The organism is Hymenobacter roseosalivarius DSM 11622, from assembly GCF_900176135.1.
GTDB classification, from domain to species: Bacteria; Bacteroidota; Bacteroidia; order Cytophagales; family Hymenobacteraceae; genus Hymenobacter; species Hymenobacter roseosalivarius.
Genome location: NZ_FWWW01000098.1, coordinates 1 through 56733, shown reverse-complemented (window position 1 = coordinate 56733; position 56733 = coordinate 1). Strand labels below are relative to the sequence as shown.

The 56733-nt window shown below is 57.0% G+C and carries 55 protein-coding genes (1 of these 55 only partly in view); 20 read left to right on the top strand and 35 right to left on the bottom strand.

Annotation, left to right across the window (positions count from 1 at the left end):
* The 5 genes from B9A24_RS18850 to B9A24_RS18835 all read left to right on the top strand — a co-directional run.
* Positions 1–899: the 3' portion of a DUF1028 domain-containing protein gene (locus tag B9A24_RS18850; RefSeq protein ID WP_084447570.1), read on the top strand. It extends 97 nt beyond the left edge of the window; only the last 899 of its 996 coding nucleotides appear in the window; the start codon falls outside the window, past its left edge; the stop codon is at positions 897–899.
* Positions 900–951: 52 nt separating this feature from the next.
* Entirely contained in the window at positions 952–1509 is a 558-nt protein-coding gene (locus B9A24_RS18845) for a histidine phosphatase family protein (protein ID WP_084447569.1), read from the top strand.
* Between the two features lie 196 nt (positions 1510–1705).
* Positions 1706–2572, top strand: coding sequence for a zinc-binding metallopeptidase family protein (locus tag B9A24_RS23125; RefSeq protein WP_317044264.1), 867 nt, complete (start codon positions 1706–1708; stop codon positions 2570–2572).
* On the top strand, positions 2469–3104 hold the full coding sequence (locus tag B9A24_RS23120; protein WP_317044263.1) for a M20/M25/M40 family metallo-hydrolase: 636 nt from the start codon (positions 2469–2471) through the stop codon (positions 3102–3104). The genes B9A24_RS23125 and B9A24_RS23120 overlap by 104 nt, the downstream gene beginning before the upstream one ends.
* Before the next feature lie 234 nt (positions 3105–3338).
* Positions 3339–3884 carry a 2'-5' RNA ligase family protein gene (locus B9A24_RS18835; RefSeq protein WP_084447568.1) on the top strand — a complete coding sequence of 182 codons (546 nt, stop codon included), beginning with the start codon at positions 3339–3341 and terminating at the stop codon, positions 3882–3884.
* A gap of 203 nt (positions 3885–4087) precedes the next feature.
* Here B9A24_RS18835 and B9A24_RS18830 read toward each other — a convergent pair whose 3' ends face one another.
* On the bottom strand, positions 4088–4894 hold the full coding sequence (locus tag B9A24_RS18830) for an OmpA family protein (protein WP_084447567.1): 807 nt from the start codon (positions 4892–4894) through the stop codon (positions 4088–4090).
* A 306-nt stretch (positions 4895–5200) separates the two neighbouring features.
* On the opposite strand from B9A24_RS18830, the gene B9A24_RS18825 reads away from it, so the two are divergent.
* The 3 genes from B9A24_RS18825 (at position 5201) to B9A24_RS18815 (ending at position 8398) form a co-directional block, all read left to right on the top strand.
* A complete protein-coding gene (locus B9A24_RS18825) occupies positions 5201–6919 on the top strand; it encodes a S8 family serine peptidase (protein ID WP_159452107.1) in 1719 nt (572 codons plus the stop codon).
* Complete coding sequence (locus B9A24_RS18820; RefSeq protein WP_084447565.1) at positions 6916–7647, top strand: hypothetical protein; 732 nt, start codon at positions 6916–6918, stop codon at positions 7645–7647. The genes B9A24_RS18825 and B9A24_RS18820 overlap by 4 nt, the downstream gene beginning before the upstream one ends.
* A gap of 151 nt (positions 7648–7798) precedes the next feature.
* On the top strand, positions 7799–8398 hold the full coding sequence (locus B9A24_RS18815; protein WP_084447564.1) for a hypothetical protein: 600 nt from the start codon (positions 7799–7801) through the stop codon (positions 8396–8398).
* Positions 8399–8604: 206 nt separating this feature from the next.
* Here the strand turns inward: B9A24_RS18815 and B9A24_RS18810 are convergent, their stop codons facing one another.
* A complete protein-coding gene (locus B9A24_RS18810; RefSeq protein WP_084447563.1) occupies positions 8605–9954 on the bottom strand; it encodes a M23 family metallopeptidase in 1350 nt (449 codons plus the stop codon).
* A gap of 255 nt (positions 9955–10209) precedes the next feature.
* Between B9A24_RS18810 and B9A24_RS18805 the strand changes: the two genes are divergently transcribed.
* Both B9A24_RS18805 and B9A24_RS18800 read left to right on the top strand, forming a co-directional pair.
* On the top strand, positions 10210–11067 hold the full coding sequence (locus B9A24_RS18805) for a hydroxymethylglutaryl-CoA lyase (protein WP_084447562.1): 858 nt from the start codon (positions 10210–10212) through the stop codon (positions 11065–11067).
* Positions 11068–11204: 137 nt separating this feature from the next.
* Positions 11205–11939 (top strand): (Fe-S)-binding protein, encoded by a 735-nt coding sequence (locus B9A24_RS18800; protein ID WP_084447561.1) that lies wholly within the window; start codon positions 11205–11207, stop codon positions 11937–11939.
* Between the two features lie 79 nt (positions 11940–12018).
* Here B9A24_RS18800 and dapA read toward each other — a convergent pair whose 3' ends face one another.
* The gene (gene dapA, locus B9A24_RS18795) at positions 12019–12909 is read right to left on the bottom strand and encodes a 4-hydroxy-tetrahydrodipicolinate synthase (RefSeq protein ID WP_084447560.1); all 891 of its coding nucleotides are present in this window, start codon (positions 12907–12909) and stop codon (positions 12019–12021) included.
* 125 nt (positions 12910–13034) lie between these two features.
* On the opposite strand from dapA, the gene B9A24_RS18790 reads away from it, so the two are divergent.
* Positions 13035–13943 carry a polysaccharide deacetylase family protein gene (locus B9A24_RS18790; protein WP_084447559.1) on the top strand — a complete coding sequence of 303 codons (909 nt, stop codon included), beginning with the start codon at positions 13035–13037 and terminating at the stop codon, positions 13941–13943.
* 118 nt (positions 13944–14061) lie between these two features.
* On the opposite strand, the gene B9A24_RS18785 is transcribed toward B9A24_RS18790, so the two are convergent.
* Positions 14062–16518, bottom strand: coding sequence for a glycosyltransferase (locus B9A24_RS18785; RefSeq protein WP_084447558.1), 2457 nt, complete (start codon positions 16516–16518; stop codon positions 14062–14064).
* 515 nt (positions 16519–17033) lie between these two features.
* On the opposite strand from B9A24_RS18785, the gene B9A24_RS18775 reads away from it, so the two are divergent.
* On the top strand, positions 17034–18146 hold the full coding sequence (locus B9A24_RS18775; protein ID WP_084447556.1) for a glycoside hydrolase family 2 TIM barrel-domain containing protein: 1113 nt from the start codon (positions 17034–17036) through the stop codon (positions 18144–18146).
* An 85-nt stretch (positions 18147–18231) separates the two neighbouring features.
* On the opposite strand, the gene B9A24_RS18770 is transcribed toward B9A24_RS18775, so the two are convergent.
* The 4 genes from B9A24_RS18770 to B9A24_RS18755 all read right to left on the bottom strand — a co-directional run bounded on the left by B9A24_RS18770 (position 18232) and on the right by B9A24_RS18755 (position 22506).
* A complete protein-coding gene (locus B9A24_RS18770) occupies positions 18232–18642 on the bottom strand; it encodes a rhodanese-like domain-containing protein (protein WP_084447555.1) in 411 nt (136 codons plus the stop codon).
* A gap of 174 nt (positions 18643–18816) precedes the next feature.
* Entirely contained in the window at positions 18817–20982 is a 2166-nt protein-coding gene (gene ligA / locus B9A24_RS18765) for an NAD-dependent DNA ligase LigA (protein WP_084447554.1), read from the bottom strand.
* Positions 20983–21141: 159 nt separating this feature from the next.
* Positions 21142–21675 (bottom strand): DUF4920 domain-containing protein, encoded by a 534-nt coding sequence (locus B9A24_RS18760; protein WP_084447553.1) that lies wholly within the window; start codon positions 21673–21675, stop codon positions 21142–21144.
* Positions 21676–21720: 45 nt separating this feature from the next.
* Positions 21721–22506: a TapB family protein gene (locus tag B9A24_RS18755; protein ID WP_084447552.1), complete on the bottom strand. Its 786-nt coding sequence runs from the start codon at positions 22504–22506 to the stop codon at positions 21721–21723.
* A 209-nt stretch (positions 22507–22715) separates the two neighbouring features.
* On the opposite strand from B9A24_RS18755, the gene B9A24_RS18750 reads away from it, so the two are divergent.
* The 4 genes from B9A24_RS18750 to B9A24_RS18740 all read left to right on the top strand — a co-directional run bounded on the left by B9A24_RS18750 (position 22716) and on the right by B9A24_RS18740 (position 24757).
* Positions 22716–22967, top strand: coding sequence for a hypothetical protein (locus B9A24_RS18750; protein ID WP_084447551.1), 252 nt, complete (start codon positions 22716–22718; stop codon positions 22965–22967).
* Positions 22960–23292, top strand: a complete 333-nt coding sequence (locus B9A24_RS21840) for a hypothetical protein (RefSeq protein WP_143435058.1) — start codon at positions 22960–22962, stop codon at positions 23290–23292. The genes B9A24_RS18750 and B9A24_RS21840 overlap by 8 nt, the downstream gene beginning before the upstream one ends.
* 64 nt (positions 23293–23356) lie before the next feature.
* Entirely contained in the window at positions 23357–23881 is a 525-nt protein-coding gene (locus tag B9A24_RS21835) for a GNAT family N-acetyltransferase (RefSeq protein ID WP_143435057.1), read from the top strand.
* A gap of 231 nt (positions 23882–24112) precedes the next feature.
* Entirely contained in the window at positions 24113–24757 is a 645-nt protein-coding gene (locus B9A24_RS18740) for a cytochrome c oxidase subunit 3 (protein ID WP_084447549.1), read from the top strand.
* Between the two features lie 135 nt (positions 24758–24892).
* On the opposite strand, the gene B9A24_RS18735 is transcribed toward B9A24_RS18740, so the two are convergent.
* Together B9A24_RS18735 and B9A24_RS18730 are read right to left on the bottom strand one after the other, a co-directional pair.
* Complete coding sequence (locus tag B9A24_RS18735; protein ID WP_143435056.1) at positions 24893–25339, bottom strand: TonB family protein; 447 nt, start codon at positions 25337–25339, stop codon at positions 24893–24895.
* A 51-nt stretch (positions 25340–25390) separates the two neighbouring features.
* Positions 25391–27634 (bottom strand): T9SS type B sorting domain-containing protein, encoded by a 2244-nt coding sequence (locus tag B9A24_RS18730; protein WP_084447547.1) that lies wholly within the window; start codon positions 27632–27634, stop codon positions 25391–25393.
* A 161-nt stretch (positions 27635–27795) separates the two neighbouring features.
* Between B9A24_RS18730 and B9A24_RS18725 the strand changes: the two genes are divergently transcribed.
* Positions 27796–29835: a M1 family metallopeptidase gene (locus tag B9A24_RS18725; protein WP_084447546.1), complete on the top strand. Its 2040-nt coding sequence runs from the start codon at positions 27796–27798 to the stop codon at positions 29833–29835.
* Positions 29836–29920: 85 nt separating this feature from the next.
* Here B9A24_RS18725 and B9A24_RS18720 read toward each other — a convergent pair whose 3' ends face one another.
* Complete coding sequence (locus B9A24_RS18720; protein ID WP_084447545.1) at positions 29921–30556, bottom strand: hypothetical protein; 636 nt, start codon at positions 30554–30556, stop codon at positions 29921–29923.
* 123 nt (positions 30557–30679) lie between these two features.
* Here B9A24_RS18720 and B9A24_RS18715 point away from each other — a divergent pair, with 123 nt between their 5' ends.
* Positions 30680–31147 carry a hypothetical protein gene (locus B9A24_RS18715; RefSeq protein ID WP_143435055.1) on the top strand — a complete coding sequence of 156 codons (468 nt, stop codon included), beginning with the start codon at positions 30680–30682 and terminating at the stop codon, positions 31145–31147.
* 112 nt (positions 31148–31259) lie between these two features.
* On the opposite strand, the gene B9A24_RS18710 is transcribed toward B9A24_RS18715, so the two are convergent.
* The 3 genes from B9A24_RS18710 to B9A24_RS18700 form a co-directional block, all read right to left on the bottom strand.
* Positions 31260–31706, bottom strand: a complete 447-nt coding sequence (locus B9A24_RS18710) for a DUF2147 domain-containing protein (protein ID WP_084447543.1) — start codon at positions 31704–31706, stop codon at positions 31260–31262.
* A gap of 127 nt (positions 31707–31833) precedes the next feature.
* The gene (locus B9A24_RS18705) at positions 31834–32277 is read right to left on the bottom strand and encodes a DUF2147 domain-containing protein (protein ID WP_084447542.1); all 444 of its coding nucleotides are present in this window, start codon (positions 32275–32277) and stop codon (positions 31834–31836) included.
* A 715-nt stretch (positions 32278–32992) separates the two neighbouring features.
* Positions 32993–33574, bottom strand: a complete 582-nt coding sequence (locus B9A24_RS18700) for a C40 family peptidase (protein WP_084447541.1) — start codon at positions 33572–33574, stop codon at positions 32993–32995.
* 203 nt (positions 33575–33777) lie between these two features.
* On the opposite strand from B9A24_RS18700, the gene B9A24_RS18695 reads away from it, so the two are divergent.
* Entirely contained in the window at positions 33778–35586 is a 1809-nt protein-coding gene (locus tag B9A24_RS18695; protein ID WP_234997523.1) for a M61 family metallopeptidase, read from the top strand.
* Between the two features lie 82 nt (positions 35587–35668).
* On the opposite strand, the gene B9A24_RS18690 is transcribed toward B9A24_RS18695, so the two are convergent.
* The 12 genes from B9A24_RS18690 to B9A24_RS18640 all read right to left on the bottom strand — a co-directional run bounded on the left by B9A24_RS18690 (position 35669) and on the right by B9A24_RS18640 (position 48792).
* Positions 35669–37609, bottom strand: a complete 1941-nt coding sequence (locus B9A24_RS18690; protein WP_084447540.1) for a KUP/HAK/KT family potassium transporter — start codon at positions 37607–37609, stop codon at positions 35669–35671.
* A 60-nt stretch (positions 37610–37669) separates the two neighbouring features.
* Complete coding sequence (locus B9A24_RS18685) at positions 37670–38182, bottom strand: hypothetical protein (RefSeq protein ID WP_084447539.1); 513 nt, start codon at positions 38180–38182, stop codon at positions 37670–37672.
* A gap of 240 nt (positions 38183–38422) precedes the next feature.
* The gene (locus B9A24_RS18680) at positions 38423–39076 is read right to left on the bottom strand and encodes a BamJ family beta-barrel-assembly machinery protein (protein WP_084447538.1); all 654 of its coding nucleotides are present in this window, start codon (positions 39074–39076) and stop codon (positions 38423–38425) included.
* 280 nt (positions 39077–39356) lie between these two features.
* Positions 39357–39494 (bottom strand): hypothetical protein, encoded by a 138-nt coding sequence (locus B9A24_RS22145; protein WP_159452106.1) that lies wholly within the window; start codon positions 39492–39494, stop codon positions 39357–39359.
* 142 nt (positions 39495–39636) lie between these two features.
* On the bottom strand, positions 39637–40419 hold the full coding sequence (locus tag B9A24_RS18675; protein ID WP_084447537.1) for a polysaccharide deacetylase family protein: 783 nt from the start codon (positions 40417–40419) through the stop codon (positions 39637–39639).
* Positions 40420–40572: 153 nt separating this feature from the next.
* Positions 40573–41610: an OmpA family protein gene (locus B9A24_RS18670; RefSeq protein WP_159452105.1), complete on the bottom strand. Its 1038-nt coding sequence runs from the start codon at positions 41608–41610 to the stop codon at positions 40573–40575.
* Positions 41611–41974: 364 nt separating this feature from the next.
* Entirely contained in the window at positions 41975–43012 is a 1038-nt protein-coding gene (locus B9A24_RS18665) for a methyltransferase domain-containing protein (protein ID WP_084447535.1), read from the bottom strand.
* 112 nt (positions 43013–43124) lie between these two features.
* Positions 43125–44408 (bottom strand): M20/M25/M40 family metallo-hydrolase, encoded by a 1284-nt coding sequence (locus B9A24_RS18660; RefSeq protein WP_084447534.1) that lies wholly within the window; start codon positions 44406–44408, stop codon positions 43125–43127.
* 74 nt (positions 44409–44482) lie between these two features.
* A complete protein-coding gene (locus B9A24_RS18655) occupies positions 44483–44887 on the bottom strand; it encodes a hypothetical protein (RefSeq protein WP_084447533.1) in 405 nt (134 codons plus the stop codon).
* Positions 44888–45038: 151 nt separating this feature from the next.
* On the bottom strand, positions 45039–46865 hold the full coding sequence (locus tag B9A24_RS18650) for a peptidoglycan D,D-transpeptidase FtsI family protein (protein WP_084447532.1): 1827 nt from the start codon (positions 46863–46865) through the stop codon (positions 45039–45041).
* 169 nt (positions 46866–47034) lie between these two features.
* Positions 47035–48213, bottom strand: coding sequence for an MFS transporter (locus B9A24_RS18645; RefSeq protein WP_084447531.1), 1179 nt, complete (start codon positions 48211–48213; stop codon positions 47035–47037).
* A 30-nt stretch (positions 48214–48243) separates the two neighbouring features.
* Complete coding sequence (locus tag B9A24_RS18640; protein WP_084447530.1) at positions 48244–48792, bottom strand: REP-associated tyrosine transposase; 549 nt, start codon at positions 48790–48792, stop codon at positions 48244–48246.
* Positions 48793–49165: 373 nt separating this feature from the next.
* On the opposite strand from B9A24_RS18640, the gene B9A24_RS18635 reads away from it, so the two are divergent.
* The gene (locus tag B9A24_RS18635) at positions 49166–49468 is read left to right on the top strand and encodes a nucleotidyltransferase family protein (protein ID WP_084447529.1); all 303 of its coding nucleotides are present in this window, start codon (positions 49166–49168) and stop codon (positions 49466–49468) included.
* Positions 49469–49539: 71 nt separating this feature from the next.
* Here the strand turns inward: B9A24_RS18635 and B9A24_RS22845 are convergent, their stop codons facing one another.
* From B9A24_RS22845 to B9A24_RS18595, 9 genes are all read right to left on the bottom strand, one after another.
* On the bottom strand, positions 49540–49707 hold the full coding sequence (locus B9A24_RS22845) for a hypothetical protein (protein ID WP_234997521.1): 168 nt from the start codon (positions 49705–49707) through the stop codon (positions 49540–49542).
* Between the two features lie 15 nt (positions 49708–49722).
* The gene (locus tag B9A24_RS18630) at positions 49723–50025 is read right to left on the bottom strand and encodes a helix-turn-helix domain-containing protein (RefSeq protein WP_084447528.1); all 303 of its coding nucleotides are present in this window, start codon (positions 50023–50025) and stop codon (positions 49723–49725) included.
* Positions 49994–50350 (bottom strand): type II toxin-antitoxin system RelE/ParE family toxin, encoded by a 357-nt coding sequence (locus B9A24_RS18625; RefSeq protein ID WP_084447527.1) that lies wholly within the window; start codon positions 50348–50350, stop codon positions 49994–49996. Before B9A24_RS18625 ends, B9A24_RS18630 begins: the two co-directional genes overlap by 32 nt.
* A 188-nt stretch (positions 50351–50538) precedes the next feature.
* Positions 50539–50907 carry a hypothetical protein gene (locus tag B9A24_RS18620; RefSeq protein WP_084447526.1) on the bottom strand — a complete coding sequence of 123 codons (369 nt, stop codon included), beginning with the start codon at positions 50905–50907 and terminating at the stop codon, positions 50539–50541.
* Positions 50908–50969: 62 nt separating this feature from the next.
* Complete coding sequence (locus B9A24_RS18615; protein ID WP_143435053.1) at positions 50970–51431, bottom strand: hypothetical protein; 462 nt, start codon at positions 51429–51431, stop codon at positions 50970–50972.
* 208 nt (positions 51432–51639) lie between these two features.
* Positions 51640–55137, bottom strand: coding sequence for a methylmalonyl-CoA mutase family protein (locus B9A24_RS18610; RefSeq protein ID WP_084447524.1), 3498 nt, complete (start codon positions 55135–55137; stop codon positions 51640–51642).
* A 99-nt stretch (positions 55138–55236) separates the two neighbouring features.
* Entirely contained in the window at positions 55237–55500 is a 264-nt protein-coding gene (locus tag B9A24_RS18605; protein ID WP_084447523.1) for a hypothetical protein, read from the bottom strand.
* Between the two features lie 18 nt (positions 55501–55518).
* Positions 55519–56121, bottom strand: coding sequence for a Uma2 family endonuclease (locus B9A24_RS18600; RefSeq protein WP_200813972.1), 603 nt, complete (start codon positions 56119–56121; stop codon positions 55519–55521).
* A gap of 42 nt (positions 56122–56163) precedes the next feature.
* Complete coding sequence (locus B9A24_RS18595) at positions 56164–56517, bottom strand: hypothetical protein (RefSeq protein ID WP_084447522.1); 354 nt, start codon at positions 56515–56517, stop codon at positions 56164–56166.
* Positions 56518–56733: the final 216 nt, after the last annotated feature.

Below are 56733 nucleotides of genomic sequence, written 5' to 3'. Positions count from 1 at the left end.
CATTTTCCATCGTGGCCCGCGACCCCAAAACGGGCGAGATGGCCGTGGCCGTGCAAAGCCATTGGTTTTCGGTAGGCACGTCGGTGAGCTGGGGCGAGGCCGGCGTGGGCGTGGTCGCTACCCAGTCATTTACCAACAAGTCCTTCGGAATGCGGGGTCTGGCTTTGCTGAAAAGCGGCAAAACTGCCCAGCAAGCTCTCGACGAGCTGCTCAGCACGGATGAAGGCAAAGCGGTGCGCCAGGTGGCTATTCTGGACGCCAAAGGCAACGTAGCCGCCCACACCGGCCAGAAATGCGTGGACTACGCGGGCCACATCACCGGCAAGGAGTTTTCGGTGCAGGCCAACATGATGCTCAGCGAAAAAGTGTGGCCCGCCATGGCCAAGGCCTTTGAGCAAAGTGCGAGTCTGCCCCTGGCCGAGCGGGTGATGGCGGCGCTGAATGCCGCCCAAGCCGTGGGCGGCGACATCCGCGGCAAGCAGTCGGCAGCCCTATTGGTGGTGCGTGGCCAGGCCACGAATGCTCCCTGGGAAGACCGGCTGATTGATTTGCGAGTCGATGACAACCCGGCCCCGCTGAAAGAGTTGGACCGCCTGCTCCGCCTGCACCGCGCCTACAAGCACATGAACGCCGGCGACTTAGCCGTGGAGAAAAACGATATGCCCGGCGCCATGCGCGAGTACCAGACGGCTGAGCAGATGTTTCCGGAAAATCTGGAGATGCGCTACTGGCACGCCATTACGCTGGCTAATAACAAGCAAGTGCCCGCCGCGCTGAAGCTGCTCCAGCCCATTTTTAAGCAGGAGCCCGACTGGCGCACGCTCACCGCCCGCCTGCCCAAAGTAGGTCTGCTCACGGTGACAGAGGCCGAGCTAAAGCAGATTATGGCGCTCAAATAGTGCAACCCGCCGCTCCTCCCGGCGTACTTGCCTCACACTTTTCTCCTTCTCTATGCGCTTTCTACCCCTGATTCCCTCCCTGGGTTTGCTTTTGAGTGCGGTCGTTGGTTGCTCCTCGGAGCGCCCGGCGGCGTCTGGCTCTACGGCTGAAAAGCTCCCCGGCGCGGCCGTGACCACAATTTATGTGGTGCGCCACGCCGAAAAAGAAACCAGTCCGGCCCTCACCGACCCGCCCCTGACGCCGGCCGGTGAGCAGCGGGCACTTACGCTGCGCGACACCCTGGGCAGCCGCAATATCGAAGCGCTGTACGTGACGAATACCGTGCGTAGCCGCGCTACCGCTGCCCCTTTAGCTACGGCTCTGCAACGCACCCCACAGGTCTACGATAAGCCCGCCGACCTGGCCGCCCGCATCCTGCGGGAGCAGAAGGGCAAAACAGTGCTGGTCGTGGGCCACTCCAATACGCTGCTGCCCTTGGTTTCGGCGTTGGGGGCTACATCGGAGATTACCACGGTTGAGGATGGCGAGTATGATTATTTATTCGAGGTGAAAGTGCCCCCCTCGGGTGCCGCCACGGTGGTAACCCATCGGTTTGGGGCAGAGCAGTAAGTATATCTCACGGCTTTCTTGTGAAAAGAATTTCTACAAGCAACAGCTTCAGGCTTTTTAGAAGTTGACCCCAACAACGCCCAGACCGATGGCTAGGCGTTGTTGGGGTCAGACTAGATTTGTTGTTGCAACCTGTTTAGGCTTTCCTAGTACTTTAGCTTCTCAGACTGCTTTTGCCTCCTCATTTTTGCTTTTTATGTCTTCTTTCCTTTCTCGCTACCCGCTGCTGGCGGGCGTTGCTTCTCTATTGCTAACCACGCCCACGCTGGCCCAAAATGCCCCCCAGACCGATTCGCTGAACATTCGCCGCATCTATGATGAAGCCCTGCTGCGCGGGCAGAGCTACGAAAACCTGCGCCACCTCACCGGCCAGATTGGCGGGCGCTTGGCCGGCTCGCCCCAGGCCCAGCAGGCCGTAGACTGGACTAAAGTGACGATGGAAAAGCTGGGCCTCGACCGCGTGTATTTGCAGGAAGTGATGGTGCCGCACTGGGTGCGCGGGGCCCAGGAGAAAGGCCAGATCCGGGCCGCCAAGGGCAAAGGCGTAGACGTGCCGGTGTGCGCGCTGGGTGGTTCGGTGGGCACGGGCGGCAAGCTGCGCGCCCAGGTAGTAGAGGTGCAGAGTCTGGCGGAGCTGGCGGCCCTGCCGGAGGAGAAAGTAAAGGGCAAATTCGTGTTCTTCAATCGCCCCATGAACCCCACCTACATCGAAACCGGCCAGGCCTACGGGGAAGCCGGCGACCAGCGCCGGGCCGGGGCCTCGGCCGCCGCCAGGCGCGGGGCCGTGGGCGCCTTGGTACGTTCACTCAGCCTCGCCCACGACGACTTCCCGCACACGGGCACCATGCGCTACGAGGACAATGTGGCCCAAGTACCCGCCGCTGCCCTTAGCACCAACGGCGCCGACCGTCTTAGCCAGCTGCTGAAAGCCGACAAAAAACCTGACCTTCGAGCTGGAAATGGCTTGTCAGACTCTGCCCGACGTAAAATCGTACAACGTAATCGGCGAAATAAAGGGCTCCAAATATCCCGACGAGATTATCACCGTCGGCGGCCACCTTGATTCCTGGGACCTGGGCCAGGGCGCCCACGATGATGGCACGGGCTGCGTGCAGAGCATGGAAGTCCTGCGCCTGCTCAAGGCTACTGGTCTGAAGTCCGAGCGCACCGTGCGCGCCGTCATGTTTATGAATGAAGAAAACGGCAACCGGGGCGGGTTGAAGTACGCGGAACTAGCTAAGGCCGCCAATGAGAAGCACTTAGCCGCTATGGAATCGGACGGTGGTGGCTTCACGCCTCGCGGCTTTGCCCTCGAAACGACTAACCCGGCCACCGTGGCCCGTATGCAGCAGTGGCGCTCATTATTTGCCCCCTACGGCAGCGGCGACTTCGTGGCCGGCCACGGCGGCACCGATATCGGCCCCCTGAAAGACCAGGCGAAAGTGCTCATCGGCTACGACTGCGACTCCCAGCGCTACTTCGATATTCACCACACCGCCGCCGATACCTTCGACAAAGTAAACCGCCGCGAGCTGGAGCTGGGCGGGGCCAGCATGGCCGCGCTGGTGTATCTGCTAAGCAAATACGGCTTGTAGAGACGCGTATTCGCGTCTCAATCGTCGCAGTCATTGTGTATCCTATTATCCACCCATCTGTCATCCTGAGGTACGAAGGACCTTCTATCAGAAGAACGACTTGTTCCATTGGCAGAAGGTCCTTCGTACCTCAGGATGACAGATGAGCGGTAGCAGACAACTATCATTCTCCGATTAGAAGCGAATCAGCGTCTCTACCTCGATCGGTAGTATGGCCACATACGTAGGGTAAATATGGACCCACTTTACCTTGTTGCCATTTTGCCTCCCGAGCCGATTTCATCGGAGGTCTGGGCGATGAAGCAGGAGGTGCACACGCTCACGGGCAGCCGCAATGCGGTGCGTTTGCCGGCGCACATTACGCTCATTCCGCCGTGGCGGCAATCGCCTGAATCGGAGGCGGTATTGCGCGCGGAGCTCCGGGATTTTGCTGCCCTTGAGGAGGGGTTTGGCGTAGGCTTAAAGGACTTCGATTGGTTTGGTAATCGCACCTTATTTGTGCGCGTGACGGAGGCTGCGGCCCTGCAGGCCTTCCACGCAGATCTAATTGGATGGTGTGCGTCGCGTCTGACCGATATGCCCTTAGAAAGGCGGCCTTTTACCCCGCACATGACCCTGGCCACCCGCGATTTGCCCCCCAGCCAGGTACCGGCGTTGCGCCAGCTTTTTCAGGATCGTTTCTACACTGCTTCCTTCCTCGCCACTAGCCTGCAACTCTTTCGCCACGATGGTCAGCACTGGCTGCCAGTGGAGGATTTTCCCTTGAAACTACAGATTTAAATGATGCATCAAAATCATTTCATAGTGAATGTTTTATAGCAAGTTGTAAAGTGTAAATAATTCACTTTTGTGCTGTGCTCACTTGTCTAGATGAAACCACAACTAGCCTGAAAAGAAACGGCCGCCCCAAATGAGGCGGTCGTTTCTTTTCAGGCTAGTTGTGGTAATATTTAACCGTGATAAGCTCGATTAAATCAGCTGATTTAGTTGGCTTCCAGAATCTGGAAAAGCTCGTCGAGCTTGGGCGTCAGGATGATCTCGGTGCGACGGTTTTGGGCCTTCTCGGCGGGGGTGGCATTGGCTGTGATGGGGAGATATTGGGCCCGGCCCGAGGGCGTGACCTGGGCCGGAGTGAGGCCGGTTGTGGTCAGGATGCGAGTTATTTCGGTAGCACGCAGCACGCTCAAATCCCAGTTGTCTTTCATGCCAGCCGTGCCACGGCTGATGGGCACATTGTCGGTGTGGCCTTCCACCAGCACATTCACATCCTGGTTGCCTTTGAGGGCCGCGGCAAGCTTTTTCAGTGCCTCCTGGCCCTTCGGATCAACGACCGTGGAGCCGGACTTGAACAGGAGCTGCTCGGAGAGCGATACGTACACTTTGCCGTTCTTCACGTTCACCGTCAGATCGTTGGCATTGAAGCCCAGTAGGGCGTCGCCCACTTTTTGGCGCAGAGCCTTTACGGCGGCTTCCTTCTGATCGAGCACGCGCTGCAACTCAGCGATGCGCTGCTCACGGTCCTGCAGCTGCTCTTTGGTGGTGCCCAGGTTTTCGTTCAACTGGTTAACTTCCTGGTTTTTGCTCAACAGGTTGGAGCGCAGAGATTCCTCCGTTTGGGCTTTCTCCTGCTCCAAAGCCGATTTTTGGGCTTGCAGCTGGTCGCGGGAGCTGAGCAGCTCTGAGTTTTGCTGCTGTAAGGCGGCTATTTCTTTGGCATTGCAGCCACCAAGCAGCACGCTGCCCGTGCTCCATAAGGCCACCAGCGCGGTTCGAGAAAAAGTAGAGTTCATAAAAAAGGGATTAAGGAGAGAACTAAGACCAGCATAAGCTCCGACGGGCCACAGCAACCCTTGAGCTTGTGGGGTTGAAGGTAGTGGGAAATCCTTTTCGCGCTACCTTCAACACATAGCGTTGTATCGGTTTCGTTTGGAGAAGTAAAAATGCCCCCCAGACAGCACGCACCTTGCGCTACTATCGTATCTTCGTGGTTGCTTCAGCTTACTATATTACTGCCGCATCACTTGCGTATTCATTGTTTATTCGTGCGGGCTTTTTTTCTGCTTCTTGGTCTGGGGCTGAGTGGGATAACCCATACTGTGCACGCCGCCACACCGTCTACGGCCCGCTATTGGGTGGTGCTGCGCGATAAAGCTGGCGTCCGCTTTAACCCGGCTACCTATTTTGCCCCCCAGGCCCTGGCCCGCCGCCAGCGCCAGCAGCTGCCCCTCACCGACAGCACCGATTTCCCGGTACGCCCCGACTACCTGCGTCAGGTGCGGGCGGTGGTCGATTCGGTCACGTTTGTAAGTCGCTGGTTTAATGCGGTTTCCTGCCGCGCAACACCGGCGCAGGCTGCCGCGTTATGTCGCTTGCCGGGAGTGCGCAGCGTAGAGAGCCGGCCCGATGGACTACCGATGCTGCCCGCCACCCAGCCCGGCGCGCCGGAGCGCGGTACGCCGGAAGTATCCGCCGCTGATCATCAGCTGGCGTTTAGCCAAACTGCCAGCCTCGGAGCGGCCGACTTCCGCCGGGCCAAGCTCGACGGCCGGGGCCTGCGCATCGCTATCTTCGATGTGGGCTTTTCCGGGGCCGATCAGCACGCGGCGTTTCAGCATTTACGGGCGGGCAAGCGCATTCTGGCGACCTACGATTTTCTTAAAAAGAAGCCTTATGTGTACGCTGGCGGCAGCCACGGCACGGAGGTACTCTCGTGTATAGCAGGCCTGTTGCCCGACGGCACGGCGCTAGGGCTAGCCCCCGAAGCCGAATTCCTGCTGGCCCGCACCGAGCAGATGCACCGCGAGCGGTTTGCTGAGGAAGAGGCCTGGCTGGCTGCCGCCGAGTGGGCCGACCAGCAGGGCGTGGATATTATCAACTCCTCGTTGGGCTACACCAGCCGCCGCTATTTTCCCGAGCAGATGAATGGCCGCAATAGCCTCGTAGCCCGCGCGGCGGCAATGGCTGTGCGCAAAGGCATTCTGGTAGTAAATGCGGCCGGCAACGACGGCCTCGACCCGGAGTGGCGCACCATTGGCACCCCCGCCGATGGCGACTCCGTGCTGGCCGTGGGTGGCATTGACCCTGATAACTTCCTGCATATTGGCTTCAGCAGCTACGGCCCGACGGCTGATCGGCGCCTGAAGCCCAATGTAACCGCCTACGGAACGGTGCTGGCGGCCGCGCCGGGCGGCTATGTGCGCACCCAGGGAACGTCGTTTGCTAGTCCGCTGCTGGCGGGCTTCGCGGCCTGCGCCTGGCAGCAAAACCGCAACCTGACGGCCATGCAGCTCTTTGCGCAACTCCAGGCGGCGGCCAGCTTGTATCCCTACTACGACTACGCCCACGGGTACGGAGTACCCCGCGCTTCCTGGTTTACGGGTAGCGCCCAAAAAAAGCCCGCCGCCGCTACATTCGATTTTGTAGCCCAGTCTGATAGTATGCTGGCCATTATTATCCGGCCGGGTATCGGGCAGGTGGCCGCGCGGCCGTTGCCGCTGTACTCTGATTCGGTGGCTGTAATGCCCCCGAGCAAGGAAAAACTGGCCGCCGTGCCGGCCGTGGGCCGCGAAGAGTTGGCCCCACCCGTATCCGACAGTGCCGAAAAACGCCCGCCGGCCGGTGCCACACCTACCTTGCCTGACCCTCCCAGCTACCTCTACTGGCACGTATCCGACCGGCGCGGGGTGTTGCGTACTTATGAGGTATTGGAAGTGAAACAGCGGGCCGTGTTGCAAATACCCCTGCGCAGCCTGCAAGCCGGCGACACGGTGCAGGTGCATTATCGGGGGTTCACTTCTACTTATTCAGCCCAATGAAGCTTTTGCGCTTGCTAACGGTCGGGGCCTGTGCGGCCCTGTGGCTCCTTGGGGTGCCTGCGGCTCAAGCCCAGGGGGTGCTGCTCCGTGCCAACGTGGCCGCCGATACGCTACGCCCGGCCACGGGCCCGAACCGGGCTTTCTTTAGCCATTTCTATCTGGGCTACGCGGCCGTGGCAGGCAAGTTTGACGGGCCGGGCGCTACGTTGCGCTATGGTCGGTCGGGGGAGGTGTTTGCGGGAATGCGGCAGAAATATCGTCTGTCGCAGACCGCTGCCATAGGCCTCGATCTGCGCTATGCGCGTTTGGTGTATCATCTGGTTCAGAATGACCAGAAAATCCTGCCGACCCCTGATCAGCACCAAAGCGAGTCTTTCGCGCTGCCTCAGGCTCAGGCCGAAGTGTATGGGCGCCTGAACCTAGGGCGGCGCGGCAATGTGGTGGGCCGCTACCTCGACCTGACCGGCTGGGGTGGCTGGATTATCAGCTCGGCGCATCACTACGTCGACAAACCTGGCCCCAACGGCGCTGGGCGGGTAGAAGTAACGGAGCGTAAGCTGAATTATATAAACCGTTGGTCGTACGGAGTAGGGGCGCGGCTGGGCTCGGGGCGCTACGCGCTGGTGGCCCGCTACCGGCTCACTGATAGCTTCAAAGATTTGGGTGATGCGCCCCGCTACCCCGAGTTTCCGCGTCTGGTAATAGGAGGAGAGCTAGGGTTGTTCTAATAGAATATTCTAAGATAAACCCAGCTTTTTTTATGTTTTAAATATCCTGAAATGCTTGCTTTGGTACAAATTTAGCTATGAAAGCTGGTCACTATATGATTCAATTTATAGTGTCGTCGAATTAACTTTGGATGCTTGTTTAGCCTATATAATGAAAAAACTTCTTCTCTCTGCCGCTGTGGCCACCTTGTTGTTTCAAGTGTCGTGTATCACGACTGAACGCGAAACAGCTACTGCTAAAAACGACGGAAAGGTCTTTATGCCGATGCCTCCCAATCAGCGTGCCCGCCTCACCGAGCGGAGCATTCTGAATACGGTGCGGTCCAGCCATAATTTTACCAGCAATAAGCAGAAGGACAATTTTGTGCTCTTGTTGCAGGGGCCTAAGATCCTGAACGCGCAGGCTCGCTTTATCATCATCGACGCTACCGGCGACACCATCCGAAACGAGGTAATGCCCGCCACGGCCCTGCTCAGCGACCGGGATCTGGAAAACCCCAGCGCGGCCACCGTACGTGATAAGGAGATAGCTATTCTGAAGGCTATGAATGCCTTTTTTAGCAGCGACCGGTTCACGCAGCCCGCCATTTCGCGCACCGCTGACCAGCCCGAAGATGTAGAGCCGCAAGTCTGGGCTGCCATCCAGGGCGACAGCAAAGCCGTGGGCTTCGACTACATTGGTACAGGCGGTCGGGAGCGGCGTATCGCGTATGCCAAGGAATTGCAGCGAGCAGTAGTAATAGCCCAGTAGGCTTTCAAATAGAATATAAACATCAAAAAAGCCCCCCAGATATTTTCTGGGGGGCTTTTTGATGTTTTGATGAGTGGGTTATGCTAAGTGTTACTTAGGGTGTGTGGACAGTCAACCCCGTGAGGCGGTCATGCTTTTATCTGTTCACACACTCTGGAATGGGTTCTGCTTTTTTCGAGCATTTCCATCAGAAGCTGCTCAAATGTTTAACCCGCCTTTGCTGCCCAGCCTACTACGCCCGCTGCGCTGCTTATAAGCTGAAAACCAGCTACTTCGCCTAAGATGACAACATTAGTGCGGGCCGGCAGGGTATCGAAGGGGGGGATGCCGGCTTGGGGCAGTTTTATCAGATTGGTGGCGGCGGCTAGCAGCTCCCGGCGCAGAGGCTCGGCCGCGGCCGATACCACCGACCGGGCGGCGATGTAGCCAATTTGCCCCCCAGGATGCTCCACGCGGTAATAATCGGTCTGGCTGCCTACTACCAGCAGCGGAGTGTTACGCACCAGGCTCGCGAGGGTAGCAGTGCCCTTCGCGGCCGGACTTAAACGCAGGTCGGCGCGCTTCTCCCGCACGCGTACCCATTGGCCGAGGCGCTCGGCGCTAGTACGAGGGGCTGCGGGCATCTCATCGGCACGGCGCACGAAGGGAAAAGGATCAACGGCTCCGCGGCCGCCCCGGTAAATGCCGAAATGCAGATGCGGTGGGGTCGTGCGGGCGTTGCCGGTATTGCCCACCAGCCCCAGCGTATCACCGATCTGCACCGTCTGACCGGCCTGCACGAGCTGCTGGTCGAGGTGGGCGTAGTAGAGGTGCTGGCCGTGTTCGGTATCGGCCAGCCAGACCACTTTGCCCCCTCTGGGCGTGTCGTTTACCCGCGTAATGAGGCCCGGTGCAACGGCGACCACGGGCGTGCCGCGCTTGGCAAAAATATCGATGCCCTCGTGGCGACGGGTACCCGCGTCGCGGTCTACGCCCCAGAAGCTACCCACGGCCACGTCGTTTTTGCCCTGCACCGGGAAAGCCAGCGACGGCTCGCGCTGAATGCTCAGCGTATAGCGACCCGTGCGCAACAGCTCGGGCTGCACGCGCAACAAATGCTGGCGGTCGTCTTCAGCCACGTAGCTAAAAGTGGCTGCGGCTGTATCGGCAGAAGAGATGAAGCGGGGAGGGGCGTTATCGGGGCTGAGCTCGAAGGCATCGAGAAAAACCCGCACATCAGCACCGGCATCCAGCGTCAGGCTGATGCGGACAGTCTCGCCCTCGCGCACGGCGTAGCGGTACGCGGCCGCCCGGGCCTGATCGGCGCGAAAAAAGCCGGTTTCCTGAAAGGGCAGCGTCACGACCAGCGAGTCGCGCAGGGCACGGTCGGCGGCGGCGAGCCAGTCCCGACCCAGCGCCGTTTGATCGAGGCCACTCTGGCGCAGGCGGCGAGCGTAAGTCTCGTGAGGAGTAGTTTTCTGAAAGATGGCCTGAAGCGTCTGTTGCTTGCCGCAGGCAGAAAGCAACAGTAAAAAGCATAAGCAATAAAGCGGTGTGCGCACGGAGCGTAAAGGCATCAGATTGGGTTAGGTTCGCAAGTTGTATACATAACCCCGGCGTCAGCCGAGAGGTTCGGCAGGACTGAATTGGGCTACGGCTTAGCGAGCAGCTTGGCGCGGCGGCGTTTTGCGTTCAGGTTGGCAACTAATTCGCTTTGGCTCGTCTTATCAGCTAAAGCATAAGACTGGATTTTTCGCGCCAATCCCACCGATTTCCTCCTACTTTTGTTTCCCCCCCCCGCAGGTCACCCACCCACTTCTGTGTTTTTCTTTATGAAGCTTATTGAATGCCCGCGTGATGCTATGCAGGGCTTGCCAGAGTTTATTTCTACCTCCGCCAAAATCGCTTATCTCAATACCCTGCTCCGCGTCGGTTTCGATACCCTTGATTTTGGAAGTTTTGTGTCGGCGAAAGCCATTCCCCAGCTCCGGGATACGGAAGCAGTGCTGGCCGGTCTCGATGTGAGCAACACCCGCACCAAGCTCCTGGCCATTGTAGCCAACCTGCGGGGCTCCGAAACGGCGGCCGCGCATCCTCAGATTCACTACATCGGCTTCCCCTTATCGGTATCCGAAACCTTTCAGCGGCGTAATACCAACAAAACCATCGCGGAGGCCCTGGCTGAGCTAGCCGAGATGCAGAACGTGTGCGAAAAGGCTAGTAAAACGCTGGTGACTTACCTCTCGATGGGCTTTGGCAATCCGTATGGCGACCCCTGGAGCCCGGAAGTAGTGGCCGAATTCACCCAAAAGCTGGCCGATATGGGCGTGCGAATCGTGGCCCTTTCCGATACCATCGGCGCCTCCACGCCCGCTACCATTACGCCCCTATTTAGTGAGCTGATTCCGGCCTTCCCCCAAATAGAGTTTGGCGCGCACCTGCACACGGCCCCGGTGTATTGGCGCGAGAAAGTAGACGCTGCCTACCAAGCTGGCTGCCGCCGCTTCGATGGGGCCATTGGCGGCGTGGGTGGCTGCCCGATGGCTACCGACAAGCTCACCGGCAACATGCCCACCGAAAAGCTGGTGGCCTACTTTGACGAGACTGGCGTAGATTTGGGCCTTAACCGGGACGCCTTCCGGATTGCTCAGACAGCCGCCGGGGAAGTCTTTGGTTTTGGTAAAAAGTAACTCTAACGGAGGGTTTGGCGGTCAAAGCCTGCTTCATCTGGCGGTTGGGCTTTGTAAAAAGTCCCCCAGCGCCCTGTCAGCTCACTGAGCGAAGCGCCCGTTTGGCTTTCCCTTCGATCTGCGCTTCATCCTTCGCTATGCCCATCGTCGATTTATTTATTCCCTGCTTCGTAGACCAGCTTTTCCCCCAGACCGCCATGAATATGGTGAAGGTGCTGGAGGCCGTAGGCTGCGAGGTGCATTACAATACCAATCAAACCTGCTGCGGACAACCCGCTTATAACGCTGGTTACAAAGCCGAAAGCTGCGAGGTGGCCACCAAGTTTCTGGACGATTTTCCGGCTGGGGGGCAAAATCGGTATATCGTGAGTCCGTCGGCGTCGTGCGTGGGTATGGTGCGCAACGCGTATGCGGAGCTGTTTGAAGGCTCCGCCGACCAGGCCCGCTACCAGGGAGTGCAGCGGCGCATTTTTGAAATGACGGAGTTTTTGGTGGATGTGCTGGGCATCACCGCCATTCCGGGCGCCAGGCTAGCCGGCCAATATACCTACCACGATTCCTGCTCTGCCTTGCGAGAATGCGGCATCAAAGCCGCGCCACGCTTACTGCTCGATGCCGTGCAGGGCCTGGAGCGCCTGGAAATGGACGAAAGCGAAACCTGCTGCGGCTTCGGCGGCACGTTTGCCGTGAAGTTTGAAGCCATTTCGGTGGCTATGGCCGAGCAAAAGGTTGAAAACGCCCTAGCTACCGGTGCCCGCTACATCGTCAGCACCGACACGAGCTGCCTCATGCACCTGGATGCCTACATTCGGCGGGAGAAAAAGCCCATCAAAACGCTGCATGTAGCCGATGTGCTGGCAAGCGGCTGGTAGATCCTCCTGCACTTGATTTTAAGAAAAAAGCCCCCCAGAGATTATCCGGGGGCTTTTTATTTACTATAGTGGTTGTTCATCAAACCAATTGCCGCACCCGTTCCGTCAGGCTCTCCGAAGCAGCGACGAGCGGCAGCCGCACTGCATCGGAGCAAATGCCTAGCGCCGCCAGGGCGGCTTTCACGCCTACCGGGTTACTTTCCTCATACATCAATGGGTTCAGGCCCAAAAACCCAAACAACAACTCACTGGCTTCGGCAAAATTGCCCCCCAGCGCGGCGCGCGTCATGCGGCTCATGCGGTTGGGAAAAGCATTGCCCAGTACGCTGATTACGCCCTCCGCGCCGAAGGAAATCATAGGCACGGTCAGCATATCGTCGCCACTGATGAGCAGGAAGCCGGCGGGCCGACCGGCCGCGATGGCCATGCACTGCTCCAAGTTGCCGCTGGCTTCTTTGATGCCAATGATATTGCGGTGCTGAGCCAGGGTCAGGGTCGTGGCGGCCGTCATGTTTGAGCTGGTCCGGCCGGGCACGTTGTAGAGGATAATGGGCAGGGGAGAAGCATCGGCCAGGCGCTCATAATGGGCAACGATGCCGGCCTGGGAAGGCTTATTATAAGCGGGGCTGGCCGAGAGAATGGCCATAACGCCGGTCAGGTCGATGGTGCGCAGCAGGTTTTCAACACCCGCTGTATCGTTGCCGCCAATGCCATACACGAGGGGCACCCGACCAGTTGCCTGCTCGCGCACAACGCGCAGAATCTCAGCGCGCTCAGCGGCCGTTACGGTCGGCGACTCGGCTGTTGTGCCGTTGATAACCAGGTATTCAACGCCGCCATCTACCATAAAATCGACCAAGCGACGCAGGGCCTCAACATCCACGGCATGGTCGGGAGCGGAGGTAAAAGGAGTAATTAAAGCAACCCCGGTGCCACGCAAGGCAGAAAGGTGAGAATCTTGTTGGTCCATGCGGGAATTAGCCGTTGTTTTGTAAAGGGAATGGTTGTGTGAAGGTAAGCGACTACCGCCAAAAGCTTTATTCTGGCCTTTCCTTTCGTTTAAAATATCGACTCTTTTTCCTGCTTTCTCCCCGCATGAAGCTTACCCGTACCCCACTTTTTGTTGCCAGCATTTTAGCTACCACGCTTGTTCTGTCTGGCTGCGAAACCAAATCGGCTGCCGCTTCGGAGTCGAAAGAACTAGCTACTGTCGAGAGTATTACGACTGCACCAGCGGCCACTGTACCAGCCAATCCAAACGCGCCGGCACCCGATCCAGCGACCATTCCGGCGGCTAAAATAGCCACCGCCGCCGAGATTCTCGCTCGTCCCCAGGTGCCTATTCTCTGCTATCACCAGGTGCGTGACTGGAAGCCGAAAGACTCCAAGGGGGCGAAGGATTATATAGTGCCAGTGGCTCAGTTTCGCGACCAGATCAAGATGCTGGCCGATAGCGGCTACCATACCATCCTGCCCGATCAGCTGTACGCTTATCTGGCTACGGGTGCCCCACTGCCTTCCAAGCCCGTCATGCTCACCTTTGACGATACTGACCTGGACCAATTTACGGTGGCTAAGCCGGAGCTGGACAAGTACGGCTTCAAGGGCGTTTTCTTTATCATGACCGTGTCATTGGGCCGGCCCCGCTACATGAGCAAGGCGCAGGTAAAGGAGCTGTCTGACCAAGGCCACGTAATCGGCTCGCACACCTGGGACCACCACAACGTGAAGAAGTATCAAGGTGAGGATTGGGTAACGCAGATTGAAAAACCCACCAAGACCCTGGAAGAAATCACGGGCAAGAAGATTAATTACTTCGCTTACCCCTTTGGCCTGTGGAACCCTGAGGCTATTCCGGAGTTGAAGAAAAGGGGCTTTGTTGGCGCCTTCGTGCTGGCCGAAAAGCGCGACCAGCAGGATCCGTTGTTTACCATTCGCCGCATTATTGCCAGCGGCTACTGGTCGCCCCGTACGCTGAATAACAGCATGAAGAACAGCTTCTAGAAGCTGGAAGCCTATAAAAAAAGTCCCCCGGATACTTTCCGGGGGGCTTTTTATGTGGTCTAACACGAAGCTTTGTTGTCTTCAAATCAGCCTCTCATAAGGAGGCAAAGATTATCGCTTATTCCTTATCCGGAGGAACGGAGGCGCTAAGGTTCAAGGCCGTTGACTTGTCGTTGGAAGGCAACGAACCGAAAAGGAGCCCTTTGATTTCCGGGTACATACTGGTTAAGCGCCGAGACTGCGCCTGCACGGTCTGACCCGGCTTCAAGGGCGTCAGCAGCAGGACAGGCATGCTGTTTAATTCGGCCCGTTGAGCAAGCTGTAAGCGCAGGGAGCGGTACTTCCGCAAAGATTTGGTTGCTGCATCCGGCCCCGAGGTCATACAGTCAGCGGCAACCCAGTCGAGGTAAGTGGCACCGGGAAAATACGCGGCAACGGAGTCGGGCGCAGGAGGCGTCCAGACCCAGACGGCACTGGTGTCGCCGGAGGCTCTAAAGCGGGTTACCAGGCGTTGCCAGGTACGACGGTACGCCGCCGGGTTACGGGCTTTGATGAGGGGCCGAAGCATCACGGGCTGATTATGGTCCCGAATAACGGCAACTGATTGCTTCCAGGCAGCGTCATTGAAAGAGCCATTTTTTACCTCCCAACTCAGTAGCGGAATACTACCCTGCGCATCCGCTTTCTTAAGGGCCTCTGCTGATATCTGCGGACCTAGTGCCGGGGTCAGGCGTATTTCCTTAATTGGTGAAGCTACATCGGCTCCGGTACGGGAGGGCAAGGAGGTGGAAGCTAGCCACATGGTTGCTGAGGAAGTAGCGGCATAACCCATCCGTACTTTGCCCACACCCGTACGCGTCCAGATAAGGTCGGGGGAAGGAGCAGTACGATCCAGCCAAAAGTTTACTCCCAGGCTGATGAAGGTGTGGGCCGTAAACAGGAAGAAGGCAAAGTAGACGGCGGCTGTTCGTAAGCGGGGAAAAAGCTCATTATTCTGCCCAGTAAGTAGCTGTTCGCTTTTAGTCACCAGCCAACGAACGGGACTAAATGTGTTCGCAAAGCGCATCATACCCTTCAGGAGATTATGCTGCGCCATGAGCACCGAAACTCCCAGAATGGCGGCGTTACTCATGGCCAACGCCATCATTAGCAAGGCATAAGGCGTTTGCATAAGGTAATGCCCATAGCGGGCAGCCGCTACGCATACAACTGCCATCAGCAGGTTGGGAAGGCTCAGCAGCCACTCATTACCGGCGTGGCCATCTTTGGGGGTAGGGATGTATGGTACGCGTATCCGGAGTAGCGTATAAATCAGGCCCAGGCAATAAATCCACCAGGTGCCTATGCGCAAAAAGCCCCCCGTCAGATGTAGTCCGGCCTCATGAGGTTCCCGAAGCCACCGTTGCGCATTGTAGCGGATCAGCATGGAAATGGCTACGATGGGCGTCATGTGCAGCACAAACTGCGGGAGCGACAAATGCCAGGGAAACTCGGCAAGTGACAGAGCCAGAATAGGAACCAGCAGATCAATAAGGGCCACAACGCCAGAGAAGAAATACAGGGGCAGGGTGAGGTAGTGCAGGCGCTGCCGCCAGGTAAAGCGGGAGAAGAGCGTCGGATAAACCCGGAAAAGCAGCTCAAAGCTGCCTCGGGCCCACTTCAGCTGCTGGGCGTAGTAGGCAGCCAGGGAGGCCGGCACCAACCCGCGGCTCACAATCACGGGCGCGTATACCGACTTCCAGCCCTGCGCGTGCAGGCGCATGGCCGTATGCATATCCTCCGTCAGGCCGGCCGCGTGGCCGCCGATGCTGTCCAGGGCCGCCCGCCGAAACGTGCAGTTGGCCCCAATGGCCTGGGCCGTGTTGTAGGCGTTCATGCCCATCATCAGCGGGCCATAAAAGTGATAAGTCTGCTCGGCCGCGCCGCGGGCAATCAGGCTTTCCTGCTGGTTGCCATAGGCCTGCACTACCTGCACATAGCCCACCGTGGGGTCGGCAAAGTAGGCCACCACTTTATCCAGAAAGTCAGGCGTGGGCTCGTGGTCGGGGTCGAGCACGACGCACAGCTCCCCCTTGGCCTGGCGGAGCGCGTTATTGATATTGCCGGCTTTGGCGTTGATTTTTTTCGTTCGGGTAACGTGCACAATGCCCAAGTCCTGGCAGAGGTCGCGCAAATAGGGGTCGTTGCCCTCATCGCAGAGGTAGCTGGTGTGGGGGTAGCGGATAGCTCGCATGGCCCGCAGCGTACGCTCAATCATATCCAGCGGCTCGCCGGGACACGCCGTAGTGAGAACATCAACGGTGTACTGGCGACTCATGCCAGCTGGCAGAACCGGCTTGCTTACCTGCACGTAGTGGTACCACTCGTGCAGCATGCGCAGCAGCTTGAAGCCTAAGGAAACGGTTAGCAGCCAGAACAGCAGTGGGTAGCCAATATGATCGGAGTCAGCGAACCACCACAGGAAATGACCTGTCAGGATCACGCCCACCAAAACTAAAAGGCGCATTTGCCGCACCCCTTCCTCAAAGCCGTAGTTAACTTTGTGTTCAACTGGAGCAGGCCTAGGCTTTGGCATAGTCGCCTTGGCAGGTTTAGGATCCGAACGGGCAGTATCTAGGCTCATTGAAAATTAACTCTTTGGTAAAGGTATTCTTACGAGCGCATGCATTATTTAAGCTCAACCTTAATAGTATAAACCTAAGCGTATCGTACTATTGTGAAGTAATACAAATTGAATTATTACTCGCCAATTTTTTACTTTTATTTATTCAATGCTCTCCGGCGTGCCCTTACGATAGTTTTCTGCCCTATGTTATTTACCTCCCGTTTTTACTCTATCTTTTGGCTAAGCAGCCTGTGTATTGTACTTTTTAATTGTCAGTCGAACGCAAAAAAAAGCGATGCTTTAGCCAATGCACCAAAAGGTGTAATACCTGTCCAAATAAAAAAACGGAAACGGGTTATCAACTTCTGCGGGGCGGCAAACCCTACTTTATCAAAGGAGTAGCCGGACTGCAACAATTGGACCGGGTAAAGGAACTGGGGGGCAATTCTCTTCGCCTCTACACGACTAATTATGCGGATGCTATTATGGATAAGGCTCATGAACAGAGCCTGACGGTAATGCTGGGGTTGTGGATGAAGCCTGAGTATGAGGACTTTGACTATTATGACCGCAAAGCAGTAGCGTTGCAGAACGAAGAGATTCGCCGACAAGTTCTCCGGTTTCGCAACCACCCGGCGCTACTCATGTGGAATGTGGGTAATGAGCTGGATAACCATACCAATAACCCGCGAGCATTTCAGATTCTGAACGATGTAGTAAAGATGATCCATGAACTGGATCCTTATCATCCCGTCACGACTACGATGACCAGTAGTCTGCATATGGTATCGGCGGTGGAGCGGTTCTGCCCCGATCTGGATGTGCTGACGGTTAACGTGTTTAGCCAGCTGGGGCGCATCCGAGCCCACCTGGTCGGGAGCGGCTGGTCAGGGCCTTACATCGTGGGGGAGTATGGTGCGCGGGGCTGGTGGGTAGGTGAAGCACCTAAAACCAAATGGCGAGCGCCGCTGGACCAAAGCAGCGATACCAAGGCAGAGTACATCCGAACCCGATACGAAAAGACGATGATAGGCGACAAGGACTACTGTCTGGGCGGTTACGTCTTGTACTGGGGGCAGCGGTTTGAGCAGACATCCATGTGGTTTAGCTTATTCACGCCGAGCGGCGAAAAAACCGCTGTAGTGGACATGATTCACTATTTGTGGACGGGCAAATCGATGCCGAACAAGGCCCCGCGCCTGAGATCATTGCGGCTGGCGGGCAAGACGCCCCTAAGAAGTACTTTCCTACGGCCGGGCGGCACATATGAGGCGACCGTGGTGGCCTCCGACCCCGAAGGCGACTCGCTGGCTATACAGTGGGAAGTTGTGCCCGACGTCAACGAAAATTTTATCCTCCCCCAGCATCGTACGGCGCGCGAAGCTTTGCCAGCTGCTATTATACAGGCCCAGGGTTCGCGAGCCCTAGTAAAAGCGCCTGTCAAAAAAGGCGCTTATCGATTGCTGGTGACTGCCAATGATGGCCAGGGCAGCGTGGCTACGCACAGTTATCCTTTTTATGTAGGTGTGCTTACAGCGGCCGATCTGGAAAATATTACGCAGGGTAATTTCAAGAAAAAAGCCCCTGGAGTGCACTAGGAGTTTTTTAAGAAATTAAGCGCTGGAGGTTTCGCGGTTGTCTGACAGTCATCCCTGAAATTTTTGTTACTACCTCAAAGCAAGGTTATTCGATTTTCAAGCCCCCTGCCTGCAAGGTCTTAAACGCGCCTGCATCCACCACTTTAGGAAAACCTTCTGTCTGCATTAGCTTGGTGGCCTGACCGCTCCGGTTGCCCGAGGCGCAGTACAGCAGATACGTCTTGATGGGGTCAAGATGGGCTATTTGCTGAGCAAAATTAGGGGCCCGAAAATCAAGGTTTTTAGCGCCCCGTACATGGCCAGTAGCGTACTCAGCGGGGGTGCGAACATCCAAAATCACAACATTGGGCTGCTTGATAAGCTTGGCTGCGGTAGCCGCATCCACTGCTCCTGATACTGGTTTAGAAACCTGCTGGGGGGCTTTTTGGGCCGAAGCACATGGGACTAGGATGACAATAGCGTAAAGTAGGCCAAAGACCCGGGAAAGAATTTTCATAATAAGAAGTCAAAAAGGAAAGAGAAAGTGGCCAGTGGCTCACTCCAGCTCGACCGGGCCGCCTTGTACTACTGTGGCTCAGGGTGGGAAGGTCCCGGCCCCGGGTGGAAGGCCGATGCGACCCACAGTAGTACAAGGCGGCCCGGGAGCCGGCTGGGTAGGTCAGCGCAAGCGCTAAAACAACAAACCCTGTTGACCTGCTCCGCCGCCCGTCGCCGGTGAAGGCGCAGCAGGGGCGGGATTAGTCGGCGGCTCCACCGGCTCGTTGGCCAGCGGGGTTACGGGCAAAGATACAAAAATGTCTGGCTCCGCAATCGTTTCAGGAGTTGACAATATTGCTGTTAAATCGTTTTCGCTGATGATAGGTACCTTCAACTCCAGGGCCTTTTCCCGCTTGGCAGGGCCCATTTTGTCGCCGGCAACCAGATAGCTAAGCTTTTTGCTGATCGAGCCCGTCACTTTGCCGCCATGCTGTTCAATCAGCTGCTGCAACTCATCCCGGCTATGGTCTTCAAAAACCCCCGATAGCACGAAGGTCAGGCCCACCAGCCGGTCACTAACGGCCTTTGGCGCTTCACCTGTCAGCGCCATCTGGACGCCGGCGGCTTGCAGCCGGGTCATGATTTGACGATTGAAATCATCCTGAAACCAAGCTGCCGCCGACTCCGCGATAACGCCACCGACTTCAGGTACGGCTGCTAGGTCGGTGGCGGAGGTAGCCGCCAAAGCATCAACGGTGCGGTAGTGGGCAGCTAGCTTATCGGCTACGGTTTCGCCCACGTAGCGAATACCCAGCCCAAACAGTACCCGGTCGAAGGGAACCTGCTTGCTGGCTTCAATACCGGCCAGCAGGTTCTGAATAGACTTCTCGCCCATGCGCTCCAGCTTAACTAGCTCATCGCGGCGCTGGGGCAGGTCGTAGATATCAGCAGGCGTAGTTACGAGACCCAGGTCGAAGAAGCGCCCCACCGTTTCGGCCCCCAAACCATCGATGTTCAGGGCTTTGCGGGATACGTAGTGCTCTAAGCGGGCCTTGAGCTGAGGCGGGCAGCCGCGCTCATTCGGGCACCGGAAATGCACCTCGCCGGCCGGGCGGATGAGGAGCGTATCGCAGGCCGGACAATTAGCGGGAAAGCTGATTGGGAGGCTACCAGCGGGACGAGCAGTAAGGTCTACGCCGGTTATTTTAGGAATAATCTCGCCGCCTTTTTCCACGAATACCATGTCACCCAATCGTAAGTCGAGGGCAGCAATCTGGTTGGCATTGTGCACTGAAGCGCGCTTGACCACGGTGCCGGCCAGGGGAACGGGGTCTAAGTGAGCTACGGGCGTGACGGCACCGGTGCGGCCCACGTTATACTGCACCTCGCGCAGGCGGGTACGGGCGGCCTCAGCCGGGTATTTATAAGCAATAGCCCAGCGCGGGCTTTTGGCCGTATAGCCCAATACTTCCTGCTGCCGGAAATTATCGACTTTAATCACGATACCGTCGGTGGCAACGGGGAGGGTAAAACGCTTTTTCTCCCACTCATGAATGAAGTCGAGCACTTCCTGCATAGAGTGGCAGCGCCGCCAGCTGTCCGACACGGGTAAGCCCCAGCTTTGCAAGGCTTCGAGCGAAGCACTATGGGTTGGAAAAGCCCCCCGGTTGGGGCTGAGAAATCCGTAAGAGAAAAACCGCAGGCGGCGGGCCGCCACGAGGGCCGAATCCTGCAATTTGAGGGCACCACTGCACGCGTTGCGCGGGTTGGCCAGCAGCGCTTCCCCGTTTTGCTCACGCTCCTTATTCAGCTCCTCAAATACGGGCAGCGGCATAAATACCTCCCCACGAGCCTCAAACTCGGCGGGCTGGTTTTCGGCGGGGCGCAGATAGAGCGGCAGGTTTTTGATGGTGCGCACATTGTTGGTCACCACGTCGCCACGGGTGCCGTCGCCGCGGGTGACGCCCTGGGTGAGCTGGCCGTCGGTGTAGGTCAGACTCATGGCGACGCCGTCGAATTTCAGCTCGCAGACGTAGGTGAACTCGTCGCCGCCCAGGCCGCGGCGCACCCGCTCGTCGAACTCGCGCAGGTCGGCCTCCGAGTAGGTGTTGCCCAGCGAGAGCATGAGGTAGCGGTGCAGGGCCGTGGGGAACTGCTTGGTGATGGTGCCGCCCACGCGCTGGGTGGGGGAGTTGGGTAGCGCAAACTCGGGGTACTGCTGCTCCAGGTGCTGCAATTCGGCCAGCAACTGGTCAAATTCCTGGTCCGGAACCTCGGAAATATCCTTCTGATAATACTGGTAGTTGAGGTGGTGGAGGCGCTCAGTGAGGGCCTTTATCTGGTCTTGGATGGCGGTCATGAAACGTAGTGCGTTGGCTTTGCAAGCTACGAATTTGAGCAGATGCCGTTTCCTTCTGGGCTACCGTTTGGCTCCTATAGAGGTCAGCAATTGAACGCAAAAAGAGGCCCCAAGTCGTAACCATACGACTTGGGGCCTCTTTGTCTTTACTTCAAAAAACTAAAGGCTTTTTTCCATAACCAATACGCCATCGGCCTCAAAAGTAAGCTGTTGCTCGGGCTTGGTAATAGCGGCTACTTCCTTTTCTGATTTGCCGGCGTCGGTGGCGTAGTGGCGCAAATCGCTGATGGGAACGGTTTCGCGGTGGGCCCAACCATTGATGACGACCGTTTTGCCGCTGATATCTTTTGGAATAAAAAACCCATAGTCTTTAAAGCGGACGCGCATTTGCTGGCCGTCGGCAGTAGCTATGGTCATCCAGCAGCCCTTCGCCTGACACACCTCAGTAGCCTTACCTACCAGCTTCACCTGCGCCGAGTCCTTCGTACCCAGCACTTGATTGAGCTGCGCCACGGGCACGGCATTAGCAGCCGTGATAGGTGCCCCGTACGTTTTGCCCTCGGCCCCCGCGCCGCTGGGGGGCATTTTCTGGGTAGCATCCGGGGTTGAAGCAGCGATTTTGCCGTCGGAAGTAGGCGAGGACTGGCAAGCGACCACTACTAGGCTGGCTATTAGCAAAAAAGACTTATACATACTAGTGTTGGGTAAAATGTCAGGAACAGTTCCCCAAGATAGTGCTTACGGCTGATTACCGGCATTGCGGGCCGTGAGAAGTCGGGTCTCGGCCAGCTTGCCGTTCTTATTGTAGACCTCTGTTTTGACGATGCCCACAGCCGGAGAGTAATAATCAATCACGCGGGTGCGGGTACGCATCACCATATCCTCGCGGGGCGCTGTACTTGCCTCGCGCTCGCACTCCACCTTGTAACATTGGAAGGTGCCGGCTGGAGTAACCAACGGGGCTGGCCCACTGACGATACGGCGCCGCCGAACAGTGGTATTTACTTGCGCGATATTCACCGCTGTACTGCTCACCTGCACCGATACCCCGCCGCCCGGCAACATAGTGCCTACGGTAGGCTCATTAGGCCAGGCCAGCCCGACGGGGGTATACGCAAGGCGACGGTCGCGGAAGGATGACAGATTTTTAAATTCTATCTCACTCATGCCGTCGGTGAAGGTAGTATCCTGGCGGCAGCCGTAAGTAAGATCCTGCAGGCGGATCAGGCGGTTTTTAACATCGTACAAGCCGCTTTTTACCAGGGCGGTATTGGTCGTGACGGTTTTCTTTTTGTTGGTCTGAGCTCCCAGGCTCACCACGCGCTGCCGAATAGTGCCTGCGGGCTTGCCCCGCTCATCGGTAATGGAGTAAACCAGCTCCATGTAGCTGTTGAGGCCGAACGGATGGGTGCAGTCGAGGGGTGTGGAGACAGCAGGAGCGGGGAGCGACTCCTGCGCCTGGGTTGTGAAACTCAACAGAACCAGGGCGCAGGAGCTAAGCAGAGTGTAATAGGAATAGGGCATGAGAGTGAGGTTTTAGGTAACCTAGGCGGCTACAGCTGAGCTTTCATACGCTATACTGAATATAGTAGATGCTAGCCAAAAGCACAAGATTGCGTTTGCCCCCCGCAGGTGGTAGCTTTCGACCCCAATCAAAACCGTGCCTCAACTCGCACGTTTAGCAACTAGCCCCGCTTGCCGGGCTTTATTTCTCACTTTTATTCCTTTTTCTTATGGCTGATTCTTCCTCACAAAGTGCCCCCAACTGGGCTGATACGGCTGCTTCGTTGCTCTCCAAACTCTCGGGAGGCGTGGAGCTTTCTTGCGCATTCGACCAGATAGAATTGCAGGTGCCCAACGCGCAGAATCCGGCGGCACCGGCCGCTACCTGGCGTCTGAATGGCTCTTTGCGCATTCGTACCCGCGGTGAAAACCCAGCCAGCGACCAACAATTGCCCCCCAGCAATCCTTCTACTCTTGGTTAAGGGCCTGGAAATAGACGCACGCCTGGTCATCTCCTATAATGACGACCATGTGCAGGTGGCGGGAACGGGCAACTACCTCATCGTCAATTTTCCCAGTCAGCGCGTGCTCGACGCGGCTACCAGCGGCCCGCCCGGTCCCAAGAAGCCTAAGCCGCCCGGTTTTGACCCCTTGCAGCAGCTCCACGATCTGGCGCGCACGCTGGGTTTGGTGCTGGAGCTCCGGGTGGCGGGCAAAACCCACGTCACGTTTGGCATTGGCGGTGCTCCCAAAATCAGCTTCAACGCGGTGCTCGGCAAAATCGGGTCCTTCTTCCGGGGGAGCTAACTTGGAGCTTTTCTCTAGTCGGTATAAAAAAATAGTTGCAGACAACTGCCAGCAAAGACCTTTTATGGCGGAACTATCGGTTCGCTCTGCTACTGCCGCTGATGCGGCCGCCATTCAGGTTCTCTACCGCACGGTAGCGGAGCAGGGTGGCGGCCTGGCGCGGCAGCCGGCCGAAATAACGGCTGAGTACGTGCAGACTTTTCTGACGCGCAGCCTGGCTACCGGTATTGCGCTGGTAGTCGAGCGGCCGGAGGGTGCGGGGCTGGCCGGTGAAATCCATACTTACTCCAGTGGCTTACAGATCTTCGCGCACGTTATGGGCGAGCTAACGGTGGCCGTGCACCCACAGTTTCAGGGCCAGCAGCTCGGGCACCGACTATTCAGCGCTTTATTAATATGTGTGCAGCAGCGTTCTCCCCACACTCGCCGCGTAGAATTGTTGGTGCGCGAAAGCAATCACCGCGCGATTACGCTCTACGAAAAGCTTGGCTTTCGGCAGGAAGGACGTTTATTGGGCCGCGTTTCCGTCATGCCAGGGCAGTATGAGGCCGATATCCCGATGGCCTGGCACGCTCTGTTATTCGGGTAAGAGGCTCCGGCAAGGCGTAAGGATGTTGGGGGAGGGGCTGCGCCACCATTCGGTAAGGCGCAACTACCTGTTGACGAGGATGCCTTCCCAAAAAATCGCACTAAAAAAGCCTGGTCAGCGGTGGCTGATTTGCGTATCTTGGATACCCCAACCCGTGGTTTCTGGCCCTCCCTCCCGGAACTAAAGGCCGCCGGATTGGTTTGCCCAAGCACACGCTGCTACCTCCAGCTAATGAATTCTGACAAAGACCCTAGAAATAAAGTAGGCGCGGGCCGGCCAGCATCCACGTTTGCCCGCATGGAGCGGATACCACCCATGCAAATGCTGCTGTATCTGAGCATGATAGCCAGCACGGTGCTGTTTGTAATATTGGCCACGGCCTATGCCCAAACGCGCTTCCATAGCGCCATGCCACAGGGCCTGCACCCCTTTCCGCGCTACTTCTCCATCAGCACTATTGTGTTGCTGGTCAGCAGCTATACCATCAGTCAGGCCCGCCGGCTCTACCAGCAGGATGATGTGGCTATGCTCACCCGCTGCCTGGGCGCTACGCTGCTGCTGGCGGCCGTTTTTGTAGGGATGCAGGGTCTGGGATGGCGCGAGCTGATCGCGCAGGGTGTTTTTTTTAATGGCGAGGCCAGCGGCACCTACGTGTATCTGCTGTCGGCGCTGCACATTCTGCACCTGCTGGGGGGCGTTTTGTTCCTGATGATTCTGTTTTTGCGCACCGCCCACGCCGCCCGCGACGGGGTGCGCACGCTGGTCTTCATCCGCAACCCATACCGCCGCCGTCAGATTCAGATGCTGGGCATGTATTGGCACTTTCTGGATGGCTTGTGGGTAGCGCTGTTTGCGCTGTTTCTGTTTTTATATTAGTCTCGGATTCCACCAAAAAAGCCCCCCAGACAACCTCTGGGGGGCTTTTTTACGAACTGGTATTTGCCAGATACTACGTCCGTCGTACCAGTTCCCGCAAAGCCTATTGCTTTAGCGAAGCCTGATAAAAGTCGGTTATTGCTTTGTAGCTTCGGTGCTAGGCGCCGGAAATACTACCGGCAGCAACATGCTCATACCAGGCGGAAACACGTTGAGCAGGTGCAGCGGCATGGTTTTAATCACGCGAATGGCCTCCGCGTCGCAGCTCGGCTCCAATGATTTGGCGATGCTGGGATTGATAATCCGGCCGGCATCGTCGCGCTCAAACCGTACGTGTACCGTGCCCGCAATGCCTTTGGCGCGCGCCTGCTCCGGGTAGCGGGTATTCTCGGCCATATATTTTCGCAGACCATCAAACGGCGTAGCCTTGCGGGCGGATGCCGTGGCCTGGGCTGGCGCGGCTTTCGCATTGGATTGGGCCAAAGCGGGAACCGTAGCGGCCAAAAGCAAGGCCAGCAGAAAGCCGGAGTTCTTGGTAAAAATCATATCGAAGCGAAAAGGAAGATGGGTGGCAGCGTGCAAAAGTAATGCTAGAGTGATGCCAACCCTATCTGCCACCCGTCTCTGGTGTGGCTAGCGCGCAATCGTAACGTTGCCTTTGTAGCGCCGCTTGTCGGTATATTCTATCAGGTAATAGTAAACGCCGGCGGGCATAGCGCCGCCATCCCAGCGAAAGTCGCGGTTGGTGGAGGCGTACACCTGCTTGCCCCAGCGGTTGTATATCCTGATATCGGCGAATTCAGCATTGCAGAAGTTGGGGGGCAAATCGCGCAGCTCGAAGTAGTCATTGGTGCCGTCGGCATTGGGAGTGAAGATATTGGGGGGCAAAAAGGTCAGCGTATCCGCGCTTACCACCTCGAAGCGCACGGTTCGCTGCTGCCCCACGGGCGAGCAGGTGGCTTCCCGCAGCTGAAACGTTACTTCCAAAGGAGTCGCCAGCGCGACCTGGTCGCAGTTGGGCTCCCAGCGGAATAGGCCCGTGGCCCGGCCCGGCCCGTTAGTCGGCACGAAGCTCATACCCGCCGCGGCCAGATCAAAATTATTGCCCGCGGCGGTGAGGGTGAGTTGGTCTAAATCAGCATCCAGACCTTCTAATCTTGCCTCAAAAATGCCCCCCAGTCCTCGGCGAATAACGATGGGCTCCGCGTTGAGGGCCGCCGGCAGATTGGAAGTAAGCGTCGGGGGGCGGTTGTTATACTCCACCTGCACGGGTATGACTACGGTAGTCTTCTGGCGCTCAGCGCAGGGCGAGCCGGTTGCGTTCAGCTCAAACTCGAAAAGCCGCTGCGTAGAAGTAGGGCAGGGCACGCGCCAGCTAAAGCGGCCCTGCACCTGATTGCCGCTTAGCCCCTGCGTGAGCTGGGCACCCACAGCCGTTGCTTGAAAGCCGCGCCCCGCCAGCGTGAGGGTAATAGGATCGTTTTCGGGGTCGGTAACGGCTATATCAAACGTCACTAGGTCGCCGGGGCTGGCGCGCAGAGGGAGCGGGCTGGCCGTGGTCGTGATGCGCGGCGCGCCATTCGGCACCGGCACGGAAGTAAACGCCACCCGAACCGTGTCGCGCTTGGGGAGGGCACAGCCATCATCAGCCACAATGACATCGACGAAAAATACCTTGCCCTTCGAGTCCAGGCAGGCTGGAAAGCACAGCTGCGACACCAGCGTATCGGGGGAGCCGGGGGTGCGAACGGTGCCTTGGGTAATGCTTGTGAAGGTGGGGATGGGCCCCGCGAAATTCACCGGGTTTAACGATAAACTCAGGCGGGAGTTGGGGTTGGGGTCGGTGAAGCGCAGGCGGACGCAGCGGTCGGCGTTGGGTTGTAAGCGCAGGGTATCGCGACCGGGTTGGTAGGCGCGCGGGTTATTGGGCAGCAGCACCACCATTTCCGGGGGCGTATTGCTGGGGCAGTTGAGCACTTTAAGCTGAAAATCGCGGCGCACTTCCCCAATCTTCTCGCCCTTGCGATACTCGGAGCACTTGATGCCAAACACAAACAACCCGATTTGGGTAGGCTGCACTTCCAGCCGGCCCGTAAAACGCCCGATACTAAGCGTCGGGTTGCCGGGAATCTGGTTTTGGGTACCGAGGCCAGCGTTCCAGTTTACCAAAGAATACGGAGCCGGGGCGGCTACGGCTGGCTTCGGCTCCGCAGGGTTAGAGCTGCCGTTGAAGGGCGTCACCAACTCATACACCAAGGAGTCCTTGTCGGCATCCTGCCCGCTGAAGTTGTAGTAAAACAGGTCGCCGCGGCAGGCGTAGTCGCTCAGCGGCGGAAAGATGCGGGGCGTAGAATTGACGAACGGCTGCCCATTCCGCACCACGGCCGGAAACTCCAGATAGAAGGTTTGACCCGCGTTGCCAGGCAGCACGATATTGTTGATGCCATTGTTGCGGCAGCAGCGCTCCACGGCGGCGTAGTAGCCGCCGGCGCTGTTGTAGATGTTGGCCGGTAGCTCCACCACGCGGCTATACACCAGACTGCGGGTGCTCAGCGAAAGCTGGGTACAGGCCGGGTTAGTGTAGGCTACAAACGTGTTGGTGGAGAGCAGTAGCACCACATTTTGCAGGCGGCGGTTCGTGGCTTTTTCAAAAATGCTGACCGTCAGATCCTGGTCCAGCGCGCCCGGATTACCGTTCAGCGCATCGAAGTACAAGTTCAGTGTGATACGATACGTGCTGCCAGTCTGGTACTGCAAATCCAGCTCGCCGCCTACGATATGGGTGGCAGCGGCCTGGCGGGCAAAGAAGCCGCAAACCAAAAGCAGCAGAAAATGCAGTCGGTTGTGAGCTACGGGAAAGCGTAGAAGTGTAAGCATTAGTCGAATAGCTTGGGAATCAGGGCGGAGTTGTTTCTAAATATACAACTTGCGACCCTGGAACCCGCTTTAGCAGCCCATAGTTTTCAGGATACCCGCCACTACCTTGACTGCCGGGAAGAGTCCCGGCTTCAGGTGCCCTTTGTCCTTAATTTTTCTCCATGACGCGCTTTCTGCTTTTCTGGGTTTGCCTACTAATAATCGGGCACAAGGCCCAGGCCCAACGCTCTGCCTACCGCCCCGTGGCGGCCGATGTAAACGGCTCGGCCGCCCAGGGCTGCGCCGAAACACGCCTGCGTACCAGCGCCCGGCAGGAGCTGACCACGCCGGTCCACCGCCGCCTCATGGACCGCTACGATGTGAAGTACTACAAGCTGGACCTGGCTTTGGAAAATAATGCCCGCACCGTGGGCGGCTCCGTGCGGCTGCTGGCGCGCGCTGGGGGGCAAATGCTGGATGTGCTGGCCTTCGAGCTGCACCCGGCGCTGCTGCTCGACTCGGTGCTGGTAAACGGCCGCCGCACCCCCGCGCCGCGCCGCGAATCCGGCGACGTGAGCGTGCCGCTGCCGCAGGCGGTAGCCGCCAATGCGTTGTTTGAAGCGGTTATTTATTACCACGGCACGGCTCCCAACGGCAGCTCGGCCGCCATCGGCAATGCCCTCGATACGCGCTATGTGCCCCGCTACGACCTGAACGTGACCTGGAGCCTGAGCGAGCCTTTTCACGCCTACGAGTGGTGGCCCTGCAAGCAGGTGCTCACCGACAAAGCCGACTCCACCGACGTCTGGATTACGACCAGAAACCCGAATAAAGTGGGCTCCAATGGCGTGTTGGCGCGCGTGGTGCCCTTACCCGATAACCGCAGCCGCTACCAGTGGCGGTCGCGCCATCCCATTGCCTACTACCTCGTTTCGGTGGCCGTGGCGCCGTATCTGGAGTATGTAAACTTCGCTAATCTGCCCGGCGGCGTGCGGGTGCCTATTGTCAACTACGTTTATAATCAGGCCGCGCTCAATGATTTTCGGACGGAAATAGACCGGACGCCGGCTTTTCTGGAGAATTACTCGGCGCTGGTAGGACCGTATCCATTTGCCAATGAGAAATACGGGCATAGCATGGCGCCCATCGGTGGCGGTATGGAGCATCAAACCATGACCACGCAGGATGGCTTCAACTTTACCCTTACCGCCCACGAGCTGTTTCACCAGTGGTTTGGCGACAATGTGACCTGCGCCTCGTGGGAAGATATCTGGCTGAATGAAGGCTTTGCTTCCTACGGCGAATACCTCTCGCTGCGGGCGCTGGCCTCGCCCGAAGCCGCCCGCCAATGGCTGGATCAGGCCCATGAGCAGGTGCAGTTTCGGATTGATCGAGTCAATGGCAACCGCATTGAGACGCCCGGCGGCAGCGTGCGCGTGCCCGATACTACCAGCGTAGGCCGCATATTCGATCAGCGCCTGAGCTACAAGAAAGGCGCGGCCGTGGTGCACATGCTCCGCTACCTGCTCCACGACGATATCAAATTCTTCCGGGCGCTGCGCACGTTTCAAACTACCTATTCCGGCCGCACGGCCCGCACCACTGATTTACAGCGCGTGTTTGAGGCGGAAGCGGGCCGCTCGCTGGCTGGCTTTTTTGAGCAGTGGTACGCGGGCGAAGGCTACCCCACCTTTAGCGTCCGCTGGAATCAGGTGGGGGGCAATTTGCTGCTGCAAACCACCGAAACCACTTCCATGCCCAGCGTGACGCCCTTTTTTGAAACCGAGCTGGATTATAAAATCACTTTTGACACGGGCAGCAGCCAGGTGGTGCGGCTGCGCCAGAGTCAGCTGGTTACTGCCTTTGGCGTGCCAGTCGCGGGCACGGTCACCGGTATCGAGCTTGATCCTGATCAATGGGTGCTGAACGCCACCGGCCCGATTACGCGCAACGCCGCTTTGGTCGATATCGGCAGCGAGAGCCGTACGCTGGCCAACGTAAGCGCTTTCCCCAATCCCTGCCGCGACTTTCTGGCCCTGGCCGATCTGCCGGGACCAGTGGAAGCGTTGGTGATGGATGCCGTGGGCCGGCAGGTGCTGCGTCAAAACCTGAGCCCTGCTGCCAATCAGCTGAACACGCGCCCGTTAGCCAGTGGCCTGTATCATTTGCTGCTCATCAGCGCTACAGGTGAGCAAAAGCGCCTGCGCTTCGTGCGTGAATAACAGTCAGTAAGCATTCTGTTTAAGCAAGAAAAAAGCCCCCAATAGTTGACTGGGGGGCTTTTTTCTTGCTGCTTTGACAAACAACCTATTCACGGGCGTACTCCGCGATTCGGGCTTGTACGTGCGCATCAGCCGGCGGCAGCTGATACACGGCAGCCATCAGTTCGTCAAACGAGCGTGCCGGGGTAAAAATGTCGTCGTGATAGGGATTGGCGAAGAACCGGATGAAACCGGGCTGCCCATTAATACTGATCAGGTCGATGGTGATGCTGCCGAAGCGCTGGTTGCACCGGCCCGTTTCCGAGCAGTCATTGGGCTGAGGCTTCAGAAAATGCTTGTCAATGGTTTCAGTGTAGCTCGGGTGTTCCAGGGTGCGCTGGTCGGAGGTAGAAAGGTTGTAGCCGAGTTGCAGCACCCGGCCGCGGGTAAAGTCGAAGAAGTGGCGAAAGTTGCCCGGCCCAATGCTGGGGTCGAAGAAAAAAATAGCCCCCTGCCGGCCGTTGTCCGTAAGTAGCTGCACCCGCAGGCCCTGACTGCTGTTTACACCCGCTTTGCGAAAGTGATAGGCTTTAAAATACGGACCAGCCCAGTTCAAGTAAACGCACTCAGCGAGCCACTGCTCATGTCGTTTTACCTGAGCCAACGTACGCACGGCCGGTTGCCAGTCGGTCCGGGTAGGAGCTGAGTTGTGACTTAAAAGCTGTTTTAAAAAAGTAAACAAGAGCAGTAGCGAGAGATTACAGGGAGCAACATTACCTGTCAGAAATAGTTTTTAGGATGCCTGCAACGCACGGCCCAAAATCGGCATCTTTTCTCTTTCTATTTCTACAGCTATTCTATGCAAATGACTGCCAAACAACGTACTGCGCTGCGTCAGCAACTCTTGGCCGAATGCCGGCGGGCTCAGCAGCAAAAAGCGGATACTGCCCGCGAAGCCATGCTATTGGTGCAGGAAAGCGCCAACGAAACCCAGGGCGCCATCGAAGATAAGTTCGAGTCGTTTCGGGAGGCCTGCCAGATTCAGCGCGACCTGTTTGCCCGCCAGCTGGATGAGGCCCTTTCCGGCCTGCAGGTGCTACAGCGCGTTTCAGACGTGCGCCCTTCCCTCAATCAGCCGGGCCTTGGCTCCGTGGTAGTCACCGATAGCCAAACGTTTTTTATCGCCCTCAGCCTGGGGGAGATAAAGGTGGAAGGGCAGCCGTATTTTGTTATATCCGCCTTCTCACCCATTTATCAGGCCATGACCACTACCCGTCCCGGCGACGCTTTCTCCTTCCGGGGCAAATCTTACCGGGTGCAGGCCGTGTATTAGGTGAGATAGTGAGTGGTGAGATGGTGAGTTTGACGTTCTGTCTGCATCATTAACGCAGGATGCGCCGCTAGAACGTCAAACTCACCACTTCACTAGCTCACCCCTCACCATTTCACTTCACCCGCGACCAATAGTGGGAGCGCCCAATGAAGGAAAAGCCGATGTAGCCTTTCACTTCCATGCGGTCCTTACTAACCATGTTGAGGTAGCAGGAATAGGTGCGTCCATTCATAGGGTCATAGATCCGGCCATCTTCCCAGCGCTCATCATCGGGGTCATAGCTAAGATCTTGTATCACCACGAGATTGAGCAGGGGCTGATTGCGCTTTACTGGCTCGGGGTTGCGGCGGTCGGTTTTGGGCAAATTCGTCGTCGAATCCTGCGGCTCGCTCAGCCACACCAACCGCCCGCACAGCTGCTTCGAGTTGCCGCACCGATATATCTCTACGTGAGTTTCGCCCGCATCGTCTTTCCACACCCCCAGCGGAGAGTGAGTTTGGGCGGCTGCGCCCGCTATGATTGCTAAGCACAGCAACAACGTAAAGAAGAGGTGTTTCAAGAAAGAAGAGTTGATATGAAGAAGCCAGCCCGCACGTCAAACCTGACTTTAGAGAGCAGTAAGGTACAAAAAAGAGCGACGCCCCTAGTTAGGAGCGTCGCTTGTACGTGCTGAGAGCAGGTGTGGTTTACTTCACGCGGGTCCAGGTCTGGGAGCGGCCAATCATGGAGAAGCCGATGTAGCCTTTCACCTCCATCGTGTTGGCGTTTTGCATCTTCATGTAGCAGGAGTAGGTTTTGCCCGTCTCCGGATCGTAGATTTTGCCGTCGTCCCACTTGTTGCCTTCATCGTACTCAAAGCCCTGCATGAACACGAGGCCCAGGCGGGGCTTGGAGCGCATTTTTGGGTCGGGATTCATCGAATCGGTTTTGGGCTTGCCCGTGGCCGGATCGTTGGGCGTAGTCAGCGACACGATTTTGCCGCACAGCTTGTCACCGTTGCATTTGTAGATTTCAAATGTGGCCTTCTTTTCAGAGTTGGTCCATGTGCCCAGGGGCGAAAGCGACTGGGCCGAAGCCAATCCAGAGTAACCCAACAGTAGGGTCAGACAGAGGAACAAAGTTTTTCTCATGAGGTAAAGGGTAGGATTTGTGGGAAAAGATAGAAGAAAACTCCTGAATTATGGTAATCACCCAAGAGGTTCTGCTACTCTTGGCCGCTGCAACTTTGAGGCCAGCCCTAATTTTGCTCAAACTGCCCCTGAGTGCCCAAATCTTTTTGTACTAAAAACTGCCTGATCCTCAACTACCTGCCAATTATTATTGACTATTTGGCTAAAAAAAGGCTTTTTAATTTTGAACCATCCGAGGGTCTTTTAACTTTACCGACCAGTAGTGAGTGCTACGACCTCTTTCAAGGGTCCCTAAGGTGCTGGGAAACGCGATTGAGGGATGTCGGATCTAAAGAAAGGAGGTACAAAATGTCTAGTAGTCCCAACCAAGTCCTGCCAAGCCTGTCGAATGTAGTCCGCTTCACCGCCGGACGCGCTTAACAACAGCTTTCGCGCGGAATTATGCCTCAACAGGGCTTTTTCCCGCATTCTGGCAAGGTCTTACACAGAGGATGACGGGGCTGAACCCCAGACTCGTCGCTTGGTAAGATTTGAAGGATTAGATGCCCGGTTCGCCCAGCAGCCTTTTAGTAGGTTCTGCACAGGCGACCGGGCATCGTTTTTTAGTACGATTTGGCACTTTCCTTTGCATTGCGTCGATGACTACCTTTTACAAAAAAGCTCCCCAGAAACATTTCTGGGGGGCTTTTTTGCTTTGGGTTAAATAGAAAACAGTTTATTCAGCATCCAGCACGCGGCGCACCCCCATGAAGCGGCGCGCGTAGCCGGTTTCTTCCACGGCGCTTATTTTTACCCCCGACTCCCGGCGGGCCGAGGAGGAGTGAATGAAGCGGATGGGCTCGCCGGGCTTGGAGATGATAATGCCGGCGTGGCCAGGCTCGGTAGATGTCTCCGCGGTGCCCGTAAATATGACCAGGTCGCCGGGGCGGGCCTGACTGCGCGCAATGGGGCGGCCGGAATTGATAAGCATGGCCGTGGAATGCGGCACCTCAATGCCAAAGCGGCCATAGACGTACATCACAAAGCCCGAGCAGTCGAAGCCGCCGGTGGGCGTGGCACCTGCATAAACATAGGGAGTGCCCAGCTGCTCCATGGCGAAGCGCACCACGCTATCGGCGCGCGGCACAGGCTTATTGCTAACCCACACGGCGGCGCGGGCCCGAGTTTGGGTGACCGGCGTAGCGGTGGGGACGGCCGAAGCTGCCTCAACAGGAGCTTTAGAAGGCTGGCGCTGCCAAACCAACAAGCTGAGCATCAGCGCAGCTAAGCCGATAAAGGTGATCCAGACGTAGCGCATAATAAAGTAAGGCAAGCCGTGGGGTGAACAGCCTGCCTGTGCGCCTTAACGGCGCAAGTTGGGTGTGGGTTCCGGGGAGCCGGGCAGCGCAGCGCGCAAAAGGGTAAGCTGGGGGCAAATTTCGGCGTTACTTTGCAACCTTGGAGGCTTTCCCGAGTCTAGCCATCCAGGTACTGCTTCGTTCACTCACACCCCCTTACTTCATGCCTCATTTTCGCTTTCGTTTGGTGCTGGTCGCGGCACTGCTGCTGTTTTTTTGTCAATTCAGTTCGGTTTTGGCGGCGCCCACCCTGCGCTATACCCTGGCCATGCCGGCCCCGCAAACCCATTTTTACGAAGTTGAAATGGTGCTGGGCGGCTTCGGTAAGCAGTATACCGATGTTAAAATGCCCGTGTGGGCGCCCGGCTCTTACTTGGTGCGCGAGTTTGCCAAGCACGTAGAGGGCTTCGAGGCCATGGCCGGCGCAAGCAAGCTGCGCGCCGAGAAAATCGATAAAAACACCTGGCGCGTATATCATCCGCGCAGTAAGGACTTCACCGTTCGCTACCGCGTGTATGCCTACGAGCTGAGCGTGCGCACCAGCTTTCTGAATGCCGCCCACGGCTACCTCAATGGCACCAGCGTGTTCATGTATCCGGCCGAAGGCAAGGGCCTGGCCAGCACCATCACCGTGCAGCCCGCCGCTGGCTGGAACCAGGTGACGACCAGCCTGAAGCCCGTGGCTGGCGGCACGCCGTTCACCTTCCGCTCCAGCAACTACGACGAGCTGGCCGACTCGCCCATCGAGATAGGCACCCATAAGGTACTGTCGTTTGAAGCCAGCGGCACGCCCCACACGGTGGCCATGTTTGGCAATGCCCAGTACGACGAAGCCAAACTGCTCGCCGATATGAAGCGTGTGTGCGAGGAAGCGCAGCGGGTGGTAGGGCAGAACCCGCTGGACCGCTACGTGTTCATTATTCACAACATTGAGCGCGGAACCGGCGGCCTGGAGCACCTGTTCTCGACCACCTTATCCGTGTCGCGCAATGCGTACAGCACCGAGGCCGGCTACAAGGGCTTTCTGGGGCTGGTAGCGCATGAGTACTTCCACCTGTGGAATGTGAAGCGTATCCGGCCCGTGGCGCTGGGGCCGTTCGACTACGACCACGAAAACTACACGCGTATGCTCTGGTTGAGCGAAGGCGGCACCAGCTACTTCGGCGACATCATTGTGCAGCGGGCCGGCTTCGTGACGCCCAACGAGTATCTGGCGAGCCTGAGCAATAGCATTACCCGCGTAGAGAACCAGCCGGGCACTAAGCTGCAATCGGCCAGCGAATCGAGCTTCGATGCCTGGATTAAAGGCTATCGGCCCAACGAGAATTCAGCCAACTCCACCATCAGCTACTACGACAAAGGCGAGCTGATCTGCACCGTGCTGGACCTGATGATCATCAACGAAACCAAGGGCAAGAAAAGCCTCGACGACGTCATGCGCTTCCTCTACCAGCGCTACTATGAGCAGCAGAAGCGCGGCTTCACCGATGAGGAGTTTCAGGATGCCGTGGAGAAAGTAGCGGGTCGCCGCTACGATGAGTTTTTCCGCACCCGCGTGTACGATACCCAAACCCTCGACTACGCCACCGCTCTCGGCTATGCCGGCCTGACGCTGGCCACCGAGCCCGCCGCAACCACGGGCGCGCTGGGAGCCAATGTGAGCACTGCGGGGGGCAAATTAACGGTTGCCAGCGTGCTGCGCGATGGCAGCGCCTGGCAAGGGGGCCTGAACGTGAATGACGAAATCCTGGCCCTCGACGGCAACCGCCTTGCCGACGACCCCAACAAAGCTCTGATGGGTCGCGCTGCCGGCACCGAAGTAAAGCTGCTGGTAGCCCGCGACGGCCAAATGAAGGAGCTTACTTTTCCGCTTCTGGCCTCAACCGGACGCCGCTACCGCGTAGAGAAGCTGCCAACGCCGAGCGCGGAGCAGCAGACGGTGCTGGCTAAGTGGCTGCGCGCGGCCCAGTAGGTGTTTAGCAGTTTATTAGTAATAAAAAAGCCCCCCAACTACAGTTGGGGGGCTTTTTTAATGAAGAATCCGACAGTTGTCCTTAACGGATGCGCTCTAGTTCTACCTTGCGAACGGGCGCAATAACCAGCGGTACTTTCTCTACTTTAATGGAACTGGTTTCCAAACCGAAATACTTTTCTTCGGACGCAATGAACTGCTTGATATAGAAATAGGTCTGCATCACCAGCCTTTCCACTAGCGGGAAATCATTCTCGACTGATAAATACTTTTCCAGCACGATAAAGCGGAAGTCGCCGGTCACGTTTTGCTTGCTCAACGACTCGTAGCGAGACGTAATATCCACTTCTTTATTGCGTACCAAATCTTCTATCACTTGGCGGAAGTAAAGGTTGATCCGTTGCTCAACCCGGAACCCTAAGCGGAACGTGATGCGAAAGGCGTCATCGGGCGCCAACTCTACCACTTTGTATTGCATCGTGTACGGCTCGTCGGTGGTATCTACGTGCACAAACCAGTAGATGTCAGCTCGTTTGGGACGCTTCTGAAAGATGGAGTAAATGATTTTGGACTCGATTTCGGTCGTGCGTTCCGCCGAAGTCATAAACACTAAGTGAGTAGAGTATTTGGGAATGGACTCGTCGTCGCTGAGGTCTTTCAGCCCCTGCATATATGGCTCTATCTTCACAAACTCGGTGAGGCGGCGCTTGATATAAAACGCTTTCAGCCACACGTACATCACCCCGATCAGCGCCAGCCCGATAGCCAGCGACACCCAGCCGCCATGCGGAAACTTGATGAGGTTAGCAACCAGAAAGGCTCCCTCAATAATTCCGTACACCAGCGCAAACAGCACCACGATAGGCATAGCCACCCGGCGCGAGCGGAGCCATACCACCAGCAGCGTGGTGGTCATAAGCATAGTGAGCGTGATGGCCAGTCCGTAGGCGGCTTCCATATTTTCGGAACGCCGGAAGTACAGCACCACGCCAATACAGCCCAGCAGCAGCAGCCGGTTCATACTGGGCACGTACAGTTGGCCCTTCATATCGGTGGGATAGTTGAGGCGCACCTTGGGCCACATATTAAGGCGAATAGCCTCGGCCACCAGCGTAAATGAGCCCGTGATAAGAGCCTGCGACGCAATAATAGCTGCCAGCGTAGCAATACCAACACCAATCAGCAAAAACCACTCGGGCATCAGCTCATAAAACGGGTTGCGGCCCTCAAGCAGTTGGCCTTGGTGCTCGAGAAGCCAGGCGCCTTGCCCAAAATAGTTGAGTAGAAGGCAGGACTTGACAAAAATCCAGCTGATGCGAATGTTGCCCTTGCCGCAGTGTCCCAGGTCGGAGTACAGGGCCTCGGCCCCCGTAGTACACAGAAAAACGGCCCCCAGCAGCCAGAAACCGCCCGGAAAGCGCACCAGCAAATCGTAGGCGTAGGCCGGGTTAACGGCGCGCAGAATACCAGGATGTTGGGTAATCCAGAGGATGCCCAGCACGGCCAGCATACTGAACCACACGAACATAATTGGCCCAAAGGCCCTGCCTACAATCTGGGTACCAAAGCTTTGCATCAAAAACAACGCCGCCAGAATCGCGATGACGATGGGCACTGTCGGGATGCCCGGATACACCGCTTCCAGCCCTTCGATGGCCGACGAGACGGAAATAGGCGGCGTTATAATACCATCGGCGAGCAGGGCCGCGCCGCCGATGATGGCCGGCACCGTAAGCCAGGCCGCGCGTCGCCGCACCAGGGCGAAGAGCGAAAAAATGCCCCCCTCGCCGTTATTATCCGCGTTGAGAGTCAGCAACACGTACTTGATGGAGGTTTGGAGGGTGAGGGTCCAGAAGACGCAGGAGATGCCGCCGTACACGAGGCGCGGGTCGATATTGCCCGGCACGATGGCCTTCATTACATAAAGCGGCGAGGTGCCAATGTCGCCATAAATGATACCGAGCGCGATGAGCAAGCCACCGGTAGAAATGGCGGTGTGCGAGTACGAGTTTTTGGCGTCCATGAAAGTGAGGGGAAAAGGAACAGCTAATGCCAGGCAAAAAACGCCCAAATGTAAGGCAAATCAACTCGTAAGCTCTGTCGTATCGGGCGGGGCAGCAGGCGGCCCCGACCAAGAGTTCGTGTCGGTTTCTGTGGGGGGCAAATCAAGGGCCCAGGCAGCCACGGCAGCAGCGGCCGCTTCTTCGTGGCGCCGCCGGATGCGGCGGTTAGTCTCGGCCGCCAGCTTCTGCCAGGGCAGTGGGTCGCCGGCCAAAGCAAAGTGCAGCGCCTCCCGGCCGGCCCTATACAAGCGCAGCCGATTGGTTCCCCGGCTGCCGTAAGCCAGCAGCAACGCCCCCGCCGTCAGGCCCAAGGCCGCTGGCACGGTGCGCAGCCAGTTTTGTAAGAAAGCTAAGGCAAAGCCAGCCAGAATAATGCCCCCCAGCAGATACCACAGCAGCCACCGAATCGGCTGGAGCTCCACAGCGTCCAGCTCCAGCAGGGCAAAGCGCTGCCCGTCTACTTCCAGCGCGTCGGCCGTCAGAACCAGGCGGCCGTTGGGGCCGCGCAGCGTGGGTTCGTCAGAAGGGAGCATGGGGTTTAATGAAATCGATTTGAAAAGTAAGCTCTGAGCTATCAGAACCATGTAGCGACCCGTATTCGCGTCGCGTCGTTGAACGACTTGCACTGCACCGCTCACCTAAACAACATCAGCAACGATTAGACGCGAATACGCGTCTCTACCCAGTTCTGATGCTTCGTAAGAATAGGTACAAAATTGCCCCCCAGCAGCCTTAACAAGCAAGTTGGGGGGCAATTTCAAGTGGGGCTACACTTATTTATTCACCTTCAGCAGCTCCACATCGAAAATCAGCGCTGAGTCGGGGCCGATGTCGCGGCCGGCACCACGCTTACCGTAGGCTAAGTCCGATGGGATGTAGAGACGCCACTTCGAGCCTTCGGGCATAAGCTGAAGAGCCTCTGTCCAGCCCGCAATTACACCGTTTACGGGGAAGGAGGCGGGCTGGCTGCGCTGGTAGCTGCTGTCGAATACGGTGCCGTTGGTGAGCGTGCCGTGGTAGTGCGTGGTGACGTTGCTGGTCAGCGAGGGCTTGGGGCCCGAGCCTTCCGTCAGCACTTCGTACTGTAGGCCGCTGGGTAGGGTGGTTACGCCGGGCTTATTCTTGTTTTCGGCGAGGAAATCTTCGCCGGCTTGTTTGTTGTTCATGGCAGTAGGGTCGTTTACGGTGCCGTTGCCGTCACCTTCTTGGTCATCTTGATCGTCCTGGTCTTGCATTTGGTGCTGCAGCTGCTCCATAGCAGTGCGCATCTGGTCCTGAGTCAGGCGGCTGGGCTCACCGCTCAGGCCTTCCTTGAGGCTGCCCGCCAGTACATCGATATCCAGGTCAAGACCTTGCTGGGCGAAGTTGCGAGCCAAATCGCGCCCGATGATGTAGCTGATTTGCTCTTTGAGACTCTCTAAATTCATAAATCGCGGATTTTGCTGATTGAGCAGATTTCACGGATTTCAACGTGAAATGAAATGCCAACGCAGCGGTGGAGGGGAAACGAACGACCCGGCGGCGGCCGTTGCTACAGTGAAGTACCGAAAACCTGCTCGAATGGATGTGGTTTTTTTATTCTTCACTACTAACTCCCTGATTTTGACAGGCGCTTTCTGAACAAGATCAAACAAAACGGGTCCCGCAGCATAGCGGGACCCGTTTCAATTAATAAAAAAACGTCGCCGTAATACGCGGCTCGGAAGCTTAGCAGTAATAGCACTCTTCTTCGTCCCGCAGGTCGAAAAACAGGTTGAACTCCCATACCTGCGCGGCCAGATAGCTTAGTGAACCCAGGCCCCCCAGCAGTAAAAGCGACGAAACGGTGGCAGTGCTCTTTTTCATGTCAATGTGTGTATGTGGTACTCTATCAGTTTGTTGGCTACAAAGGTAATACGTAAAGGTTATAAAAATGTTATGCAAGCATAACTAATTTGTTGCCATCATAAACCCAAACTCATCTGTAGCTTAAGTCATTTGCATCTCTTCATCCGCGCGGCTTCTTAGCTGCTTCGCCCTGCTGGCTGGCTTTAATCTTCTCCGCTACCTCCACCATTGGGGCCACCCAAATATCCTTTTCGTTGGCCTTCAGATAGCGTAGTAGCTGACGGTGCGCTTTCAGATCCACGTTCAGGCTGTGACCGCCGCCCACACCATGAAATAGAATCACCAGCACCGTCCGCGACTGCTGCGCTTTCTTAACCAGGTCAATAAGGTACTCGCCCGATTGGCCATTAATCATGTAGCTGTCAATGTTGGTCAAATCTACCTGCGCGGCCGTTTGCAGGATACTCGTAACGCCGCGCGCGGCCACGAAATCGTTTTTTAGCTGGTCATAGAATTTTACGCCGCCGATTTGCAGGTCGCCGCAGGGATAGGCAAAGGTGCGGGCGGTTTTGCCATCGATGGCCGTTAGCAAGGTGTTCATCGTCAGCACTTCACTTACCGCCCGACTGAGGGTGTACTTGCTTAGGTCGTTATCGGGTGTCACGAAGCCGCGGTCGGGCAGGCTGCCGTCGCAGGGATGCATCAGGGCATGGTTACCCAGTTCGTGCCCGCGCCTGGCCGCTTGCCGCCACTCGGGGAGGCGCCGACCCACTACCGGCGAGGAGCCAATCAGGTAAAATGTTCCCCGCAGCTTCAAGGAATCGAGGGCTGGTATGGCGTTGTCCAGGTCCACGTCGATGGCATCGTCATACGTCAGCACTACGGCGCATTGCTTGTTATTCCAGGTGCTGGTAGATTGGGTTATCGCCGCCGACTGGCTCACAAGCGATAAGCGGTGGTTAGCGCAAACAGTTTAAGCAGGCTCATATTTAGGGCAATTGAATTTGCAGTGCCAGCCGTTGCTTGGGGCACCAGGGCATAGCTTTGGCACATTCAGACCCAGGAACACTGAATACCTATGTGTTTCTAAGCTCTATTATTTGACTTCTTCCACTTCCACACGCCGGTTGCGAGCGTCGGGCGACGGATAGATCGGGCGGGAATCGCCGTAGCCGGCCGTGCTGATGCGCGCTGCCGCGATACCGGCTTTTACCAGATACGCCTTCACCGCTTCGGCTCGCTGCACCGACAATACTTGATTTTTCTGGGGCTCCCCAATCTTGTCGGTGTGGCCGGACACGCGCAGCTTCAGCACAGGGCGCGCTTTTAGCTCAGCGGCCAGTTGGTCGAGGGCCGGAATGGCTATCGGTAGTAGCTCGGGCGTACCGAGCTTAAATAGCACGGTCGGCAACACGACCGGCGTGGGAGCCAGAATGGGTGCCGGACGCGCCGTGGCAACCGGTGCGGGCGCTGTTGGCTTTGATGCCTCCGCACCCTCAATGTTGATGGTGATAGGCACCACCGGGCTTTGGCTGGTGGCAAAATAGCCCTGCGTGAGGTAGAAAGTCGTGGCTTTGGTGAGCTTGGTGCGGTAGGTGTTGCCGGTCGCTACGCGCTGCTTCAAGTCAGCGTCGGCGTACCAGCGCACATCCTGCCCGGATACGCGCAGGGTGCTTTCCGTGTTGGCCGGCACCGTGGAGGGCGATTTTAGCTTGATTCGGTAAAATATAAACGTACCCACGTCGCAGTCGCCGATGGGGCGGTAGGTAGCGTTGCCGGTTAGCTTTTCCTGGCTCGGGTCATAGGTAAACGTGATGGAGCCGTCGCACCAATAGAAAAAAGGCGTCTTGCCCGTTTCGCTTAGCTTCCGCGCATGATCGAGGCTTAGCCCGCTTTCCGTGCGTGCGCCCTGCATTTCGAACGTAACCGTCATGGCCGGCTCATTACCTACTTCCTGGTAAAGCACGCCGAATATCTTGGCGTCCTTGTTCTGCTGCAAGCGGAGCACGGCCGGCCAGTTGCCTTCCTCGTAGGGGTCGGTTTCTACGCCCTGCCACTCGCCCGCCAGAGATTGGGCCTGCCCGGACCCAGCCAGGAAAAAGGCTAAAAGGCTACACCAAAAGCGGATTTTCATATTGGTATACATGCCTGGATTTAACACATTGTCTATGCACTGATACGAGGCTGCTATAAGAAGGTGAGGGACGTTAGCTGGTTGCTTCTAACGTCCACCTACCCCATCTTTCGTATACTGGCTCAAAGCCACCAATTGCAAACGCAGGCCGCGCGCACTATCGTCTGGGGGGCTTTTTACGAGCGTACACTTGCTATGCTGCTTATAGGCAGCTACCTAGCCGTGTAGCTTGGCCAGCTACCCCAGATACGCCATGTCCTCCGCGCTTAGGGCAATAGCTGTCGCGGCAAGGTCAGCCATGGGGGGCAAATGCAACAGACGTTAATTGAATTGGAGATGCAAACCGGAGGCTTCTTCTGCTACCTCAGCAGCAGCTGGTGGCCGCGCCGCTTACGGATGCCGCCGAGGCTGGCCCGCACGGAAACAAGCCGAAGTGCTGGTCCTTACCGCCATCCACGCGGAAGTAGCTGCCGTAGCGGGTGCGGCTGAGCATGTCGGCCGTGTTGCCGCACACCAGCTGGGGGCGGCCGGCTTCGAATACGTGGTGGTCGTCGAGCACGAAGCGGTGCGGGTTATCGGCCGTGCCGAGGTAAGTAGCCACTTGGCCGTAGTCCTCGCACTGGTCTTCCAGGTCGAGCTTGAAGGCCCGCACGGTAAGCGAGTAGAAGACGATATTGCCCGTTCTCTGCTGAATTTCTTCGTTGTCAATGGTCAAGACGCGCTTAGCTGTGAGGCGGTAGTCGCGGATACCGAGCTGCATGAGCAGGCGGCGGAAGTCTTCGATGTATAGTGCCCCGCTCAGGCATTCGCCGTACAGCACCGGGTCGTGGCGCAAAGCTTCCGGCATGCGGCGGTCGGCAAACACATCGGCGATGTACAGCTCCCCGCCTGGCTTCAGCACCCGGAATATCTCCCGGTAAGTGGCTGCTTTGTCGGTACTCAGGTTCAGCACGCAGTTGGAGACCACTAAATCAATGCTGTTGTCGGCGAGGCCGGCGGTGCTCAAATCCTCGATATAGCCGTGGCGAAACTCCACGTTGGGTTGGGCGTAGCCGAAGCGCGCGGTGTGGGTAGCCACGTGCCGCCGGGCCACCGCCAGCTGCTCCTCCGTCATATCTACCCCGATAACGCGGCCCTGCTCGCCCACCAGGTGGGAAAGTAAAAAAGCGTCGCGGCCGCTGCCCGCGCCCAGGTCGAGCACAGTGCAGCCCTGCACGGCCTCGGGCACGCACACGCCGCAGCCGTAGTATTTCTCCAGCACCTCCGGCTCCAGCGTCGCCAGAATCTTTTTGTGGGCCGCCGGCACGTCGTCGGTGCAGCAGGCATTGGTTTTTAAGTCCTGGTTGGTGCGCAGCTGAGCGCCGTAGTAGTTCTGGACCTGCTGCTGAATTTGTTGCTCCATGAGTAGAATGGATAAGTGATTTCGCTGGTGCCGTGGGAGATAAATTTCAACCGCAAACTTTGCACGAGCTGCCAGCCTGTGTAGGTCTGGGGGGCAAATTTATACTGTTCCGCTACCGTGTAAGCCGGTAAATCATCAGGGCGGCGCGCTCCACCAACAGCGGAAACTCCTGTAAGTTGATGGTTTCGCCGGCTGCGTGCGCGCCCTTGCCCGACACGCCCAAGCCATCCAGGCAATCCACGTACTGCGCCACGTAGGATATATCGCCGCCCCCGCGCGAGCCAGGGTCGCCGGCAGCTACCGCCCCGAGGCCTAAGTCGCGGCTCACCTGATCGGCGAGGGCCGCCAGCTTCTGGTTGCCGGGGGTGGGGGCCATACCGGGTAGGCCGTCGGAGAAGGTTATTTCGGCGCGGGTCTGGGGTAGGTTCTCAGCCACGATGGCGCGCATCTTCGTGCGGGCGGCTTCTTTCTGGTCCTCGGTCAGAAAGCGTAAATCGCCGGCTACAGACGCGGTAGGGGCTATGATGTTGGTCTTGCCTACCACTTCCCCGCGAGCTTTGGCTTCGTCGTAGTTCACTTCCGAGCCGCCAACCATCAGGCCGGGGTTAAAGGTGAGGTATTGCTCCTTGCTGAGCGTTTCCCGAAACGAATTCAAAATGCGGACCGCTTCATAGATAGCGCCATAGCCCACATTGGGTTTGAAAATGCCCGAGGAGTGGGCCGCCGTGCCGAAGGTTTTGAGCTGCCAGGTGCTGCTGCCGCGGCGAGCCGTAGCTACGGTATGGAGATTAGTGGCGGTTTCGAACGCCAGCGCTATATCGGCCTCTTTGGCCTTGGCAATAAAGTCGGCGCGGCTTTCGGGGCCCTTGCCGCCCCGCTCTTCGTCACCAGTAAAATAGGCCGTGATGGTGGCGTTCTTCAGCAAACCGTTGGTGTGCAACGCCTGCAGCGCCGCCAGAATGACCACGTCGCCGCCCTTCATGTCATTTACGCCCTGCCCGGTGGCGGTAGAGTCGTTCAAGCGGGTGTACTTCGTAAAGGGCATATCCAGCTCAAACACCGTGTCGAGGTGCCCGATGAGAAACAGCTTCTCGCCCTTCTTGCCCTTGCGTTGGGCCACTAGATGACCTGCGCGGTTCATAGCTTCAGGCATGGCTACCCACTCGGTTTTGAAGCCCAGGGCGTCAAATTCCTTCTGAAATACTGTGCCCACTTCCCGCACGCCTTTCAGATTGAGCGTGCCGCTGTTGATGTTTACTACCCGCTCCAGCAGCTTCTCGCTTTGCGGCATATTCTGCTGCACCGACGCGACAATCTTACGTTCGGTGGCCGTCAGCTTTTGCGCTTGCGCAGCGTAGCAGCAGAGGAGGGCGGCGGCTAGTAGAAGTTTTTTCATGGTGTATGGTAGGAAAAGTGTAGGACAAAAACGAAAGGTAAAATGACACCGCCAAGCAATTCTGGGGGGCAATCTTACTGCGTCCGCAGCCAGTTCTGGGCCGATTCCAGATCGTCGAACAGGTAAAGGTCGAGCTGGTCGCTGATGCGGTGCTGAAGGTCTTCGATGGATAATTGACCAAATATGTCCGGCGACACGACTTGCGCGAAGGAACGCAGCCCAGCAGCAATGATAAGTGGCGTCCAGACCTGCTGAATCCAGTCGTTGGCCTCCGTAAAAGTGCCCACCAGGTGGCGGTGGTCGTTGAGCAGCTTGGAGCAGGGAGCACGGCGGAGCATTTCCAAGTAAGTCAGACCGCCGTCCATTACGCTGCCCAAGGTCTGGCGGCCAAACCACTGGGCATAAATCCACTGGTCAGTTTGGTCATACCCAAAGGTGAGATAAATGCTGCCGTCGCCCCAGCGCATGGTAGTAGTCATATTTACAGCTAGGGTAGGAGCGGGCCTTCCAACTTTCGGGGAGGCGTAGGCTGCAAATAACGGAGGAATCGTAGAAGAGTACTAGTGTCCTGCTTTGGAATGCGTAGCCAAACCTACCTGCTGGTACGACTCCACCCGCTCAGCGGGCAGTTTAATACCCGTTTCGGGCCCGGCGCTGTATGCGTGCTTCCCACCGTTTGCGGCGGGGGGCAATATTGCCGCGCAGATACTTCTCCATCACGAGCGCGGCGCACGGCGCGGCGGCCGTGGCCCCAAAGCCCGCATTTTCGAGGTAAACAGCCACGGCTATCTTGGGATTCTGGGCCGGGGCAAAGCCCACGAACGCGGCGTGGTCGTCGCCTTCATCGTTTTCCACGGTGCCGGTTTTGCCGGCTACCGTGATGCCCACATCGGCGAGGCTGGAGGTTTCGGCGGTGCCACCGCGCTGCATGACGGCTACCATGCCAGGCACAAGGGCGGCGAAGTGCACGCTATCAATAAGAGTGTGGTGCTTTTCGGTGAAGCGCGGCAGCGGCCCTCCCTCCCCGATGCAGCGCACCAGGTGGGGGGTGTAGTACCAGCCGCGGTTGGCAATGATAGCCGCCATATTGGCCATTTGCAGGCCCGTAAGGTTGATTTCGCCCTGCCCGATGCTGAGCGAGTAAATAGAGCGGTAGGTCCAGCGGGAGGTGCGGCGTGCCTTATCATAGTAAGCCGGCGTGGGTAGAAAGCCGGGAGATTCGCGCGACACGTCCACGCCCAGCACCGAATCCAGCCCAAACGACCGGGCGTAGCGACGCCAGAGCGCCAGGTTGAGGTGGCGGGCGGCCGTAGAATCTTGGGCCAGGCTGTCGGGCACGCGGCTGATAAGGTTCCGCATCACCTGGTAGAAATAAGGGTTGCAGCTATACTTCAGGCCCGCGGTCAGGCTGTTGGCCTGCGGGTGTTGGTGCACACAGCTGAGGAGCGACTGGTCGCAGCCGAACGACGTAGTGGAGCTGATGGCGCCCAGCTGCAAGGCCACGGCGGCATTTACCAGCTTAAATACCGAGCCGGGCGGGTTGGCTAGCATGGCCGGGCGGTTCAGCAGCGGCATGTTTTCGTGTTCCAGCAGCTTGGCGCGCACACCGGCCTGGTCGGGGGCGGTGATGGTAGCCGGCTTATACACGGGAGCCGACACGTAGCATAGGATTTCCCCGGTGCGTGGGTCCAGGGCTACCAGGTAGCCCTTACGGTTGCCCATTAGTTTTTCGGCGTAGGCCTGTAGCTTCCCGTCAATGGACAGGTGCAGGTCCTGACCTTGCTGAAAGGCCGTATCGGTGGCCCAACTCCCGCGCGTCTGGCCCTGCTTATTCACCAAGGGGTGCAGGTAGCCTCGGTGTCCGTGGAGCAAGCCGTTGTAATAGCTTTCGACCCCACCGCTACGTAGCCTATAGAAGCGGCCGCGATGGTAGCTTTTGGCCTGGCGGAAGAAGGCCTGCGCCTCAGCGCTCATATATCCCAGCACAGGGGCGCCCGCATTGGCGGTATAGGCACGCTGGCGCCCCTCAGTTAGGGTCAGTTTGGGCCAGTCGCTGCTATCCCGGCGCACCCGTTTGGCTTCGGCTGCGGTGAGACTGAGCTGAACTGGGTAGCCGGCCGGCGCTTCTTCGTAGGGCAGGGCGTCGGCAATGCGCCGATGGATGGTCACTGAGTCCCAGCCCAGCAGCTGGCCCAGCGCCAGCGTATCGAGCGGGGGGCGGCGTGGCAGCTTCAGCCGGTATTGGGGGCGGGTGTCCACCAGCACTGTGCCGTTCCGGTCGAGCACGCGGCCCCGTATGAGGGAGTCGGCCACTATTACGCGGCGCTGAGTGTACACTTCGCTGGTTTCTGGGTCCTTAGTCGGTGCTTCGCTCTGTTTTTCAGGTGATGAGCAGGCGGCCAGCAGCAGTAGCGTTGCTAGTAGACTCGTTTTCCAAATCGTAAAAGCAGTGCGCATGCGGGTAAGATAGGAATCTTCCTATAACCGTCATCATTTAACGGCGAGCATCTGTCATAGATACGGGCCAACTTGAGTCGTGGATCTCGCCTTCTGAAAGTAAACTGGCCTTCTTCTGCTTCACAATGCGGACTACCTTGTAGCCATTCGCAAACTGCCTTATCGATGGCTATGCTCCCGTAGCTACTTCCCGCCTGCTGCCTAGCTGGGCCAGCAAACCCAGCGCCGGCCCCACTGCCAGAAGTAAATAGAGGTCCTGCGCCTGCACATAGTCACTAAGCCAGCTCGTGACCTGTATGCTGACCACGGTGAGAGCGAATCCTATACAATTCACGATAGTCAGGGCGGTGCCGCGAGAAGCATCCGGCGCGCTTTGCGCCACCAGGCTGGAGAACATGGGCGAATCAGCGACGACTACCAGTCCCCAACAGAATAAAAAGCTCAGGAAAAAGCCCCCCGAATGGCTGCGCAGCACCAAAGGTGAAACCAGACAGCACAGCCCCGACAAAGCCAGCGCCGTGGTGGCCACCGTGCGGGGGGCAATTATCAGCGAGAGCAGTCCGCTGCCCATGCAAGCCAGGCCGCCCGCCCCAATCAGCAGAAACGATAACAACGACACCGGCAGATTGGCGCCGGGGTGCGCGCTGTTGTAGGTTGTCAGCATCAGCGGTAGAAAGGCCCAGAAAGTATACAGCTCCCACATGTGGCCGAAATACCCGAAGGCCGCGGCACGGAAGCGCGGCAACCGGAAGCCACTCAAAAAAGCCGTGACTTGCAGACGTTGCCTTGTTCTTCGGTACGGGCCGTCGGGTACCAGCAGGAGCATGGCCAGGCCGCCCAGCACCGCCAGGCCCGAGGTAGCCAGCGTCACGTACTGCCACGGCAGCTGCGACGTAACGCTCTTGAGCAGATGTGGGAAAGCCGTGCCCAGCACCAGCGCCCCCACGAGAAACCCCAGCCATTTACTCAAGCTCGCCTGCACGTAGTCCGCCGCTATTTTCATCCCCACCGGGTAGATGCCCGCCAGGAAAAATCCGGTCAGAAACCGGAAGGTGAGCAAGCTGCCCGCTTCCAACTCGGCCAGATTAATGCCCAGGTTGCACAGCGCGGCTGCTAAGGCGCTGAAACAAAACACCCGCGATGGAGAAAAGCGGTCGGCAATGGCGAGCAAGGCAAATACCAGTGTGCCGGAAATAAACCCGAGCTGGACCGCGCTGGTCAGATCGGCCACAAAGGTGGGTGGCTGCTGCAACATGGCCGCTAAATCCGCCGCGATGGCATTGCCCGCAAACCAGAGTGAAGTGCAAAAGAACTGGGCCAGCACAATGACTGGTAAGATTCGGGGCATATTGGGGGAGGAGTAACTTGGGGGGCTTTTTCAACCAATCAATAGTACATCCAACAGGCCGGGCCGATCGGCGTAGTTGCGCGCGCTGCTGTAGAGGAAATCCTCTGGCACGTCCACAAAACCAGCTACCACTGGGTTGCGGTGCAAGTAACCCAGACGTTGCAGTTGCAGTTGATTGGAGTACAGCTCAATGGGATGGTTGTCTTGCTGCCAGAACTGATATTGCTCGTTGTGCGCGTTGCGTTGCCCAGCCCGCCCAAACATCCATAGCATCCACTCGCGGCGACTTTCCTGTTCGTTTTCCTGAATGGCTTTCAGGATGGTCCTGGAAGTATGACGCTTCAAATCACGAAGAATAGACGACAAATTATCGGCGGCGCTGCTGATGATCAGATGAGCTTGGTTGGTCATCAGGCACCAAGCGTAGAGTTCCAGCCCTTTGTGCTGCTGGCAATAACGCAGACTGTCCACAAAGATGTCGTTGTAAAGCCGCCGCGTGAACACGTCAATCCAGTTGACGGTAGCAAAGGAGACAAAGTAGAGCTTCTGCAAATCCTGAATCTTGTATTTCTCACTCATACCAGCAAGATGCAGGATTATCCAAACTACGCATAGTACTTGCTCTTCACTGGCGCGAGTTTAGCGCAGCGTAACTCGTGACCAGCCATGCCGGGAGGCTGTGCCTCCCCCATCAGAACGAAAACGCCACCCGGATTTCCCAAGCGGCGCGGTCACATCTTGCCGCTGCTGCGGCAGTGGAGGTACAACCTCCACCTCAAAGCTAGTCACGAGCTGCAAGCTCGCGCCAGTTGGGCAGGAACGCCTGCATAGTTCTGGGGGGCTTTTTCACCGCTAAGCAGACGCGCGTAGCGACTAAAATACAGACGAGTAGCTGGGGGTGATAAACCAATGAACGCATCAAGTTATTTTAAGGCTCGTATCTTCGATCAGCATGACACAATTTGCCCCCCACATAGCTGCCATCAACGCTTTGTGCCGTCAGCACCAGGTGCGACGGCTGTTCGTGTTCGGCTCCGTGCTGACGTCGGCATTTGGTCCTGATAGTGATATAGATTTGCTGGCTGAGTTCGAGCCCATGCCAGTAGAAGAATACGCGGATAATTACTTCAGCCTCAAGTTTGCACTGGAAGAGCTACTAAAGCGCCCGGTAGACTTGCTGGAGGCGCAAGCCGTGCGAAATCCTTATTTCCGGCAGCAACTGGAAGCTACCCAGCAGCTAGTGTATGCAGCCTGAGATTCGCGCTTACCTGTACGACGTTTTACAGGCCATGTACGAGCTATAAGCTCGCGCAAGTTGGGGGGAATTTATCGTGGAAGAGCGTTAGACCTTACATCAGCTGATTCAAAGCGTTGCTTAATATACTGCTGCAACTCCTGAAAGCTCATGTTCTGAGTTTCCTCAGTGATTTTGCTGCGGATGGCACGCATCATTTCCACAGCGTCGAAGGATTTGGTGGATTTATTCGCTTTCATGGGCTAATTATGAACCTAGAATTTGATCGACAGCTCCAAGTGCCCACCGAGGCCTTCCGAAATGATGCGTTGAAGCGTAGAAAGCCGCACGTCTTTCAAGTCTTTTTCCAACTTAGAAATGTAAGACTTGTCGGTGCCGGCCAGGTCGGCTAGCTGCTGCTGGGTGAGGCCTTTGGCGCGACGGGCCTGTTGCAGCAAAGCGCCCAGCTTAAACACCTCATAGCCGGCCTCAAACTCCTCCCGACTTTTGCTGCCGGCGGGTCCGTGTTCCTGCTCAATAAACTGGCTAAGACTGGTCAGCTTTTCGTTGGCTTGCATAGTATTCAGCTTTAATGGCGGCCGCACGGGTCAGTTCGCTTTTGGGTGTTTTGGGTGTCTTCTTCGTGAATCCGTGACCGATGACAATCAGGTTGCCTTTATCAAAAAAGCAGAAGATGCGGAAGATATCATTGCCGACCTGCACCCGAATTTCATACAGGCCATCGGTGCCGGTGAGGTGCTTGAAGTAGGTCTCCGGTATCTGGTCCAATTCTTCGATGACTTTAAGCGTCCACAGAATCTTTTGCTTCACTTTAGGCGTCTGTGCATCATAAAATTCCCGGAAGTAGCTTTTAAAGAAAAACAGTTCGCGCTTTTTGTTCACGTTGGGAAGCTACGAAAAGTAGTCCGATCAGACAACTTTTGGTAAGTGGATTAGGTTCCGATGAAAGCAACAGCGCCGCCCGGATTTCCCAAGCGGCGCGGTCGCAGTTTGCCGCTGCTGCGGCAGTGGAGGTACAACCTCCACCTCAAGGCTAGTCACGAGCTACAAGCTCGCGCCAGTTGGGGGCACTAATGGGTAGCTTTATATTTTACCCAATATCCAGCCAGATACCTTATCGCATTCTCACGAGGGGTTTGAGCAAAAATTGGGAACAGTTCAAAAACTGCATCCACCATTTTCTCAAAATAACCGTTAGGTAAACCAGCAATAGCTACGCCTGGACTAATGCCTGAACTAGTGATATAATTATCTAAAAACCTTTCAATTTCTGTATCAAAGCCAACACTAAAATTCTTTCTTTTTATGGCTTGATTTAACTGCTCATTAGATAAAATAACATTCTCTTTTGAGCCTGTCCTCAGTTCAGTCAGTAATCTGCTTTCCATTGTGGCTAGATATTCTTTCAGGCCAACTTGGGTATTAGAAACTGTACTCAACTCTAAATTTGTAATTGAAAAATGGTCTAAAAAAGATTTATAGTCTTCACGCTTTTGAGCAGCTACTGCATTGATGATTGCTGTAGAAGTTTCTCTTTAAAGTTGTTTACTCCATAGTAGTCTAAGTTAGCAGGGTAAGGAACGTATTCTATAGGAGACGCATCGAACGAATATTTGGTGATGTTATCTTTAATTACCACGATTGGCTTTTTAGAAGCTAATCTAAGACCAAACTCCAACATGACATTGGAATTTAAGCTACTTACATCACACACTACAATATCATCCTGATATATATTAGTGATAATTCGAGCATGAATAATAGAAGAATTATTCCCGTCGCTCACTATTCTCGGCTCGTAATCAGCGTCTCTCACTGCCTCAGATATAATGCTACGCACTTGCCCCCAATGTCCTGATTCATAACCTTCTGAATCTGAGATGGGCATAATTATGCCACAAAAAGAATTTGAAATTACTGTAGGCGTATTAGTTGCCAATACTTCATTCTCCTTTTGTTCCATTTTGTTTATTGTAAGTTATAGCGGTTTCGCGAACAGTGTGCCCAGCTTATCTTATGGAGAGGTGACCCTTCACGTCTGCCGTTGAATGGAATCGATTGCTCAACGATACTAGCGACGAGCCGTAAAGTGGCATCTCTCTCTATAAAATGGGCATACTGTTCGCGAAACTGCTATAAGTGGTTAAGCAATGAATTTTATTCTGCGGTTTCTACATATTCCGCCGATATTGCCCCCCAACCTCAAAGAGCGCATTCGTAATCTGCCCGAGGGAGCAGAACTTCACTGTTTCCATTAGCTCCTCGAACAGGTTGCCGTTCTGCACGGCTACTTGTTGAAGCTGCTTCAGGCGCTGCTCCGTGGTGCTTTCGTTGCGGGCGTGGAGGTGGTTGAGCATCGTGATTTGGTACTGCTTTTCCTCTTCCGTGGCGCGAATTACCTCGGCGGGGAGTACCGTGGGCGAGCCTTTGGAGGAGAGGAAAGTGTTCACGCCGATGATGGGGTACTCGCCCGTGTGCTTGAGCATCTCGTAGTGCAGGCTTTCCTCCTGAATCTTGCCGCGCTGATACATAGTTTCCATGGCGCCCAGCACGCCGCCGCGCTCCGTGATGCGGTCAAACTCCAGCAGCACCGCTTCTTCCACTAGGTCGGTGAGCTCCTCGATGATGAAGGAGCCTTGGAGCGGGTTCTCGTTTTTGGCCAGGCCCAATTCGCGGTTGATAATGAGCTGAATAGCCATAGCCCGGCGCACCGATTCCTCGGTGGGCGTGGTGATGGCCTCATCGTAGGCGTTGGTGTGCAGGGAGTTGCAGTTGTCGTAGATGGCGTAAAGGGCCTGCAACGTGGTGCGGATATCGTTGAAGTCGATTTCCTGAGCGTGGAGGCTGCGGCCCGAGGTCTGGATGTGATACTTCAACATCTGGCTCCGGGCGTTGGCGTTGTACTTCAGCTTCATGGCCTTGGCCCAGATGCGGCGCGCCACCCGGCCAATCACCGCGTACTCAGGGTCGATGCCGTTGGAGAAGAAGAAGGAGAGGTTGGGCGCGAAGTCGTTCACGTCCATTCCCCGGCTCACGTAGTACTCCACGAAGGTGAAGCCGTTGCTGAGGGTAAGCGCCAGCTGCGTGATGGGATTGGCGCCGGCCTCGGCAATGTGGTAGCCTGAAATACTGACCGAGTAGAAATTCCGGACCTTCTCCTTAATAAAGTACTCCTGCACGTCGCCCATGAGGCGGAGGGCAAACTCGGTGCTGAAGATGCAGGTGTTCTGAGCCTGATCTTCCTTCAAAATATCGGCCTGCACGGTGCCGCGCACCTGGCTCAGGGTACGCGCCTTGATAGGCGAGTACACGTCGGGGGGCAAAACCTGGTCGCCGGTCACGCCGAGCAGCATCAGGCCGAGGCCGTCGTTGCCGGCGGGCAGCTCGCCCTGGTAGCTAGGCCGCACCACACCTTTGTCCTGATAAATCTGGTTGATCTTGTCCTCGACTTCCTGCTCCAGTCCGTGCTCCTTTATATAGAACTCGCACTGCTGGTCGATGGCGGCGTTCATGAAAAACGCGGCTAGGTGGGCGGCCGGACCATTGATGGTCATGGACACCGATGTGCTGGGGTTGGCCAGGTTGAAGCCAGAGTACAGCTTCTTGGCGTCGTCGAGGCAGCAGATGCTTACGCCGGCGTTACCGATTTTGCCGTAGATGTCGGGGCGGTGTTCGGGGTCTTCGCCGTAGAGCGTCACCGAGTCGAAGGCCGTGCTTAGGCGCTTGGCTGGTAGGCCCATGCTCACGTAGTGGAAGCGGCGGTTGGTGCGCTCGGGGCCTCCTTCGCCGGCAAACATGCGGGTGGGATCTTCGCCCTCGCGCTTGAACGGAAACACGCCGGCCGTGTAAGGGAACTCACCGGGCACGTTTTCCTGCAGCTGCCAGCGCAGCAAATCGCCCCAGGCCGTGAAGCGGGGCAGGCTTACTTTCGGAATCTGCTTACCCGACAAACTTTCGGTGTGGGTTTGAATGCGGATTTCCTTATCACGCACCTTAAAGACGAACTCGGGGGCTTTGTAGGCAGCTACTTTCTGCGGCCAGGTCTCCAGGAGTTTCCAGTTCTGACCATCGAGCCGGAGCTTGATTTCCTGGAATGTGCTCTCCAAACCGGCCACGAGTGATCCAGGGTCGGTTCCGTTGCTGCTGCTCCCGCTGCCTGCACCAGATCCGCCGGACTGGAGGCTTCTGACGGCGTGGAGGCTTTGGTCGAGGCCGTAAAGCTGCTGGGCCACTTCGGCTTGCTTCTGTACCCAAATATCATAGTTGCGGTTGGTTTCAGCGATTTCAGATAAGTAACGCGTGCGGTGGGGCGGAATGATGTAAATCTTCTCCGAATCCTCCGTGGTGGTTTCGAGCTGGGAGGCAAAAGTGGCCCCCGTTTTCTGCTCCAGCATGCTCAGCACGGCCCGGTACAGGCGATTCATGCCGGGGTCGTTGAACTGCGAGGCGATAGTGCCAAACACGGGCAGCGAATCCAGCTGGCGGTCCCAGAGGCCGTGGTTGCGCTGGTATTGCTTGCGTACGTCGCGCAGGGCATCGAGGGCACCGCGCTTGTCGAATTTGTTGAGGGCAATGACATCGGCGAAGTCCAGCATATCGATTTTCTCGAGCTGGGTGGCCGCGCCGTACTCCGGCGTCATTACATACAGGCTGGCGTCGGAGTGCTCGATGATTTCGGTGTCGGACTGGCCGATGCCGCTGGTTTCGAGGATGATGAGGTCGTAATTAGCGGCAACTACCACGTCCACGGCGTCCTGCACGTACTTGCTCAGGGCCAGGTTGCTTTGGCGCGTGGCCAGGCTGCGCATGTACACCCGTGGCGAGTTGATGGAGTTCATCCGAATCCGGTCGCCGAGCAGGGCCCCGCCGGTTTTGCGCTTGCTGGGGTCCACTGAAATGATGGCAATGGTCTTCTCGGGGAAGTCCATCAGAAAGCGCCGCACCAGCTCATCTACCAGGCTGGATTTGCCCGCGCCGCCCGTACCCGTAATGCCAAGAATAGGGGCATGTTTGGTGCTTGGTGCTTGGTGCTTGGTGCTTAGGTCGTTCTGACCGCTTTCTGACTTCTGGGGGGCTTTTTCCTGTTGCTGAAACTCCGCAACAAGCTGGCCCTTCACGCGCTCAAACTCCTCGGGGAAGTTTTCGGCGGCCGAAATCAGGCGACCGATGCTGCGGGCATCTTTCTCTTTTACATGGCTTACCTCGCCGTTCAGGTTCTGGCCCGTAGGGAAGTCGCAGCGCTGCAAGAGGTCATTGATCATGCCTTGCAGACCCATAGCGCGGCCGTCATCCGGCGAGTAGAGGCGCTCGATGCCGTAGGCTTGCAGCTCGGCAATCTCGCTGGGCAGAATCACGCCGCCACCGCCGCCGAAGATGCGCACATGGCCCGCGCCGCGCTCCGTCAGCAGGTCGTACATGTACTTGAAGTACTCATTGTGCCCGCCCTGATAGGAGGTAATGGCAATGGCCTGCGCATCTTCCTGAATGGCGCAGTCCACGATTTCCTGCACGGAGCGGTTGTGGCCCAGGTGAATAACTTCGGCGCCGCTGCTCTGGATGATGCGGCGCATCACGTTGATAGCCGCGTCGTGACCATCGAACAGGGCTGCCGCCGTCACGATGCGGATGTGATTCTGAGGTTTATAGGGAGCTACGGGAGCAACTTGCATAGCGGGTGGAATGGGGTGGGGTAAGAGGGGCTAAGGTACGAAAAAAGCCCCGACGCGGCAGCGGGGGGCTTTTTGTTGGGTTAATCTATATCTAACAAGTTAATAACTGAAGATAAGTTCATTTAAGAAAGAATACTCTTCTCTCGTCAAGTTCAAGCTAAGGGCTACTACTTCTACCTTCTTATAAAAGCTCTCCGTAATCTTGATACCTAACTCGTACAATTGCCCAACAATTATGTCAAAGCCGACTCCCCATTCGGCATGATTGAACATTTCTTTTGCATTTGTATAGTCCTGTAGAGGCAAACCCAGGGTCCTCGCTTCTTCTAACAGCAACCAACAGTTCGCTTGTTTCTGTGCCATAGATAGACTTATAATATATTACCGCAGCTCCGTCAGCCGCAGCCGAAACTCCGGTAGCACTGCTTCGCCGGACAGCTCGTTTTCGAATCCCTGCACCAATTCTGGTTCCGCCTGGCCGGGACGGTAGATATAGGCCGTTTCGGTTTCGGGGATGATGAGCCAGGCCAGCAACGCCCCATTGCGGAGCCAGTCCAGCATCTTGGCTTGCAGCGTTTTGGTAGAATCAGTAGCGGACTTCAGCTCGACTACAAACTCCGGGCATACGGGTGCAAACTTATCCTGCTGCTCCGTCGTCAGCGCGTTCCACTTAGCCGCCGAAACCCACGAAGCGTCCGGCGAGAGCACGGAGCCATCGGGCAGAGTGAAGCCGGTGTTAGAGTCGAAGGCTTCGCCGAGTGTCTGGTGCTGTTCCCACCATTTACCGAGTTGGAGGTTAAGGCGAAAGTTGCGTTTGCCGGAGCGGCTGCCGGTGGGCGACATAATCAGGATTTCGTGGTTAGCCGTGCGCTCAATGCGCAGCTTGGGGTGCTGCTGACAGAAATCGAAGAACTCATCGTCCGTCATGCGCTCCAGATAAGAGCCACCCAAGACAATACTGCCGGATTCAAATAAATTCTGCATAGTCTAAAAGTACGCAAAATATGCGCTGAAAAAGCCCCCCGCTTACTTGGCTGCCTTCGCTTCCAGGGTCTGCAACAGCTCATCGGCCGCCTGTTCAATATCAGTGTAGCCCTGCTGGGCGGCGCGCTCCTTGGCGGCTAGTAGGCCGTCGCGGTGCACGGTTTTGTAGTCGCCGCAGGGGAAGTGGTAGCGGCCTTTGGTGTCTTCGCCCTTGCTCATATCGAGGCCCAGGTGCCACTGCCCGTACTCCTCGATTTCGTGCTTGCTGAGGTACTTATTTTGCTCGTCGGTGCTGGGGTTGTGCTGGCTCCAATGGCCCTGGTCATTTTTGTATTTGCCTTCCTTAATGAGGCGCTTGGCAAAGGCAACAGCGGTGGGATTCAGGCTAAGGCTCATGCTACATGGTGGTTAGAGGGTACAGTCTGAGTACGTCGCCGCAAGTTTGGGGTTAAGTCGAGCTTGCTGTCCACCTCGTAAAGTCTGTCTTCTTTTCGCCAAGTAAAATAGCCCCCCCCGGCATACTCTTTTGCCTGGTTGGATAGCTATTGCTCAGTTCCGTAGCTCATGCAGCGCCAGCCGCAACCCTGGCAGTAACATATTGTTGCTGAATAG

Coding starts and splice junctions, on each gene's coding strand:
- B9A24_RS18740 (WP_084447549.1), top strand. CDS start 24,113: ATGAATTCTGACAAAGACCCTAGAAATAAAGTAGGCGCGGGCCGGCCA.
- B9A24_RS18700 (WP_084447541.1), bottom strand. CDS start 33,574: ATGCGCTACGTCTGGATCACCTTTATCGGCTTAGCTGCGCTGATGCTC.
- B9A24_RS18810 (WP_084447563.1), bottom strand. CDS start 9,954: ATGCCTTTACGCTCCGTGCGCACACCGCTTTATTGCTTATGCTTTTTA.
- B9A24_RS18695 (WP_234997523.1), top strand. CDS start 33,778: ATGCCTCATTTTCGCTTTCGTTTGGTGCTGGTCGCGGCACTGCTGCTG.
- B9A24_RS18635 (WP_084447529.1), top strand. CDS start 49,166: ATGACACAATTTGCCCCCCACATAGCTGCCATCAACGCTTTGTGCCGT.
- B9A24_RS18650 (WP_084447532.1), bottom strand. CDS start 46,865: ATGCGCACTGCTTTTACGATTTGGAAAACGAGTCTACTAGCAACGCTA.
- B9A24_RS18600 (WP_200813972.1), bottom strand. CDS start 56,121: ATGCAGAATTTATTTGAATCCGGCAGTATTGTCTTGGGTGGCTCTTAT.
- B9A24_RS18665 (WP_084447535.1), bottom strand. CDS start 43,012: ATGGAGCAACAAATTCAGCAGCAGGTCCAGAACTACTACGGCGCTCAG.
- B9A24_RS18605 (WP_084447523.1), bottom strand. CDS start 55,500: ATGGCACAGAAACAAGCGAACTGTTGGTTGCTGTTAGAAGAAGCGAGG.
- B9A24_RS18830 (WP_084447567.1), bottom strand. CDS start 4,894: ATGAACTCTACTTTTTCTCGAACCGCGCTGGTGGCCTTATGGAGCACG.
- B9A24_RS18685 (WP_084447539.1), bottom strand. CDS start 38,182: ATGCTCCCTTCTGACGAACCCACGCTGCGCGGCCCCAACGGCCGCCTG.
- B9A24_RS18655 (WP_084447533.1), bottom strand. CDS start 44,887: ATGACTACTACCATGCGCTGGGGCGACGGCAGCATTTATCTCACCTTT.
- B9A24_RS18755 (WP_084447552.1), bottom strand. CDS start 22,506: ATGCCCTATTCCTATTACACTCTGCTTAGCTCCTGCGCCCTGGTTCTG.
- B9A24_RS18805 (WP_084447562.1), top strand. CDS start 10,210: ATGAAGCTTATTGAATGCCCGCGTGATGCTATGCAGGGCTTGCCAGAG.
- B9A24_RS18815 (WP_084447564.1), top strand. CDS start 7,799: ATGAAAAAACTTCTTCTCTCTGCCGCTGTGGCCACCTTGTTGTTTCAA.
- ligA (WP_084447554.1), bottom strand. CDS start 20,982: ATGACCGCCATCCAAGACCAGATAAAGGCCCTCACTGAGCGCCTCCAC.
- B9A24_RS18770 (WP_084447555.1), bottom strand. CDS start 18,642: ATGAAAATTCTTTCCCGGGTCTTTGGCCTACTTTACGCTATTGTCATC.
- B9A24_RS18750 (WP_084447551.1), top strand. CDS start 22,716: ATGGCTGATTCTTCCTCACAAAGTGCCCCCAACTGGGCTGATACGGCT.
- B9A24_RS18615 (WP_143435053.1), bottom strand. CDS start 51,431: ATGGAACAAAAGGAGAATGAAGTATTGGCAACTAATACGCCTACAGTA.
- B9A24_RS18660 (WP_084447534.1), bottom strand. CDS start 44,408: ATGAAAAAACTTCTACTAGCCGCCGCCCTCCTCTGCTGCTACGCTGCG.
- B9A24_RS18760 (WP_084447553.1), bottom strand. CDS start 21,675: ATGTATAAGTCTTTTTTGCTAATAGCCAGCCTAGTAGTGGTCGCTTGC.
- B9A24_RS18800 (WP_084447561.1), top strand. CDS start 11,205: ATGCCCATCGTCGATTTATTTATTCCCTGCTTCGTAGACCAGCTTTTC.
- B9A24_RS18835 (WP_084447568.1), top strand. CDS start 3,339: ATGGACCCACTTTACCTTGTTGCCATTTTGCCTCCCGAGCCGATTTCA.
- B9A24_RS18610 (WP_084447524.1), bottom strand. CDS start 55,137: ATGCAAGTTGCTCCCGTAGCTCCCTATAAACCTCAGAATCACATCCGC.
- B9A24_RS18630 (WP_084447528.1), bottom strand. CDS start 50,025: ATGCAAGCCAACGAAAAGCTGACCAGTCTTAGCCAGTTTATTGAGCAG.
- B9A24_RS18670 (WP_159452105.1), bottom strand. CDS start 41,610: ATGAAAATCCGCTTTTGGTGTAGCCTTTTAGCCTTTTTCCTGGCTGGG.
- B9A24_RS23120 (WP_317044263.1), top strand. CDS start 2,469: ATGGCTTGTCAGACTCTGCCCGACGTAAAATCGTACAACGTAATCGGC.
- B9A24_RS18680 (WP_084447538.1), bottom strand. CDS start 39,076: ATGAATTTAGAGAGTCTCAAAGAGCAAATCAGCTACATCATCGGGCGC.
- B9A24_RS18785 (WP_084447558.1), bottom strand. CDS start 16,518: ATGCCAAAGCCTAGGCCTGCTCCAGTTGAACACAAAGTTAACTACGGC.
- B9A24_RS22845 (WP_234997521.1), bottom strand. CDS start 49,707: ATGAAAGCGAATAAATCCACCAAATCCTTCGACGCTGTGGAAATGATG.
- B9A24_RS18845 (WP_084447569.1), top strand. CDS start 952: ATGCGCTTTCTACCCCTGATTCCCTCCCTGGGTTTGCTTTTGAGTGCG.
- B9A24_RS18595 (WP_084447522.1), bottom strand. CDS start 56,517: ATGAGCCTTAGCCTGAATCCCACCGCTGTTGCCTTTGCCAAGCGCCTC.
- B9A24_RS23125 (WP_317044264.1), top strand. CDS start 1,706: ATGTCTTCTTTCCTTTCTCGCTACCCGCTGCTGGCGGGCGTTGCTTCT.
- dapA (WP_084447560.1), bottom strand. CDS start 12,909: ATGGACCAACAAGATTCTCACCTTTCTGCCTTGCGTGGCACCGGGGTT.
- B9A24_RS18730 (WP_084447547.1), bottom strand. CDS start 27,634: ATGCTTACACTTCTACGCTTTCCCGTAGCTCACAACCGACTGCATTTT.
- B9A24_RS18715 (WP_143435055.1), top strand. CDS start 30,680: ATGACTGCCAAACAACGTACTGCGCTGCGTCAGCAACTCTTGGCCGAA.
- B9A24_RS18820 (WP_084447565.1), top strand. CDS start 6,916: ATGAAGCTTTTGCGCTTGCTAACGGTCGGGGCCTGTGCGGCCCTGTGG.
- B9A24_RS18690 (WP_084447540.1), bottom strand. CDS start 37,609: ATGGACGCCAAAAACTCGTACTCGCACACCGCCATTTCTACCGGTGGC.
- B9A24_RS18790 (WP_084447559.1), top strand. CDS start 13,035: ATGAAGCTTACCCGTACCCCACTTTTTGTTGCCAGCATTTTAGCTACC.
- B9A24_RS18645 (WP_084447531.1), bottom strand. CDS start 48,213: ATGCCCCGAATCTTACCAGTCATTGTGCTGGCCCAGTTCTTTTGCACT.
- B9A24_RS18640 (WP_084447530.1), bottom strand. CDS start 48,792: ATGAGTGAGAAATACAAGATTCAGGATTTGCAGAAGCTCTACTTTGTC.
- B9A24_RS18775 (WP_084447556.1), top strand. CDS start 17,034: ATGGATAAGGCTCATGAACAGAGCCTGACGGTAATGCTGGGGTTGTGG.
- B9A24_RS22145 (WP_159452106.1), bottom strand. CDS start 39,494: ATGAAAAAGAGCACTGCCACCGTTTCGTCGCTTTTACTGCTGGGGGGC.
- B9A24_RS21835 (WP_143435057.1), top strand. CDS start 23,357: ATGGCGGAACTATCGGTTCGCTCTGCTACTGCCGCTGATGCGGCCGCC.
- B9A24_RS18725 (WP_084447546.1), top strand. CDS start 27,796: ATGACGCGCTTTCTGCTTTTCTGGGTTTGCCTACTAATAATCGGGCAC.
- B9A24_RS18705 (WP_084447542.1), bottom strand. CDS start 32,277: ATGAGAAAAACTTTGTTCCTCTGTCTGACCCTACTGTTGGGTTACTCT.